The sequence below is a fragment of the Streptomyces sp. NPDC052687 genome, from assembly GCF_040678395.1.
Taxonomy (GTDB): domain Bacteria; phylum Actinomycetota; class Actinomycetes; order Streptomycetales; family Streptomycetaceae; genus Streptomyces.
In genome coordinates, this window is record NZ_JBFATR010000046.1 from 1 (window position 1) to 54,664 (window position 54,664).

Annotated in this window: 33 protein-coding genes and 4 pseudogenes; 18 read left to right on the forward strand and 19 right to left on the reverse strand. The window is 70.4% G+C overall.

Features of this window, described 5'->3' with window-relative positions; translation table 11 throughout:
* The 6 genes from AB0K92_RS27325 to AB0K92_RS27350 form a co-directional block, all read right to left on the reverse strand.
* On the reverse strand, positions 1-4,607 hold a 4,607-nt coding region (locus tag AB0K92_RS27325), incomplete at its 3' end, for a beta-ketoacyl synthase N-terminal-like domain-containing protein (RefSeq protein ID WP_365927092.1).
* Between the two features lie 302 nt (positions 4,608-4,909).
* Positions 4,910-5,494, reverse strand: coding sequence for a response regulator transcription factor (locus AB0K92_RS27330; protein ID WP_365927094.1), 585 nt, complete (start codon positions 5,492-5,494; stop codon positions 4,910-4,912).
* A gap of 352 nt (positions 5,495-5,846) precedes the next feature.
* Positions 5,847-6,056 carry a ferredoxin gene (locus AB0K92_RS27335; protein WP_365927096.1) on the reverse strand — a complete coding sequence of 70 codons (210 nt, stop codon included), beginning with the start codon at positions 6,054-6,056 and terminating at the stop codon, positions 5,847-5,849.
* A 2-nt stretch (positions 6,057-6,058) separates the two neighbouring features.
* Complete coding sequence (locus AB0K92_RS27340) at positions 6,059-7,276, reverse strand: cytochrome P450 (protein ID WP_365927098.1); 1,218 nt, start codon at positions 7,274-7,276, stop codon at positions 6,059-6,061.
* A gap of 107 nt (positions 7,277-7,383) precedes the next feature.
* Complete coding sequence (locus tag AB0K92_RS27345) at positions 7,384-8,181, reverse strand: alpha/beta fold hydrolase (protein WP_365927100.1); 798 nt, start codon at positions 8,179-8,181, stop codon at positions 7,384-7,386.
* 26 nt (positions 8,182-8,207) lie between these two features.
* The gene (locus AB0K92_RS27350; RefSeq protein WP_365927102.1) at positions 8,208-9,143 is read right to left on the reverse strand and encodes an oxidoreductase; all 936 of its coding nucleotides are present in this window, start codon (positions 9,141-9,143) and stop codon (positions 8,208-8,210) included.
* A gap of 82 nt (positions 9,144-9,225) precedes the next feature.
* Between AB0K92_RS27350 and AB0K92_RS27355 the strand changes: the two genes are divergently transcribed.
* The gene (locus AB0K92_RS27355; RefSeq protein ID WP_365927104.1) at positions 9,226-9,870 is read left to right on the forward strand and encodes a TetR family transcriptional regulator; all 645 of its coding nucleotides are present in this window, start codon (positions 9,226-9,228) and stop codon (positions 9,868-9,870) included.
* 16 nt (positions 9,871-9,886) lie between these two features.
* Here the strand turns inward: AB0K92_RS27355 and AB0K92_RS27360 are convergent, their stop codons facing one another.
* The gene (locus tag AB0K92_RS27360; RefSeq protein WP_365927106.1) at positions 9,887-10,396 is read right to left on the reverse strand and encodes a hypothetical protein; all 510 of its coding nucleotides are present in this window, start codon (positions 10,394-10,396) and stop codon (positions 9,887-9,889) included.
* 525 nt (positions 10,397-10,921) lie between these two features.
* Between AB0K92_RS27360 and AB0K92_RS27365 the strand changes: the two are divergent.
* The 3 genes and pseudogenes from AB0K92_RS27365 to AB0K92_RS27375 form a co-directional block, all read left to right on the forward strand.
* A pseudogene (locus AB0K92_RS27365) lies at positions 10,922-11,841 on the forward strand (ROK family protein); the annotation flags it as partial.
* Between the two features lie 620 nt (positions 11,842-12,461).
* Entirely contained in the window at positions 12,462-13,667 is a 1,206-nt protein-coding gene (manA, locus tag AB0K92_RS27370) for a mannose-6-phosphate isomerase, class I (RefSeq protein ID WP_365927108.1), read from the forward strand.
* Positions 13,668-14,026: 359 nt separating this feature from the next.
* Positions 14,027-15,391, forward strand: a complete 1,365-nt coding sequence (locus AB0K92_RS27375; RefSeq protein WP_365927110.1) for a cellulase family glycosylhydrolase — start codon at positions 14,027-14,029, stop codon at positions 15,389-15,391.
* A 60-nt stretch (positions 15,392-15,451) separates the two neighbouring features.
* Here the strand turns inward: AB0K92_RS27375 and AB0K92_RS27380 are convergent, their stop codons facing one another.
* Both AB0K92_RS27380 and AB0K92_RS27385 read right to left on the reverse strand, forming a co-directional pair.
* Positions 15,452-16,492, reverse strand: coding sequence for a LacI family DNA-binding transcriptional regulator (locus tag AB0K92_RS27380; RefSeq protein ID WP_365927112.1), 1,041 nt, complete (start codon positions 16,490-16,492; stop codon positions 15,452-15,454).
* Positions 16,489-18,954, reverse strand: a complete 2,466-nt coding sequence (locus tag AB0K92_RS27385; RefSeq protein WP_365927114.1) for a glycoside hydrolase family 2 protein — start codon at positions 18,952-18,954, stop codon at positions 16,489-16,491. The genes AB0K92_RS27380 and AB0K92_RS27385 overlap by 4 nt, the downstream gene beginning before the upstream one ends.
* 268 nt (positions 18,955-19,222) lie before the next feature.
* Here AB0K92_RS27385 and AB0K92_RS27390 point away from each other — a divergent pair, with 268 nt between their 5' ends.
* From AB0K92_RS27390 to AB0K92_RS27410, 5 genes are all read left to right on the forward strand, one after another.
* The gene (locus AB0K92_RS27390; protein ID WP_365927116.1) at positions 19,223-20,542 is read left to right on the forward strand and encodes an ABC transporter substrate-binding protein; all 1,320 of its coding nucleotides are present in this window, start codon (positions 19,223-19,225) and stop codon (positions 20,540-20,542) included.
* A gap of 165 nt (positions 20,543-20,707) precedes the next feature.
* A complete protein-coding gene (locus AB0K92_RS27395; protein ID WP_365927118.1) occupies positions 20,708-21,655 on the forward strand; it encodes a sugar ABC transporter permease in 948 nt (315 codons plus the stop codon).
* Positions 21,652-22,497, forward strand: coding sequence for a carbohydrate ABC transporter permease (locus AB0K92_RS27400; RefSeq protein WP_365927120.1), 846 nt, complete (start codon positions 21,652-21,654; stop codon positions 22,495-22,497). Before AB0K92_RS27395 ends, AB0K92_RS27400 begins: the two co-directional genes overlap by 4 nt.
* A gap of 188 nt (positions 22,498-22,685) precedes the next feature.
* On the forward strand, positions 22,686-23,225 hold the full coding sequence (locus tag AB0K92_RS27405; RefSeq protein ID WP_365927122.1) for a regulator component: 540 nt from the start codon (positions 22,686-22,688) through the stop codon (positions 23,223-23,225).
* Positions 23,212-24,366 carry an MAB_1171c family putative transporter gene (locus tag AB0K92_RS27410; RefSeq protein WP_365927124.1) on the forward strand — a complete coding sequence of 385 codons (1,155 nt, stop codon included), beginning with the start codon at positions 23,212-23,214 and terminating at the stop codon, positions 24,364-24,366. The genes AB0K92_RS27405 and AB0K92_RS27410 overlap by 14 nt, the downstream gene beginning before the upstream one ends.
* A gap of 18 nt (positions 24,367-24,384) precedes the next feature.
* On the opposite strand, the gene AB0K92_RS27415 is transcribed toward AB0K92_RS27410, so the two are convergent.
* A complete protein-coding gene (locus tag AB0K92_RS27415; protein WP_365927126.1) occupies positions 24,385-25,218 on the reverse strand; it encodes an SDR family oxidoreductase in 834 nt (277 codons plus the stop codon).
* A 484-nt stretch (positions 25,219-25,702) separates the two neighbouring features.
* On the opposite strand from AB0K92_RS27415, the gene AB0K92_RS27420 reads away from it, so the two are divergent.
* Positions 25,703-27,118, forward strand: coding sequence for a hypothetical protein (locus AB0K92_RS27420; protein ID WP_365927128.1), 1,416 nt, complete (start codon positions 25,703-25,705; stop codon positions 27,116-27,118).
* A gap of 95 nt (positions 27,119-27,213) precedes the next feature.
* On the forward strand, positions 27,214-27,750 hold the full coding sequence (locus AB0K92_RS27425) for a hypothetical protein (protein WP_365927130.1): 537 nt from the start codon (positions 27,214-27,216) through the stop codon (positions 27,748-27,750).
* A 263-nt stretch (positions 27,751-28,013) separates the two neighbouring features.
* On the opposite strand, the pseudogene AB0K92_RS27430 reads toward AB0K92_RS27425, so the two are convergent.
* Both AB0K92_RS27430 and AB0K92_RS27435 read right to left on the reverse strand, forming a co-directional pair.
* Positions 28,014-28,320: pseudogene (locus AB0K92_RS27430) on the reverse strand (MerR family transcriptional regulator); the annotation flags it as partial.
* A gap of 62 nt (positions 28,321-28,382) precedes the next feature.
* Positions 28,383-28,994, reverse strand: a pseudogene (locus AB0K92_RS27435) (HEAT repeat domain-containing protein).
* Positions 28,995-29,354: 360 nt separating this feature from the next.
* On the opposite strand from AB0K92_RS27435, the gene AB0K92_RS27440 reads away from it, so the two are divergent.
* Positions 29,355-35,243, forward strand: a complete 5,889-nt coding sequence (locus AB0K92_RS27440) for a hypothetical protein (protein ID WP_365927132.1) — start codon at positions 29,355-29,357, stop codon at positions 35,241-35,243.
* 59 nt (positions 35,244-35,302) lie between these two features.
* Positions 35,303-36,880: a hypothetical protein gene (locus AB0K92_RS27445; protein WP_365927134.1), complete on the forward strand. Its 1,578-nt coding sequence runs from the start codon at positions 35,303-35,305 to the stop codon at positions 36,878-36,880.
* 170 nt (positions 36,881-37,050) lie between these two features.
* Here the strand turns inward: AB0K92_RS27445 and AB0K92_RS27450 are convergent, their stop codons facing one another.
* Together AB0K92_RS27450 and AB0K92_RS27455 are read right to left on the reverse strand one after the other, a co-directional pair.
* Positions 37,051-37,224: a hypothetical protein gene (locus AB0K92_RS27450; RefSeq protein WP_365927136.1), complete on the reverse strand. Its 174-nt coding sequence runs from the start codon at positions 37,222-37,224 to the stop codon at positions 37,051-37,053.
* Between the two features lie 1,323 nt (positions 37,225-38,547).
* Positions 38,548-39,832: pseudogene (locus AB0K92_RS27455) on the reverse strand (IS256 family transposase).
* 277 nt (positions 39,833-40,109) lie between these two features.
* Between AB0K92_RS27455 and AB0K92_RS27460 the strand changes: the two are divergent.
* Entirely contained in the window at positions 40,110-40,634 is a 525-nt protein-coding gene (locus AB0K92_RS27460; RefSeq protein WP_365927138.1) for an Imm21 family immunity protein, read from the forward strand.
* 27 nt (positions 40,635-40,661) lie between these two features.
* On the opposite strand, the gene AB0K92_RS27465 is transcribed toward AB0K92_RS27460, so the two are convergent.
* Positions 40,662-41,432: a transposase gene (locus AB0K92_RS27465; protein WP_365927140.1), complete on the reverse strand. Its 771-nt coding sequence runs from the start codon at positions 41,430-41,432 to the stop codon at positions 40,662-40,664.
* Positions 41,433-42,274: 842 nt separating this feature from the next.
* Here AB0K92_RS27465 and AB0K92_RS27470 point away from each other — a divergent pair.
* Complete coding sequence (locus AB0K92_RS27470; protein ID WP_365927142.1) at positions 42,275-47,014, forward strand: DUF6531 domain-containing protein; 4,740 nt, start codon at positions 42,275-42,277, stop codon at positions 47,012-47,014.
* 24 nt (positions 47,015-47,038) lie between these two features.
* Entirely contained in the window at positions 47,039-47,587 is a 549-nt protein-coding gene (locus AB0K92_RS27475; RefSeq protein ID WP_365927144.1) for an SMI1/KNR4 family protein, read from the forward strand.
* 48 nt (positions 47,588-47,635) lie between these two features.
* On the opposite strand, the gene AB0K92_RS27480 is transcribed toward AB0K92_RS27475, so the two are convergent.
* The 4 genes from AB0K92_RS27480 to AB0K92_RS27495 form a co-directional block, all read right to left on the reverse strand.
* A complete protein-coding gene (locus AB0K92_RS27480) occupies positions 47,636-48,325 on the reverse strand; it encodes a DUF6882 domain-containing protein (protein ID WP_365927146.1) in 690 nt (229 codons plus the stop codon).
* A 267-nt stretch (positions 48,326-48,592) separates the two neighbouring features.
* A complete protein-coding gene (locus tag AB0K92_RS27485; RefSeq protein ID WP_365927148.1) occupies positions 48,593-48,754 on the reverse strand; it encodes a hypothetical protein in 162 nt (53 codons plus the stop codon).
* Positions 48,755-49,114: 360 nt separating this feature from the next.
* Positions 49,115-50,455, reverse strand: a complete 1,341-nt coding sequence (locus AB0K92_RS27490; RefSeq protein WP_365927150.1) for a TRAM domain-containing protein — start codon at positions 50,453-50,455, stop codon at positions 49,115-49,117.
* Positions 50,456-50,715: 260 nt separating this feature from the next.
* Positions 50,716-52,770, reverse strand: a complete 2,055-nt coding sequence (locus tag AB0K92_RS27495; protein WP_365927152.1) for an APC family permease — start codon at positions 52,768-52,770, stop codon at positions 50,716-50,718.
* 415 nt (positions 52,771-53,185) lie between these two features.
* Between AB0K92_RS27495 and AB0K92_RS27500 the strand changes: the two genes are divergently transcribed.
* Positions 53,186-53,857, forward strand: coding sequence for a TrkA family potassium uptake protein (locus AB0K92_RS27500; protein ID WP_166002730.1), 672 nt, complete (start codon positions 53,186-53,188; stop codon positions 53,855-53,857).
* Positions 53,857-54,534: a TrkA family potassium uptake protein gene (locus AB0K92_RS27505; RefSeq protein ID WP_365927154.1), complete on the forward strand. Its 678-nt coding sequence runs from the start codon at positions 53,857-53,859 to the stop codon at positions 54,532-54,534. Before AB0K92_RS27500 ends, AB0K92_RS27505 begins: the two co-directional genes overlap by 1 nt.
* Positions 54,535-54,664: the final 130 nt, after the last annotated feature.

A 54,664-nucleotide genomic window follows, 5' to 3' on the forward strand; every position in this document is an offset into this window, starting at 1 on the left:
GCCATACCCACCCACTGCGAGCCCTGACCCGGGAACACCAACACCACACCCGACGACGACACCACACGACCCGACACCACACCACGGCCCGCAGCACCCTCCGCCAGAGCACCTAACCCGGCCGACAGCTCAGCCACGTCCTCGCCCAGCACCACCGCCCGATGCTCGAACACCGCACGACCCGACACCAACGTGAACGCCACATCCCGCACCACCGGCTCCGGACCCTCACTCACCCGAGCCAGCAACCGCCCCGCCTGCTCCCCCAACGCCACCGAACTACGAGCCGACAACACCCACGGGATCACGGGCGCGTCCTCGGCCGACTCCGGCTCCGGCTCCACCGCCTCCTGCGCCGGCGGTGCCTCGAGGATGACGTGGGCGTTCGTGCCGCTGATCCCGAAGGACGACACGCCCGCCCGGCGCGGCCGGTCGAGTTCCGGCCACTGCTGGTGGTCTGTCAGGACGCTGACGGACCCGGATTCCCAGTCGACGTGGCGGGACGGCTCGTCGACATGCAGCGACCGCGGGATGACGCCGTTGCGCAGGGCCTCGACCATCTTGATGACACCTGCGACGCCCGCGGCGGCCTGGGTGTGGCCGATGTTCGACTTGATCGAGCCCAGCCACAACGGCCGGTCCTGCGGCCGGTCCTGACCATAGGTCGCCAGCAGCGCCTGCGCCTCGATCGGGTCGCCCAGTGCGGTGCCGGTGCCGTGTGCCTCGACCACGTCCACATCCGAAGGCGACAGCCGGGCACTGGCCAGCGCGGCGCGGATGACGCGCTGCTGCGACGGACCGTTCGGCGCGGTCAGCCCGTTGCTGCCACCGTCCTGGTTGACCGCCGAACCCCGCACCACCGCCAGAACCTGATGGCCGTTGCGCCGCGCGTCCGACAGCCGCTCCACCACCAGCAGACCCACGCCCTCCGACCAGCCGGTGCCGTCGGCGTCGTCGGAGAACGGCTTGCAGCGGCCGTCGGGGGCGAGGCCGCGCTGGCGGGAGAACTCGACGAACATGCCGGGGGTGGACAGCACGGTCACCCCGCCGGCCAGCGCCAGCGAGCACTCGCCGTTGCGGACTGCCTGCACCGCCAGATGCAGGGCCACCAGCGAGGAGGAGCACGCCGTGTCCACGGTCATCGCGGGGCCTTCGAGGCCCAGCGAGTAGGAGATGCGGCCCGAGGCGACGCTGGTGGTGTTGCCGGTGAGGCGGAAGCCCTCGGTGCCGTCGAGCGGCGCGTGCAGGTGGGGGCCGTATTCCATGTTCGTGGCACCGACGAACACGCCGGTGCGGCTGCCGCGAAGCGAGGACGGGTCGATGGCGGCCCGCTCCAGCGCCTCCCACGCGGTCTCCAGCAGCAGCCGCTGCTGCGGATCCATCGCCGCCGCCTCACGCGGACTGATCCCGAAGAAGTCGGCGTCGAACTCACCGGCCCCGGACAGGAAGCCGCCCCGCCGGGTGTAGGTGGTGCCGGGGTGGTCGGGGTCGGGGTCGTGCAGGCCCGCGAGGTCCCAGCCGCGGTCGGTGGGGAACTCCGAGGTGGCGTCCACCTCGTCCAGCACGGCCTGCCAGAGCCGGTGCGGCGAGTCGATCCCGCCCGGATAGCGGCAGGCCATGCCGACGATGACGATCGGGTCGTCGTCGGTGGCGGCCGATCTGCCGGTGGGGCGGGCGTCGTCGGTGGTGTCGTGCGGGTCGAGGACGCCGACGATCCGCTCGCGCAGGTAGGCGGCGAGTGCCTGCGGGGTCGGGTAGTCGAACAGCACGCTGGTGGGGATGCGCAGGCCGGTCGCCGAGACGAGCCGGTTGCGCAGGTGCACGGAGCGCACGGAGTCGAAGCCCAGGTCACGGAAGGTGGTGTCAGGCTCCGCCGGGGCGGTGCCGACGGTCTCGGCGAGGTGCTCGGCCAGCCAGCGGGTCAGGAACCCTTCCGGTTCGGTGCGGATCCGCTCGCGCAGGGCGAGGGTCACGGAGCTGAGGTGCTCCTGGTCGGAGGCCGTGGCGGGGCGTTCGTCGAGCCAGTGGCGGTCTCGCTGGAAGGCGTAGGTGGGCAGGTCGACGATCCGGGCGTCGCCGACGGTCTCGGCCCAGTCGACGTGCACGCCGGCGGTCCAGGCGTGCGCGAGCCCGTTCAGCAGGGCCTCGTGCTCGGGGGTGTCCCGGTCCTGGAGGGCCACCGCGACTTCGGTGTCGGAGGGCTGGACGAGTGGGGTGAGGACGGAGTCGGGGGCGAGTTCGACGAACCGGGTCACGCCGTGCTCGCGGCAGGCACGGATCGCGTCGTGGAAGCGGACGGCGGCGCCGACGTGGCCGATCCAGTACTCCTCGGTCATGGTGGCGCCGGTGCGGCCGGTGACGGTGGAGACGATCGGGATGCCGGGTGCGGTGGCGGTCAGGTCGCGGATCCTGCGCGCGAACTCGTCCAGCATGGGTTCCGTCAGCGGCGAGTGTGCGGCGTACTGCATCCGCAGCCGGGTGGTGCGGCGGCCCCGGGCGCGGAACTCCTCGGCCAGCCGGACCACGTTCTGCTCGGCGCCGGAGAGGACGACGGACCGGGGCCCGTTGATCACGCCGATCGAGACGTCGTGAACGTTCCGGAGGGCTTCGAGGGCCTCTTCCTCGGTGGCCTCGACGGCGATCATGGCGCCGCCGGGCGGCAGTTCCTGCATCAGCTCGCCGCGCGCGGCGACCAGGGCGGCGGCGTCGGCCAGGGAGAGGGCACCCGCGACGTGCGCGGCGACGATCTCGCCGAAGGAGTGGCCGACGAGCAGGTCCGGTTCGACTCCCCAGGAGGTGACGAGGCGGTGAAGGGCGACCTGGAAGGCGAAGAGGGCGGGCTGCATGCAGCGCTGGCCGTCGAGGGCGGCCTCCGCGTCCTCGCGTTCGCCGAACAGCACCTCCCGCAGTCCCAGGGCCGGGTCGAAGTGGTCGAGCACCTCGTCGAGGGCCTCGGCGAAGACGGGGTAGGTCGCGTACAGCTCGCGTCCCATGCCGACGTGGTGGGCGCCGCCGCCGGCGAACAGGAACGCGGTCCGGCCGGGCGTGGCGGCGACGCCGGTGACGGCTTCCTCGTGACGACGGGCCAGGCGGGCGGTGAGGTCGTCCCGGTCGGTGCCGATGACGACGGCGCGGTGGGCGAAGGCGGAGCGGGTGACGGCGAGGGACCTGGCGATGTCGGCGGCACCGGCCTGCGGGTGCCGCCGGAGATGGTCGAGCAGCCGGTCGGCCTGGGCGTCCAGGGCGCGGCCGGTGCGGGCGGACAGCACCCAGGGCAGGGGGCGGGGGGTGGCAGGCCGTGTCACCGGGTGTTCCGGCCGCCCGGTGTAGGGGCCTTCGGCGAGCACGACATGGCAGTTGGTGCCGCCGATACCGAAGGAGCTGACGCCCGCGACGAGCGGTCCGTCCAGGTCCGGCCAGGCGCCGAGTTCGGTTTGCACCCGCAGGTTCAGTTCGTCCAGCGGGATCGCCGGGTTGGGGGTGCGGAAGTGGAGGGTGGGGGGCAGCTGCCGGTGCCGTACGGCGAGCGCGGTTTTGACCAGGCCCGCGATCCCCGCGGCGGCCTCCAGGTGGCCGATGTTGGTCTTGACGGAGCCGACCCGCAGCGGGGGGCGGTTCGTGCCGTGGCCCAGGACGGCGGACACGGCGGCGGCCTCGACGGGGTCGCCGACGGGCGTGCCGGTGCCGTGGAGTTCGACGTACTGAACGGCTTCGGGGCTGATGCCGGCATCGGCGTAGGCGCGGCGCAGCACGTCCTGCTGGCCGTCCGGGTCGGGGTCGGTGAGCCGGTCGCCGCCGCCGTCGTTGTTGACGGCGCTGCCCTGGATGACGCAGTAGACGGGGTCCCCGTCGGCGATCGCCTGGGCGAGCGGCTTGAGCAGGACGACGCCGCCGCCCTCGCCGCGGACGAACCCGTCGGCGCTCTCGTCGAAGACCGCGCAGCGGCCGCGTACGGACAGGGCGCCCAGTCCGGCGGTCGCCACCATGCTGTCGGGCGAGAGGATCAGGTTGACGCCGCCGGCGAAGGCGAGGTCGGACTCGCCGCGGCGCAGGCTCTCGCAGGCGAGGTGGACGGCGACCAGCGATGAGGCCTGAGCGGCGTCGACGGCGAGACTGGGGCCCTGCAGGCCGAGGGTCCAGGAGACCCGGTTGGCGATGATGGCGCGGTGGCGTCCGGTGAAGTCGTGGAGTTCGCCGCGGCCGGCCTGTTCGCTGCGGGCGGCGAGGGTGGCGTAGTCGTCGGAGGAGACGCCGACGAAGACACCGGTGCGCGACCCGCGGATCCGGTCGTCGCGCAGTCCGGCGTCCTCCATGGCCTCCCAGACGAGTTCCAGCGCGAGCCGCTGCTGGGGGTCCATGGCGGCGGCTTCCTCGGGCCGTACGCCGAAGAAGGCGGCATCGAACGTGCCGACGTCATCGAGGAAGCCACCACGCCAGGCCGCGCCGCCGGGGCCCCGGTCCGCCGGCCAGGGTGAGACGGCGTCGGTTCCCTCCGACAGCAGGCGCCAGAACTCGGCCGGGTTGGACGCCGACGGGACGCGGCAGGAGATGCCGATCACTGCGATGGCGTTGTCACGGGAGCCGTCGATCACCTGGTCACCAGACATGGATGGCTTCATACGGCGAGTATCTGCGCCAGGCGGAAAATCGACTTCCGCCAGAGGAAGGGCCCCGGTTCCGGGGCTTCGGTAGAGGAGGGCGGGGCGGTGTCTGGACTTTCGACCAGGTCGACTTCCGGCCGATCTGTCGCCTGCGCAGGTCAGTTGGGCATTCGATCCGTCGGGGGAGGGGATCTTGGCCGGGGAGCGCCCGTACGGTGCGGGTGGGCGGGAACGCCGAGGGGCCTGCTCGCGAGGATCCGCGGGCAGGCCCCGTGTCGGCTCGCCGGAAGGTCAGGTGCTCGGTGGTCTCACATGCCCGCGGCCGACGCGATGAGCTGCGCGCGGGAGGCCATGTGTGCCTTGGCGAGCACGTTGGACACATGGAACTTGATGGTCTTCTCGCTCAGTCCCAGCCGACGGGCGATCTCCTTGTTGGCCATGCCCCGCCGCACCAGGTCCAGCACCTCGGACTCGCGTGAGGTCAGTGGGGTGTGCGTGGGGACGACCGACAGGCGCTGCGGCAGGGTGGCGCGTACGCACCTGAGCAGCGAGCCGCTGAGACCGGGCGAGACGTATCCGCTGCCGTCGCCGGCCCGGCGTACCGCCGTGACCAGTTCCTCCTCGGGGTCGTCGGAATGGACCAGGGCCCGTACGTCCGCCTGGGTGCGGCGGATCCAGTCGACGGCGACGTCCGCGTCGGCGTCGGCCACGACGATCACCACGGCGGCGTCGACGTGGACGAGTTCTTCCTTGTCGTGGTGGGCCGACGACGGGGAGTCGACCAGCACCACGATGTCGGGTTCGCACAGCTCGGCGACCGTGATCAGTTCGCCGATGTCTCCCGCCTCGCCGACCACGGACAGCGCCGGATCCTGCTCCAGCGCTCCCCGCATACCCAGTCGCGCGTACGGGTGTCGATCACATACAACAACTCGTGTCTGAGGCCGACTTTCCAAGTTTTCCGCTCTCCTGCTTCACGAGAAATTCCCGCAGGGGTGAGAAGGCTTATCGGCGCACCGTTTCCGGGTCATACCCAGTACGGCTTTACATGAAGAAATCAGCACACGGGAACGTCGGCGTGACGCCGCGCGGAAAATGATGCGACGATTCGCTCTCGCGCGTGTGGCAAAGCCGCTTCCGTTCGCCGTCCGCCGGTCTGGTCCGGCGGACGGGCGTCCTTCTTCGGGGCATGACGCATGGCCCTTTACGGAACACGGTGATCTCAACCCCCGATGTACGGCATCGTCAGTGGGTCGCGGCCCCGCGTGTGACGCCGATCGCGCCCACGGGGCACAGCTGGGCCGCCAGCTCGACCGACTCCTGAAGATGCTCGGGCGGCTGCGTGATCCGCAGCGTCACCAGTCCGTCCGCGTCGTCCTGGTCGAACACCTCGGGGGCGTTCACCACACAGTTGCCGGACCCGCAGCAGCTCTCTCTGTCCACCGTGACACGCATGGTCACCACGTCACCGGAAGCTCGGCCAAACCGAAAGTGACGGCCATGGGACGCTGGGGGACGTCGGCGAGCGACTTCTCGGACCTCAGGCTGGGGAAGCGGCGCGCGAGTTCCACGAGCGCGATGCGCAGCTCGGCGCGGGCCAGCGGCTGACCGATGCACTGGTGCAGGCCGAAGCCGAACGCCATGTGCCGGTGTGCCTCGCGCCGCTCGGGGTCGAAGATCTCTGGGTCGTGGAAGACCGAACCGTCGCGGTTGGCCATGGCCAGCATGGCCACGACCCCCTCGCCGGCCCGGATCTGCTGGCCGCCGATCTCGGCGTCCTCCATCGCCAGCCGGGGCAGGCCGGTCCGTACGACGGTGATGTACCGCAGCAGTTCCTCGACCATGTTGGGCGCCACGCCCGGGTCCTGGCGCACGGCGTCGAGGGTCTCGGGGTGCTCCAGGAGCGCGAGAGCGGAGAGCCCGATCATGTTCGCGGTGGTCTCGTGGCCCGCGACGAGCAGCAGCTGCGACAGGCTCACCAGCTCGTCCTCGCGCAGTTCGCCCGTGTCCACGCGTTCGGCCACCAGCCTGCTCAACAGGTCCTCGTCGGGCGTGGTGCGCTTGAACTTGATCAGCTCGCCGAGGAAGCCGCCCAGGGCGCCGAGGGCGGCCTCGACCTCTTCGGGCCCGGAGTTCCGGTCCATGATCGCGCGGCTGTGGTGCTGGAAGAAGTCGTGGTCGGCGTAGGGGACCCCGAGCAGGTGACAGATCGTCATCGACGGAACCGGCAACGCGAAGTCGTTCATCAGGTCCGCGGGCGGCCCGGAGGCGCGCATGCGCTCCAGCGCCTCGACGACCGTCTCCTCGATGAGCGGCTCGATCCGCCGAATGTTCTTGATCATGAACTCGGCGGTGAGCATGCGCCGGAAGCGGCTGTGCGCCTCGCCGTCCATGAAGATGAACAGGCCGCTGGCGTCCTCCTGCTTCGGCGGAATCGGGTTCAGAACCGGGAATCCGGGACGGTACTGGTCGGAGCTGAACCCCGGGTGCCGGAGCAGTTGGCGGACGTGCTCGTGCTGGGTGACCAGCCAGGCCCAGCCCCCGAACGGGAGCCGGACCTTGCCTATCGGCCCGTCCAGCCGCGCCGCATCGGCGTCGCGGACGGGAACGAATGGATTGTTGTCCGGACCGATGAACGGGAACGCCGGCAGACTGGCGACGTCAACGCTCGACAATTCCGTCAATTTAAACCCCCGTGCAGCCAGCATGAAATGACTGCCTCAGCCTAACAAAGGCCATTCGAAAATGACTCAGAGAGTGAGTCGGCTCACAATGATGATTATCAGACCCCAGCCCCCTCCGCCACCTGATAATGGTCCCTGCCCGGGGGCCGCATGGCCGAAATCATCCGGAGGACATCGGTGGCGACCTCTTCCATCCGGTTCGCCAGATAGAAATGGCCTCCCGGGTATGTGCGCAGGTCAAATCCACCGTCGGTGTGATCGCCCCAGGCGCGTACGGAGTCCAGGGGTGCATGGGGATCGTCGGCGCCTACCAGGGCGCGCAGGGGCGCCGCAAGACGGGAGCCGGGGGAAGAACGATAGGTTTCGGCCGCCCGATAGTCGCTGCGCAGCACGGGCAGGACCATGCGGCGCAGGTCCTCGTCCTCGAAGATTCGCGCGTCGGTGCCGCCGAGCGACAGCACCTCGGCCATCAGGCCCGCGTCGTCACGCAGATGCACGGTGGCCTCGCGCGGCCGGGAGGGGGCCGTCCGCCCGGAGGCGAACACCACGAACGGACGGTGCCCCAACCGCTCCAGGCGCAGGGCCAGTTCGAAGGCGACCGAGGCGCCCATGCTGTGCCCGAAGAGGGCGAGCGGGCGGTCGGTCCACGGCACCACCTCGCCGACCAGCACGTCGGCCAGCCCGGCCACGGAGTCGATGCACGGTTCCCGCAGCCGGTCCTGACGACCGGGGTACTGGACCGCGAGAACGTCCACGTCCGGTGCGAGGGACCGGGCGAAGGGCAGGTAGAACGGCGCGGACCCGCCGGCGTAGGGCAGGCACAGCAGTCTGGTGCGGGCGTCCGGAGCCGGGCAGTAGCGGCGTATCCACAGGCCGGCGGCGGGCTCGGCGGTCACCTGTCGTGGTCCCTTCGCGTCGCGGTTCAGGCGGCGGCCGGGAGCGCGAAGCGCACGCCGGTGAGCCGCTCCGACAGCTGCCACAGCCGGCTGCAGGTCTCCGGGTCGGCAGCCCGCGGGGCCAGCTGCACCCGCTTCGGCGCGCCGCGCAGTTCGCCCATGCCGTCCGGGCCGTACAGCTCGCCACCCCGCGCGTCTGACGCGGTCGCCGCGTACAGCTGGGGCAGCGCGCCCTGGTCCGGAGACTGGGCGAGCGGCAACAGGAGGCGGCCGAAGAGCAGCTTCACCATCCCGACGGTGCCGTTGGTCTGCAGGTTGGTGGAGGTGTAGCCGGGGTGGGCCAGGACGCTGCGGACCGGGCTGCCGGCCGCGGTGAGCCGCCGGTGCAGCTCCCAGCCGAAGACGGCGTTGGCGAGCTTGGACTGGTTGTAGTAGCCCATCGGCGAATACTTCTGCTCGCCCGTCAGGTCGTCGAAGAAGATCTTCGCCTGGCGGTGGTTGGTCGACGTCACCGAGACCACGCGGGGGTCCTCGCTGCCCGCCATCAGGTCCAGCAGCAAGCCGGTGAGGGCGAAGTGGCCGAGGTGGTTGGCGGCGAACTGCACCTCCACACCCTGGTCGGTGAGCGTGCGGGGCGGAGCCATCACGCCGGCATTGTTGACGAGCACGTCGGGGCGCACCCCGTCCGACTTCAGCCGGTCGGCGAACGCGCGGACGGATTCCACGTCGGACAGATCCAGTCGGCGCACTTCCAGGCGGGCGCCCGGCCGCTCGGCCGTGAGGTCCGCGACCGCCTTGCGGCCCTTGGCCTCGTCGCGTACGGCGAGGATCACCCGGGCGCCCTTGCGGGCGAGTGCCTGGGTGGTCGCCAGGCCAAGGCCGCTGTTCGCTCCGGTGACGACGAACACCCGGCCCTTCTGGTCCGGGATCTGATCGGCGCTCCAGCGTTTCTGACTCGTCATGTGACTCACCGTGCCGTAGATGGCATCGAGTGTCAAGAGCGGCACTCTAGGCCAGCAGCGACACGGCGCATACGATGGGCGGATGACTTCCCGCCCTGTAGGAACCCTGGCCCAGCGCAAGCGTCAGCTGGTCGCGGACGAGCTGACGCAGGCGGCGCTGAACCTGCTGGCATGCGAGGGCTTCGACGCGGTGACGGTGGACGAGATCGCCGCCGCCGCGGGCGTGTCCAAGCGGACGTTCTTCCGGTACTTCGCTTCCAAGGAGGACGTGGTCGTCCAGTTCCTGGCCGGTATGGGGGCCGGCATGCGGGACGAACTGGCGGGCCGCCCGGCGCAGGAGCCACCGTCGGCCGCCCTGCGGCACACGGTGTGGTGCTCCATCGACGCCTGCGCGGGTCACGCCGACCGGGCCCTGCGCGTCGTACAGCTGATCCTGCGGACGCCCGCCCTGCTCGCTCGCTTCCTGGAGCGCCAGGCGCAGTGGCGGGACGCGCTGGCGGCGGAGGTGGCCCGGCGGCTGGGCATGGATCCGGCGGTGGAGCTGTATCCGCAGTTGGCGGCCGGTATGGCCCTGACGGCGTTTCACACCGTGCTTGAGCGCTGGAGCGACAGTGACGGCGCCGAAGACCCTGCCGAGCTGACCGACCGGGCCTTCGCCGTCATCACCCCGGCCCTGGACGCCGTCGTGAGATCCGGGGCGCCCGGTGATCTCCGATCGCCCGCCTGAGGCCTGCCGGAGAACCCTACGGCGCACCCGCACCCGCACCCGCACCCGTCGCGCGGGACGACCCGTCGTCAGGGCGAGGCGTCGGCCGCGGCGGCCGTCGCCCGGTCCCCGGCGAGCCCGGGCCTCTCGACCGCGCGGTCCGGTGCCCCCCTGCGGCCGGCCAGTCGGCATCCGACACAGTCCCCGTGACCCTGGCGCGCCAAGCGGTCGCGCGTCCGCGCGTTGGGCGGTCCTCGGTCACCAGCTTCTCGTCGTCGTACGGCGAGGTCACCGGTCCGGTGACCGAAAAGGCGTCCAGTTCGGCGATGACCTTCTCGATCTTCTCGCGCGCCGCGGGGTCGTCGATCCCCTTCTCCGCCTTGATCGCGAGGGTCAGGGTGTCCCCCTGCTGCTCGGGGAAGTGCTTCTCGATCAGAGCCTGAGCCTTGGCCGAACCGGAGTCACCACCGGTGAAGTCGTTGTCCGTGGCGGCACCGAAGCGGAAGCCCACGAACGCCAGGGCGATCACGCCGATGATCCAGGTCACGAGGACCAAGCGGCGGCGCCGGTAACAGAACCGGGCTAGCCCCGCCAGAGCTCCGTCCGTGCGGGGAGTCTCCGTTGGCATCGTCTCTCCTCGAGTCGTCGAGCGTTGCGCCCCATACTCACGAGCAGCCGACCCCGCGTCGATGTGCGTATGCAGGCACTATGCCGTTGGCGCTACCGCAGTTGCGGTACTCCCCGCGCAGTACTGCCCGGACGGATCCACGTCCCGGACACGCGAGAGAGCGGTGAAAACACTTCTCCCGCCGGACGGTGTCCGGCGGGAGAAGAGACCACGTCCCGGTACTACGGCCGGACTCCGCCGAACGCCCGCCGGTCGAAGTGGGTCAGCTCGTGCCGCACCCGCAGCTCCTCGAGCCCTCGCAGGGCGGGCGCGCCGTCGACGGGGTGTAGTAGTTGAGGCCGAGGCCCAGTCCAGCTAGACAACGTTGTCAAGACTCGGCAGAGTTCCGTCCTCGAGGGCCGAGCCGCGCGGCTCGCCCGCCGTTCGCATGGAAGGACCGACGTGATGGTCGTGTACGGAGCGCTGGACATCGGTGGCACGAAGATCGCCGGAGCACTGGTGGATCCGCGCGGTCGGCTGCTCGCCCGGGCGGAGCGGCCGACACCCGCCCGTGAATGGGCCGAGGTGCTGATGGGCGCCGTGACGGCCGTACTGGACGAGCTGTCCGGACACTCCGCCTGGCAGGACCTCGCGCGCCTGGGCGTGGCGAGCGCGAGGCCGGTGGACCGGGCCGCCGGGACGGTGAGCCCCGTCAACATCCCCGGCTGGCGCGGCCTTCCGCTGGTCGAACGGGTCCGCTCGCATCCTCGGGTGCCCGCCCACGCGGATCCCGTACTGGTCGGGGACGCCGTCGCCATGACAGCGGCCGAGCACTGGCTGGGCGCCGCGCGCGGGGTGGACAGCGCGCTGTGCATGGTGGTCTCCACCGGCATCGGCGGCGGACTGGTCCTCGGCGGACGCCTGCACGCCGGGCGCACGGGGAACGCGGGCCACATCGGGCACATCTCCGTCGACCTCGACGGGTCCGCGTGCCCGTGCGGTGCGCGGCCTGTGTGGAGGGACTGGCGAGCGGCACGGCGATCGCCGCGCGCGCCCTGGCGGCGGGCTGGACCCCGCCCCCAGGCGTCGCCGCCACCGCGGCGGGTGTCGCCGCCGCGGCCCGGTCCGGCGACCCCGTCACCCGGGCCGTGTACGACCGTGCCGCGCAGGCCCTGGCGGCCTCGATCGCCGCGACGGCCGCTCTGGTCGAACTCGACCTCGTCGTGATCGGCGGAGGCGTGGCACAGGCCGGCGACACCCTGTTCGCCCCCTTGCGCCGCTACCTCGCCGACTACGCCGTCCTCGACTTCGCCCGCGACCTCCCGGTCGTCCCGGCCGCCCTCGCCTTGAACGCCGGGCTGGTCGGCGCGGCGGCGGTGGCGGCGGGCGCCGCGGCGGAATCGGCGGCCGGGGCGGCGGCGCGGTCGGTGACCGGAACGGTGGCGGGCCCAGGGGCCGGAACGACGGAGGACCCAACGGCCGGAACGACGGAGGACCCGGCGGCCGGAGCGACGCAGACGCAGAGCGTGGCCGCGTCGGCTCCGAGCGCGGCGAGCCCGCGGGAAACGGCGGCCCCCGCCGACGCCGCACCACCGGCCGTGCCGCAGGCCTACGCCGGCGGCGGCCAGGCGGCGCCCCGCGCCTCCACCCACACCACACGGGCCGCCGCGCCCGCCCCCGTCGGCGCCACACCAGCCGCCGCTCAAGCCCCCGTCGGCGCCACACCGGCCGCTCCGCGCGCCTCCACCCACACCACACCAGCCGCCGCGCAAACCTCCGCCGGGGCCACACCGGCCGCTCCGCGCACCCCCGCCGACGCCGCGCCGGCCGCTCCACAGAGCCCCGCCGACCACACCGTGCCCGGCCGCGGGACACCCGCCCCCTTCCTGCACGACCCCACCCCCAGGTGACGGCCGGCCACCGGCCCGACCACCGCGCCCCACACCACCCCCACCCCGCAGCCATACCCCCACACCAGGCGTCCGCCCGAAAGGAACCACCTCACATGGACCGCCTCATCAACACCATCCGCCCCTACCCCTGGGGCTCCCACACCGCGTTGCCCGCTCTGCTGGGTACCGTCCCGGACGGCTCGCCGCAGGCGGAGTTGTGGATGGGGGCGCATCCGGGGGCTCCCTCCCGGGTGGAGCGCGACGGGTACCTCCGCGGGCTGGACCAGGTCATCGAGAAGGATCCGCGGGGCGAGCTGGGCGACGCGGTCGTGCGTCGCTTCGGGCCGCGGCTGCCCTTCCTCGTCAAACTGCTGGCGGCCGACGCCCCGTTGTCCCTCCAGGTGCACCCGGACCCGGCCCAGGCGTCCGCCGGATACGCGTGGGAGAACGCCCAGGGCATCCCCCTGGACGCCCCGCACCGCACCTACCGGGACCCCCAGCACAAGCCGGAGATGATCGTCGCCCTCACCCCCTTCGAGGGCCTGTGCGGATTCCGGCCGACGCACGAGAGCGCCGATCTGCTGGCCGCCCTGGACCTGGACTGGACGGCCCCGTACATCGCCGCGCTCCGCTCGGACCCGGCGGAACCGGCGCTGCGGGAGGTCTTCTCCGCGTTCCTCTCCCTCCCTCCGCGCCGACTGGCCGAGTTCGGGGACGCGTTGGCGTCGGCCGCCGCGCAAGACGGTCCGCTGCGGGAGGAGTTCGCGGTGTACGGCGGGCTCCCCCGGGCCTACCCGGGTGACCCCGGCGTCCCGGCCGCCCTGCTGGTGCGGCACGTCCGGCTGGCGCCCGGCGAGGCACTGTTCCTCGGAGCGGGCGTACCCCACGCCTATCTGCGGGGATTGGGCGTGGAGATCATGGCCGCCTCGGACAACGTGCTGCGCTGCGGGCTGACGAGCAAGCACGTGGACGTGCCCGAGCTGCTGCGCGTCGTCCGCTTCGCCGCCCTCCCGTCCCCGGTGGTGCGCCCGGAGCGCGCGGAGGACGGCGAAGATGTGTACCCGGCGCCCGTCGAGGACTTCCGGCTGTCCCGTCTCGTACGGCAGGCGGGGGACGGCGCCCACGTCCTGCCCGGCTCGCGCCCGCAGATCCTGCTGTGCACCGAGGGCACCATCAGGCTCACCTCCGACGGCGCCGACGGCGCCGAAGTCACCCTCGCGCCGGGTGAGTCCGCGTACGCGCCGGCCGGCGAGAACGTCACCGTCTCCGGCGCCGGAACCCTCTTTCGGGCCACCACCGCACCGGAGCACGACAACTGAACCACCACTAAACTTAACCGGTTTCGCGCGAACTGTTGTCCGTGCGGACGTCTTCGCTCTAGCCTCTCTGCCAGCCGCCGATCGAACGGCGAATCCTCGCCGCCCCTTTCGACGCGAGGACGTCGGCAACCGTTCTTCGCCGGCGGTGAACAGGCGTCCCGCTGCCCGGTGTGAGCCGCTTTTCGAAACCCGGGCAGCGGGATATCCCACCGGCTCGGAACTCTGCCTCTCCCGGTCCGCCGGCGCCCCACGCCGGGCCGAACCGGACGAGCCGGACACAACCCCACACACCTCGGCCGTGCCGTGCCGCCCGGGCCTGCCCGGACACCGGCCGCACGAGCCACCACCTCGGGAGCAGCATGAGGAAGAAACTGGCCACCGCGGCGGGAGCGTTGCTGGCCTTCGCCTCCGCGGTCCTGGCCGCACCGTCCACCGCACAGGCCGAGCCGCACAGCGGGGCGCGGACGGCGGCACAGGCCGCACCGGGCTTCCGCGTCGCCGACGGACGGCTGCTGGACGCGAGCGGCCGGGACTTCGTCCTGCGCGGCGTCAACCACGCCCACGCCTGGTACCCCACCAGGACCGCGCAGGCCCTGAAGGACATCAAGGCGCTGGGCGCCAACTCGGTGCGCGTGGTGCTCGCCACCGGCGACCGCTGGGCCAAGAACGACACCGCCGACGTCGCGGCCGTCGTCGCGCAGTGCAAGCAGAACCGGCTCGTCTGCGTCCTGGAGGCGCACGACACGACCGGCTACGGCGAGCAGGCGGGCGCCGTCTCCCTCTCCCGCGCCGTCGACTACTGGATCAGCGTCAAGGACGCGGTCAGGGGTCAGGAGAAGTACGTCATCCTCAACATCGGCAACGAGCCGCACGGCAACGGCACGTCCGGAGTCACCCCGTGGACCGCCGACACCAAGAACGCGATCGGCCGGATGCGGGCGGCCGGATTCGAGCACACGCTCATGGTCGACGCGCCCAACTGGGGCCAGGACTGGTCTTTCACCATGCGCGATCACGCCGCGGAGGTATTCGCCGCGGATCCCGCGAGGAACACCGTGTTCTCGGTCCACATGTACGGCGTATTCAACACGGCCGACAAGGTGAGGGATTACCTCAACCGGTTCACCTCCCAGCGACTTCCCATCGTCGTCGGGGAATTCGGCGACATGCACTCGGACGGCGATCCGCACGAGGACGCCATCATGTCCACCGCGCGGCAGCTCGGGGTCGGCTACCTCGGCTGGTCGTGGAGCGGCAACGGCGGCGGTGTCGAGTACCTGGACATGGCCACGGGCTTCGACGCCACGCGCCTCACCGCCTGGGGGCGGCGCATCTTCACCGGCACCGACGGCATCCAGCAGACGGCCAAGGAGGCCGGTGTCTTCGACAGCGGCGCCCCGGCCACCGGCAGCTGCGCGGTCGACTACCGCCTCAGCGACTGGGGCAACTGGTTCAACGCCGACGTGACCATCCGCAACACCGGCACGACCGCCGTCAAGGGCTGGCAGCTCGCGTTCGCCTTCCCCGGCGACCAGAAGCTGAGCCGCACGTGGAACGCCAAGGCCGTCCAGCAGGGCAGCGAGGTACGGGCGACCAACGAGTCCTGGACGGAGACCATCCCGGCCGGCGGCTCGGTGAGCTTCGGCTTCAACGGCTCGTCCACCGGCACCAACGGCGTCCCGGCCGCCTTTACCCTCAACGGCACCGCCTGCGCCAAGAGCTGAGGAACCGTCGTACGGCACACAGGAGGGCCGCGTCCGCACCGGACGCGGCCCTTCTCCGGGTCACGGCGTCTGCGTGCCCGGTGCGGGTGCGGTGGAGCCGCGCGGGATCAGCGACGGCGTCGGCGCCTGATGACCGACCGTGTCCGAGCCGTTGATCACGTCGAAGAGCACCCGCGCCACCTCGGCGCCGAAGTGGTGCACGTCGTGGCTCATCGCCGACATCGCCGGGTGGGTGATCTGGCACAGCTGGGAGTCGTCCCAGGCCAGCAGCGACAGATCGTCGGGGACGGTGAAGCCCATCTCCGCCGCGACGCCCGCCCCGGCGACCGCCATGATGTCGTTGTCGTAGACGATCGCGGTGGGCCGCTCGGCGGTGAGCAGGAGGCCGCGGGTGGCGCGGGCGCCCTCCTTCTCGTCGAAGCCGGTCGCGATCTGCCGCGCCTCCTCCAGGCCCAGTTCCCGGGCCGTGGCGGCGAAGGCGCGGGCCCGGATGGCGCTGTGCCCGAGGTCGGCCGGACCGCCCACGCGGGCGATGCGCCGGTGGCCGAGGGCCGCCAGGTAGCGGACGGCCTCGGCGACCGCGGACGCGTCGTCCGTCCACACGGCGGGGAACGGCCCGGTGAGGGAGGGATGGCCCACGGCGACCGCGGGCATGCCGAGCGGCGGCAGGGCGGCGACCCGAGGATCGTCCTCGCGGAAGTCCACCAGGATCGCCCCGGCGATCATCCGGCTGCGCCACCACTCCCGGTAGACCGCGACCTCCTCGTCGAGATCGCGCACCAGGCGCAGCAGCAGCGAGCAGGACCGCTCCGCGAGGACGCTCTCGATGCCGGAGACGAAGTCCATGTAGAACGGCTCCAGGCCGAGCAGCCGGGCGGGCCGGCACAGGGCCAGCCCGACGATGTCGACCCGCCGGCTGGACAGGCTGCGGGCGGTGGCGCTCGGCGCCCAGCCCAGCTCGCGGGCCGCCGCGAAGATCCGCTCACGGGTGGCCTCGGAGACGCCCGGCTTGTGGTTGAAGGCGAGCGACACCGCGCCCTTGGACACCCCGGCCCTGGCCGCGACGTCCTTGATGGTGACGCGCTCCGCGGCGGCGCTCACACCGGTTCCACACAGAACAGCGCGGCCGTGACGGCGTCGGCGGTGACGGTGTCGCAGCCCCGCACCCGGAAGCGTGCCCGCTCGCCGGGCAGCAGGGTCAGCGGTCCGCGGTCGCAGGCGGCGGCCGGTCCGAGCCGGTCGGGCTGGAGCAGGAGGTCTCGCACGAGAGTATGGGCACTCACCACGACATCGACTCTATCCCCCTGTCCGGGCACCGCTTCCAGGGTGACGTCGTAGCGGGGCCGGGGGTAGGCGAAGTCCTTGTCGGGGACGGGGAAGTGCAGGGCGCGCAGACCGTCGTCCTCCCCCGGTGCGGTGGCGTCGGCGACCAGGAACTCCCGCGCGGAGCGCGGGTCCGGCAGCAGCTTCTCGGGGACGGTGATCCTGGCGACGGCACGCGGGTCCGCGGCGACGTCGAGGACGGTTTCCGCGACGGTCGTTCCGTCCGCCCGCAGCCGCCGTAGCGTGACCGGCGTCCGCCAGGGGTCGGCGGACTGGTTGACGGCGGCGAGCACGAGGCCGTCACCGCCGGGCTGCAGGGTCAGCAGCCGGTCGGCGTAGACGCGGCGCAGCTCGTGGTAGAGCGGCTTCTCGCGGCCGTCGCCGTCGATGGCGGCCCAGGAGGTCACCGGCCAGCAGTCGTTGAGCTGCCAGACGACGGTGCCCGCGCACACCGGCCAGTGCGAGCGCCAGTGCTCGATGCCCGCCGCGACCGCCCGGGCCTGCACCAGCTGGGTCAGGTAGTGCCAGCCGTCGAAGTCGCCGGCGGGCGGGTCGAAGTGGCGGGCGATGCCGCGGTTCAGCTTGCCGTTGCCGTCGTCGGCCTTCTGGTGGTGGAGCATGCCGGGGGAGTCGGGGGCGAGTTCCTCGCCGGGCAGCGCGCGGCGCAGCGTGGCGAGCGCGGGCGGTGCCTGCCAGCCGAACTCGGCGACGAACCGGGGCACGCTCGCCCGGTACTCGGCGTAGTCCTGCCGGTTCCACACCTCCCAGGAGTGGTGGGTGCCGTGCGCCGGGTCGTTGGGGTGGTGGTCCCAGGATCCGGACCAGGGGCTGCCTGCGGTGTACGGCCGGGTCGGGTCCAGCTCGGCGACGATCCGCGGCAGCAGACCGAGGTAGTAGCCCTCGCCCCAGGAGTCCCCGGCCAGCGGGCCCTCCCAGTCCCAGTCGCGGAAGCCCCACAGGTTCTCGTTGTTGCCGTTCCACAGCACCAGCGACGGATGCGGCATCAGCCGGACAACGTTGTCGCGGGCCTCCGCCTCGATCTCGCCGCGCAGCGGCTGCTCCTCCGGGTAGGCGGCGCAGGCGAAGAGGAAGTCCTGCCAGACCATGAGCCCGAGTTCGTCGCAGGCGTCGTAGAAGGCGTCGTCCTCGTAGATGCCGCCGCCCCAGACGCGGACGAGGTCGACGTTCGCCTCGGCGGCCTGGGTGAGGCGGGTGCGGTAGCGCTCGGGGGTGATCCGGGACGGGAAGGCGTCGTCGGGGATCCAGTTGACGCCGCGGGCGAAGATCCGTACGCCGTTGACGACGAGGGTGAACCCGGTGCCGTGCTCGTCGGCGGAGCGGTCCAGCTCGACGGTGCGGAAGCCGATCCGCCGGTGCCAGGTGTCGAGCGGGCCGCTGTCGTCGGCGAGGGTGACCTCGAGGTCGTACAGGGGCTGGTCGCCATGGCCGCGGGGCCACCACAGGCGCGCCTGCGGGACCTCCAGGCGCAGCACCGCCTCGTCGCCGGTCAGGACGGCCTCGGCGCGGGCGCCGGCCACCCGGGCCTCGGCGCGCAGGGTGCGTCCCCGCCCCTGCGCGGTGCGTTCGATGTCCAGCCGCACCTCGACCCGGCCGGTGCCCTCGTCCACGGTGACCAGGGGGCGGACGTGGGCGATGCGGGCGGTGGACCAGTGCTCCAGCCGCACCGGCCGCCAGATGCCCGCGGTCACCAGGGTCGGCCCCCAGTCCCAGCCGAAGTTGCAGGCCATCTTGCGGATGTACTGCGAGGGCTCCGGGTAGACGTTGGGCCGCTCCCCGGTGACGGCGCGGACGGCCGCGGCCTCGTCGTAGGCGGAGGTGAAGCGGACCTCCAGCCGCCCGGTGCGGCCGGTGACGTCGAACCGGTAGCGGCGGTGCATGTTGCGGGTGGTGCCGACGGGGCGGCCCCCGAGGGTGATGTACGCGGCCGTGTCCAGGCCGTCGAAGACCAGGTCGGTGCGCTCGTGCCCGCCGTCCCGCCCGCTGTCCTGCCCGCTGTCCCGCCCGCCGTCCTGCCCGCTGTCGTCTCCGAGGTGGCGGACGTAGGTCCAGGCGCGGCGGCCGACCCAGGCGACGTCGGTCTCGTTGCGGCCGAGGAAGGGATCGGGGATGACCCCGGCGGCCAGCAGATCGGTGTGGACGCAGCCGGGCACCGTGGCCTCCAGCACGTCGTCTCCATGGCGCAGGCTCCAGCCCTCGGTGAGCTGGGTGACGTCCTTCATCGTGCGGCTCCAATCGCCTGACTCAGGCAGGTGGACGGACAACGGCGGTCAACCTAGCCCGCTGACGAGCCTCTGTCCATAAACCGGTCTAGCAACCGAAGATCGTCCAGGACGCCACAGTCATCGCACGTGAGGCCCCTGACGCCCCGCACTCCGGTAACGATTAGGCATCGCGCTCGAAATCCGCACTTTACCGGTTAACGCCGGACTGACATAGTGCCGACATCCCACCCGCAGAGCTGAGCCGCAACCTGAAGGAGCTGGGCACATGGGGAAGAAGAAGACGCTCACGGGAGCGCTTCTGGCCGCCGCGATCATGACCGTCGCGGGATGCAGTGGCCAGGGCGCGGCGTCCGGTGAGACGGCGAAGCCACCCGCCGACCCCGCCGAGGCCTCGGGCACCATCAAGGTCCTGACCCATCGCACCGACCTCGTGCAGAACGGGACGATGGACGCGTACGCCGCCGAGTTCAACAAGACCTACCCCGAGGTGAAGGTGAAGTTCGAGGCCCTCACCGACTACGAGGGCGAGGTCAAGATCCGGATGAACACCGACGACTACGGCGACGTCCTGATGATCCCGGCCGCCGTCGCCAAGAACGACTACCCCAAGTTCTTCGCCCCGCTGGGCACCACCGGCGAGCTGGGCGACAAGTACCGGTTCAGCGACAAGGCCGAGGTCGGCGGCAAGGTCTACGGCATCAGCACCTTCGGCACCGCCAACGGCTTCCTCTACAACAAGGCGGTCTGGAGAAAGGCCGGCATCACCGACTGGCCGACCTCGCCGCGGGAGTTCGTCGAGGACCTGAAGGCGATCAAGTCCAGGACGGACGCGGTGCCGTACTACACGAACTTCAAGGACGGCTGGCCGCTGACCGCGTGGAGCAACAACATCGGCTCGGTCACCTGCGACGCCAAGGCCAACGACAAGCTCGCCGGGCCCGTGTCCCCGTGGAAGCGGGGCGGCGACCTGCACACGATCGACTCGCTGCTGTACGACATCGTGGAGGGCGGCCTGTCAGAGAAGGACCCCAACACCACCAACTGGGAGGCGTCCAAGACCCTGATCGCCCGCGGAAAGGTCGCCACCATGCAGCTGGGCTCGTGGGCCATCACCCAGATGCGGGCCGCGGCGAAGAAGGCCGGCACCGACCCCGACGACATCGGCTTCATGCCGTTCCCGGCGCGCGAGGACGGCACGTACTGCGCCCTGCTCGCCTCCGACTACCAGCAGGCGGTCAACGTCCACTCGGACCACAAGACCGCCGCGCGGGCCTGGATCGACTGGTTCACCGAGAAGTCCGGCTACCCGGCCAAGGAGGGCGCGGTGCCGGCGCTGCGGTCCGCTCCCATGCCGGACACCCTCTCCGAGTTCGTTGACAACGATGTCAGGTTCCTGGAGCGCTCCGAGGCCGAGACCGGCGCGGTCAACGCCATCGACAACGCGGCCGAGATCGGTCTCAACAAGCCGGACTACCGCCAAAAGCTCGTCGACACCGCGCGCGGCGCGCAGCAGGGCAGCCGCGCGGACTTCTTCGCGGACCTCGACAAGCGGTGGAACGAGGCGGCGGCCGCCGTGGGGTCCTGACGACCGGTGGCCCCCCTGGGTCCCTGACCCTCGGCGCAGCTCCGCCGATCCACGCACGCACCCACCCCTCGCTGATTCCTCCACCCTCTCCGTCACCGGCCCCGCCCGGACCAGCGGCCGGGGCCGGCCGCCCGTCGCAGACCGGCGGACGATGAAAGGCCCGAGATGACCGAGACGACGACCCACACGGCACCCGCGAAGGTGCCGCGCGCCGCCGCCCTCCCCGGGGGCCGGGCGGCGGCGCGCGGCAGAACGCTCCGCCGCCTCACGCCGTGGCTCTTCCTCACCGTCCCCCTGGTCCTGCTGGTGACGTTCACCTACGTGCCGGTGGGCAACATGCTCTACTACAGCTTCACCGACTGGGACGGCGTCAGCCCCGACCGGAACTTCACGGGCTTCGACAACTACCGGCAGATCCTCACCCGTCCCGAGCTGTTCCGGGTGTTCTTCGTCAGCTTCTTCTACCTCGCGGCCTCCGCCGTGCAGATCGCGGTCGCCCTGTACTTCGCGACCGTGCTCAGCTTCGACCTGCGCTTCCGCAACCTGTTCAAGGGGATCCTGTTCTTCCCCTACCTGGTCAACGGCGTGGCGATCGGCTTCGTGTTCCTGTACTTCTTCCAGGACGGCGGCACGCTCGACGCGGTGCTGTCCTGGTTCGGCGCCGGCTCCGACCACGCCTGGCTCGGCGACCCCACCTCGGCGAACACCTCGCTGGCCGGGGTCTCCGTCTGGCGTTTCACCGGGCTGAACTTCGTGCTGTTCCTCGGCGCTATCCAGTCGATCCCGGCCGAACTGTACGAGGCGGCCCAGCTGGACGGGGCCACGCGCTTGCAGCAGTTCCGGCACATCATCGCCCCGAGCATCCGCCCGGTGGTCAGCCTGAGCGTCATCCTGGCGATCTCCGGCTCCCTGGCGGTGTTCGAGATCCCGTACATCATGACCGGCGGTGCGACCGGGACGACGACCTTCGTCATCCAGACGGTCAAGCTCGCCTTCCAGTTCAACAAGACGGGGCTCGCGTCGGCGGCCGCCGTCGTCCTGTTGCTGATCATCCTGCTGATCACCTGGATCCAGCGCCGCCTCGTGCCCGACGAGAAGGTGGACCTCGTATGACCACGCCCGCGCCCGTCCGACGCCGCCGCCTCGCGCCCGCCCTGACGTACCTGTCGCTGATCCTGGCGTCGCTGATCGTCCTGATCCCGCTCGTCGTCGTCTTCCTCACCTCCCTGAAGACATCCGAGGAGGTGTCCGACGGCGGCGCCCTGTCGCTGCCGCGCGACTGGCTGAACTTCGGCAACTACGTGACGGCGTTCACCGACGGCGAGATGCTCTCCGCCTTCGCCAACACCGGCCTCATCCTGCTGTTCTCCATCACCGGCACGGTCCTCATCGGCTCGATGACCGCGTACGCCATCGACCGCTTCGACTTCCGGGCGAAGAAACCGGTCATGGCGCTGTTCCTGATCGCCACCCTGGTCCCCGGGGTCACCACCCAGGTCGCGACCTTCCAAGTGGTCAACAGCTTCGGCCTGTTCAACAGCCTCTGGGCGCCGATCCTGCTCTACATGGGCACGGACATCGTCTCGATCTACATCTTCCTGCAGTTCATCCGGGGCATCCCCGTCTCCCTCGACGAGGCCGCGCGCCTGGACGGGGCGAACTCCCTCACCATCTACTGGAAGATCATCCTGCCCCTGCTGAAGCCCGCCGTCGCCACGGTCGTCATCATCAAGGGCATCACCGTCTACAACGACTTCTACATCCCGTTCCTCTACATGCCGTCCGAGGACCTGGGCACCGTCTCCACCGCGCTGTTCCGCTTCAAGGGCCCCTTCGGCGCCCACTGGGAACACATCTCGGCCGGGACGGTCCTGGTGATCGTCCCGACGCTGGTGGTGTTCCTCTTCCTCCAGCGCTACATCTACAACGGGTTCGCGCAGGGGGCGACGAAGTAGCCGCGTCACCCGCCTCGCACACCCCCTCCCGCGACCCAGGAAAAGCTTTGAGCCAAAGCGGACCGCACGGCCCGGGCGGGTGTGTGCAAGGCGGCGCGCGGCGGCCTAAGTTGAGGGCCGGGTCCTGCCCACGGGGCACCGGAGGACATCGCGCGTGAAGGGGAGACTTGGCCACCTTGCGACGGCAGGTGAGGAGAAGAGACGAGTACGCCGAGTTACGGCGCAAGTGCGCGGCGATTCTGCGTGACCTCGGGATGCACCGGCCGATGTCCCTCGACGCGATCCGTGAGCGGGTGGAGGAGCTGAGGGGCCGCCCGCTCGTCATCAGGGAACTGCCCGAACAGGCGGCGGTCGCCGGGGCCTGCGGTCTGTGGCTGGGCACCGACGACGCCGACTACGTCTTCTACGAGGCCCGGACCGCGCCCCTGCACCGCGAGCACATCATCCTGCACGAGATCGGCCATGTGCTGTGCGACCACCACCGGGGCGTCACGGTCCGGGACGAGGAGCTGACGGACCGGCTCGTCGGCGGTCCGGCACCCCGTCTCGTCGAACGGCTGAGGGCACGCACCAGTTACACCACCGCCGAGGAACAGGAGGCCGAGATGATCGCCAGCCTGCTCCAGAGCGCGGGCCCGGTCCAGAGCGCGGGCAGGACCGGCCCGGTGGCCGGCCCGCTGGGACGACTCGGCGCGTTCCTGGGAGTGACGGCCGATGCCGGCCCATGAGCTCGCGGACCAGGTCGGGGCGTGCAGCGTCTTCGCCCTGTGGTTCGCCCTCGTCGTGCGGGCCCGGCCCGCGCTGCGCCGGCCCCGCCAGCGAGGACTGTGGCTCACGGTCCTGGCCGCGGCGACCGCCATCACCCTCTTCCAGCCGAGGATCACCGGCCCCCTCACGGACGCCGGCCTGGACGTCCACACGATCGCCCTGACCCGCAACCTGATCGGCGTCCTCAGCGCCGGCCTGGTCCTGCTCTTCATGGTCGGCTCCACCCGCGCCCGCCGTCTGCGGCTGTCCGTGCTGGTGGGACTGGCGGCGACCATGGGGGCGCTGCTGCTCCTGGACCGGCTCCAGACGGACCACCTGCGCGAGGCGAGCCCGTCCCTCCAGGGCCCGGCCGACCCGGCGTCCGCGTACTGGCTGCTCCTGGTCGTCGCCCACCTGGCCGGTGACGCCGTCGCCCTCGTGGTCTGCTGGCGCTACAGCCTGCGCACGGCGGACCGCGATCTCGTCTGGTCGCTGCGGCTGTTCGCGGTGGGCAGCGTCCTCGCGTTCGTCTTCTGGTGCGGCTACCTCTGGCACCTGTGCGGCGCAACCCCCGCCCTGCTCCCCTACCTGTCCCTGATCATCGGCGTCCACGGCCTCGTCCGGGCGGCGTCCCTGCTGGTCCCCACCGCGACCGCCCTCGCCCGCACCTGGACCGCTCTGCGCGTCACCTGGCAGCTCTGGCCGCTATGGCGCGATCTTGTCGCGGCGGTGCCCCACGTGGCACTGGCGACACCGCGGCGGACCAGGCTCCGGGAGGTGCTACGACCGCGCTCCCCCCTCGCGCTGCAGGCGCACAGGCAGACCATCGAGACGTACGACGCGCTCCTGGACCTCCAGCAGTACGTCCAGCCGGGCGCCTACGAGGAAGCCCACCGGCACGCCCGGCGGGCGGGCGTGCGAGCCGATCGTCTCGCCGCGGCCGCCCTCGCCGGAGCGCTGGGCCAGGCCCGGCGCGCCAAACTCGTGGGCACGCCACCGTCCGTCTGCCGCCCCCTGCCCGGCGTGGTGCACGGCAGTCCGGAGACCCTGCTCGGGATCGCCCGGCTGTGGCCGTCCATGACGGACGCGCTGGCCTGCCCCTCTGCCGCCCGCAGACGCTGACCGCGGGGCGTGCGCCGCTCACTCGGACGTGCCGGCCACCTCGCCACGGCGTGGCGCGACATGGAAGTCGAACGCGAGCGTCCCGGGATCCAGGGCCGTCACCCCGCCGTCGACGGTGAGCACGGCGCCGTTCACATACGACGCCGCAGGGGACAGCAGCCAGGCGACGGCCTCCGCGACCTCGCGCGGCTCACCCGGCCGCCCCACCGGAAGGACCCTGGTCACCTCCTCGTACCCGGCCCGGACGCCATCGCCCTCCAGGCCGGCTTCCGCGGCGAAGCGAGCCATACGCCGGTCGGCCATCTCGCTTCTCACCCAGCTCGGACACACGATGTTGGCCCGCACTCCCTGACGCCCGTAATCGACGGCGACGGACCGGCACAGCTGCAGCAGGGCCGCCTTGGAGGTGGCGTACGGGACGTTGCTCGTACCGTTGCGCAGCGCGGAGACCGAAGCGACGGCGACCACCGCCCCGCCCGCCTCCACCAGGTGCGGGATCGCCGCGCGCAGCAACAGGAGCGGCCCGGTGACGTTGGTGCGCATCACCTCGTCCCAGTCCTCCAGCGACACGTCGCCCACGCTCCCGCCGCGCCCGATCCCCGCGTTGAGCACGACGCCGTCGACTCGTCCGTACGCGTCCAGGGCCGCCCGGACCAGCCCCTCGGCGGCCTCGGGGTCCCCCACGTCGGACGGATGCGCGAGTACCCCGATCTCCTCCGCCAGCCGCTGCAACGGCTCACTCCGACGACCGGAGACCACCACGTGGTGCCCCCCTTTACGGAGCAGCCGAGCGGTGGCCTCCCCGATGCCCGTACCTCCACCGGTGACGATCACAACTCGCTGGTCGGCCACTGCGCTTCCGGCTCCTTCCGCACCACGGGACGCCACCGAGCCTAGAACCCGGTGATCCTCTGCTGACGCCTTTGAGCCAACAGCCCGCACCGGAGCAGAGGAACCCCGGCCGCCGCGGCACCCGGTTGTGGTCGCCGCCCACCGGACCACGACCATCACCCCCTGCAACCCGCGGTTCCTCCCCACCCCCGAAGGTCTCCCGCCCGATGCCAGAGCCGGGACGAAGGGTCCGCGGCCCCGCGGTACGCTGACACACTTTCTCCACGAGCCGATGCAACCTTCCCCACATCCGGAGAGTCCACATCTACATGCACGCGTGCGTCTTGAACGGTCAGACCGAGCCGGACTACGGCACCTCAGCGGAGGACACCGATCACCCTCTGGAGACTTCCCAGTCGGAGTCGGGCGGCCTGAAGAACGACGGAATCGCCAAGCACAGGGTCACGGCTGAGAACAACGACAGTCCCGAAGAGACCCCGGGGGCTTGACTTTGATCGACCGCACCACCCCGACGCGGGACGCCGGCACCCCCCTCCCGCAGTCCCCGGCAGCAATACGCGCCGAGCGCCGCCGCATCATCGAGTCCATACGCGCCCTCCGCCGGCTCCTGAAAAAGCGCGGCGCCTTCGAGGTGGCCGACCGCCGTCGGCTGAACCGGGAGGCGAGCCACCGCAAGCGGGCGGAGACCGTCCACGCCGAGACGCTGCACCGCATCGATGAACAGCAGGCGCGGCAAGAGCACTCCCTCACGAACGACTTGAACAGCCTCGACGGCAAGCGCGAGCAGCAAGAGGCGCACGCCCTCGCCGTCCTGCGGCGTGAGTTCATCGAGCGCAGGCTCAGGAACACGCCTCTCACCGTGAGCGAGCTGAACGGCCTCGGCGCCGGCCTGATCCGCGACCTCGCCGCCCAGGGAATCAGCACCGCCGCCGACTTCACCCAGGTGAGCTGGGGCAAGGCACCCAACGGCAAGGGCGGCAACGTCATCTACATCCACCGCGCGGACGGGCACCGGGTCCACATCAACGGCATCGGCCAGCACCGCAGCCGCCCCTTGATGGAGTGGCGGCAAGCCGCCCTCGCCCGTGCCGAAGCCCGTGCCCCACGCGCACTCCCCCCGGACGAACGTCACCGCATCGCCGAGATCATCGAGGCGGAACGCGCCCGGGTACGCGAGGAGTTGACCAAAACCGCCCGCGACGCCGAAACCGCCCGCACCGAGGCCGGGCAACTGCACGCCGAGACCCTGGAGCGCCTCGCCATCGCCGAACGCGATGCCGCCCGCCTCGCCGCGGAGCGCCGGGCCGAATTCGACGCGATGGCGGAACAACTGCTCGCCCTCCAGTCGGAACTCTCCGCACACATGGACCGCTACGGCGACGTCGGCCTGCGCATCCGTCGAGCCCAGCGACGCGCACTCCGGCCGATCCCCGCCGTCCCCACCCTCCCGGCGATCCCCTCTCCCCGCTCACCGGTCGGCCTCGCCGACAGTACCGACGCGACCCCCGCCCCCGCCTCCAGGGACCGTGCCGGCCTCGGCTGGCTGCTGCCGATCCTCTACTTCGGCTTCACCACCGTCGTCGGCGTGGGCGAACTCGCCGACAACACCGCTCCCGTCTGGCTGATGATCTCGTCCCGGATGGTCGCCCTCGCTGCGACCACGGAGCTTCTCCGCCTCTGGATCCCCCGCATGCGCCACAACACGCCGGGGTCGATGCCCTCAGGAGTCGGATTTCAGACCACGGGCGTGTTCCTCGCCCTCACCGCCGCCGGCATGTTCGCCGACGAGGAGTCCGGTGTCTTCGGGGTCGCCTGCGCCGTCTCCATACTCGCCGCGCTGCTGCTTCTGGCCGGAACCGGCCTCCGCATCCGCCCGCACGAGCCCGTCCGATCCTCATGACAAGGCAGCACAAGTTGAACGACAAGGCACCCCAGCAGCCGGAATCTCAGCTCACCATCTCCGAGCCCGAACTCGTAGGGTCTTCGCTCCCCCCGATGCCCCCGGCACCGCCCACGGTCCCCGTGCCCTGGAGCGCCACCTCACCGGGCCGCCGACGTAAGCGCGCCCTCATCGCCGGCGCCGCCGCGGTCCTGCTCGCGGGTGGCGGCATCACCTGGTGGGCACTGACCGGCGACGGCGACCCGATCGACCACGTCGAGGTCTCCGGCGGCAAGCTCGTCACCGACGACAGCGACTCGTACAGCGACAGCGAGGACTGCGACGACACCGACGAGTTCGACTTCAACGACTGCGACTACAGCGACTCGGAGGACAAGGTCTACGAGTTCGACTACAAGATCACCAACAAGGGGAACGAACCCGCCAACTACTCCGTCATCCTCAACGCCTTCGACGAGGACGGCGACTACGTCGGCCAGACCTACATCGGCTCGACCCACCTGGCCCCCGGCAAGACCGACACCGACGAGAGCGAGTTCGACGAGTACACGACCCTCGAAGACGGCCGCGAGCTGTCCGACATCACGTCCGTGAAGGTCGCCTACGTCGAGCGTGTGGTCCTGGCCAACTGATACCGGCACCCCGGCGCCCCGGCGGTTCCGCAGCATCGCGACCGCCGGGACCGGCTTCAGCTTGCGGCCGGAGCGGGCCGGGTTGACGTGACCAACAGGTCAGCGACCCTTTTCGGCGGGCTCGAGAATCGCCACGCACTCCACGTGATGCGTCATCGGAAAGATGTCGGTCTGGACGCAAGCGTTAAAACAGCAGGTCAGAGATTCCTTCGCGTCCCGAATGAGGGCCAGCAGGCGCCCGGAGCGTCAAATGAGCGTCACGGCCGTACGTGTTCCAGCAGCTCCGGTTCCCGCTCCAGGCGCTCCTCCGTCCACCGGATGAGGTCTCTGACCAGGGCAGACGGCGTGAAGCCCGGGCCCTGCAGTGCGCGCCCGATCTGCGATCTGCTTGAGCGAGAGCCCGAGCGACCGCAGGCTCTCCACGTGAAAGATCCTGCGAACGTCCTCGGCGGAGTACTCGCGGTAGCCCCCGGCGGTGCGACCGGTCGGTCGCACCAGCCCGAGGGCGTCGTAGTGCTGGAGCATCCGGGCGCTCACCTCCCAGTGGCGGACGACATCACCGATCAGCATTCCGCGGTCCCTGCAGCAGTCTCCGTCGACTCGGTCGGCTCGGCGGCATCCGCGGCATCGGCTCATTCCGGACCGAGGGTCACGATGCGCTTTGCCTCGTCGTGGCCACCTGGAAACCGGTCTCCGGGTTCCGCCGCAGCAGCTCGGTGGCACGGGCGTGCGCGGCCACCGCCGGGTCGGGCTCGCCGCGGGCCGTTGCCAGGGCGGGCTCGGTCACGTCGCCGAGGTCGAGAGGGCCCGGCTCAGGCTCAGCTGCACATTGCGGCCGCCACGACCGAGCTCCATGACTAGCTCACCGACCAGCTCCCCCTGCTCCTCCTCGGGCACGAGGACGACCGCGACGCGCCACGCGTTCCGCGCCACCTCGTCGGTGTCGTGCAGCATGTCGCGCGTGATCCAGGCCCACGCCCTCCTCTCCGATCTTGGAGAGCGTGTACAACGCCTGGTTGCGGGCCCGGGTGCGCCCGGAATCGTCCCGGCGCATCCGGGGCAGGGTGATCTCCGCTGAGAGGCGGGTCAGCGCCCAGGACAGCATGTCCCGCACGAAGAAAGCCCGGCTCGACCGTGCACCGCTCGACGAGCGTCTCCAGCAAGCCCGGGTCGGGTTCCGAGCCGATCGCGAGGGCTGCCTGAAGCCGTACCGACGAGTCCTCGGCACTCAGGGTGGCGGCCACGCGGGCGTGCTGCGGGGTTCCGTTGGCCGGGTGGATCGAAACCACCTGCTGCACCCAGGGGACACCTTGTCACGGTGTCAAGGTCAAGTCCGTGACTGGCCTGCGAGTCAGCGCACGGCCAGGCCGCAGGCAGCTCCGGGGAAACCGATTTCGTGGTGACGGCTGCTCATTGCCGGCGCCCTCTGATAAGACTGCTACTCGTCACACTTATCGGTGCGAGGCTCGGCCGGGGTGACCCACCGAGGGGGGTGGGTCTGCTGGGTGCCAACCTGCAGGAGCTGAACACCGGGAACGCAGGGGGGTTGGGCGATGCATTCCGTTTCTGAGTTCCGGCAGTGGCTCCTCGGGAGGCCGCAGCTGGTGGTGCAGATCATGCGCCACGTCGAGAAGGCTCATAGTCCCGCACTGCTGAACTACCCGGGTGCCCCCGCCCCCGCAGCTCGTCGGCGACAGTCAGGCGCGCGGCTCTGGATCAGCCGGGCCCCGGAAGAAGTGCTGAACGCGCTGTGCCACTGCGGCCTGAATGTCGGTTGCTCGCAACTGACGGAGCTGGGGCAGGGGGACTTCCTTGACGATCCGAATCCGGATCAGCTCGTCCGGATGGTCGAGATACTGCCGCCTGAACTCGCGCAACTCGTTGTTTTCGGGCTCCAGTTGACATCTCACCTGCCGACTCACCGGTTCACGGAAAGCCATGCCGAGGAACTCCGGAGAGCGGTGGATGTCAAGGGAGAACCGGTAGCGGCCGACATCTGGGAGCGGTCGTCCTGCGCCCCGGCGATGCGGAGTGATAAGGGCGAGGCGGCCAGCGAGGGCACCGGTTCGGTGGTGCGGCCCCAGGCGCCGGCTGTGCCAGACTCTGACGGACTGTCACTGCAAACTGAGGCGCTTCGCGAGCAAGCCGCTGAACTCGCGGACTGGCTGGTGGCGTTCGCCGCTTCCGTCAGGGAGGGACGCCAGCCCGACGGACCCGAGGCATTGGTGTGCGGCGTGAAGTCCTGGCTGCGGAAACGGCAGCTCCTGGCCGAGGCCTTCGCGATGGCGGTACCCGCGGCGGCCGAAGACGCGGAACCCTCCGGCCCCTGGGGCCCGGACGCCGGCTGGCTCGCGGCCGCCGCGCTGACTGAGCGGCTGCGCGAGGAGGAACGGGAACGCGAACGGGTCGCTCAGGAGATCGCCGCGGTGGTGCAGGCTCGCGACGAGGCGGTGGGGTTGCTCGAGCAGGCCGTCAGTGACCTGATGCGGAAGACCCTCGCCGACCAGGTCGCGCAGTTCGACCGCAAGCTCCGTGAACTCCGTGGCAACCCCGTGGCCGACACCACGTCGTCCGAGACGGAGAGCGACTCCTCGACGGACGCCAGGGCGGACCGTGTGTCTCCGGACGAAGGTGACGGCGAGACGGATCCGGGGCCGGACCCCGCTCCCGGCACCGGCCCGGCTCCCAGTGACCGGCCCCTCGGCCCGGAGGACGAAGCCCATTGGCCTGGCGCGGACCACGGGGTGCGCGGACAGGGCGACATACCCGCGTCTCAGGACGGGGAAGCCGGGGACTCGAGCAGCGGCGGAAGCACCCCGGAACTGGTCGAGGCATCGACGACGGAAACCGCGGCCCTCAGCCCTGAGGCCGGAGCCGTCGAGCGGACCGACGAGACGGCGGCCGAGGACACCGCCGCCGCCCAAGTCCGGGTGGAGGCCGCTTCCCCTGGCTCCGGCGAGCCCCTGGATGACAAGGGCCGGACCGGCGGGGACTCGCGCGAGACCCCTGCACCCACCGCTCCCCGGCCCCTTGCGCCGTCCCCCACCGAGCCCGGCCCCGACGAGGCGACTCTCGCCCCGGCCGACGGCTGGGCCGGATCCGAAGCCACCGTGGAGGTCCTGGTCGCCGAGGGCCGGCTCGCCGAGGCGTACTGGGTGAGCCGTGCCGCTGGCGCCTCGGAGCACCGCACGCTGGCCCTCGCTTTCGCGGACGCTGCCTTCCACGATTCGCCCGCCTCAGCCTCCGACCTGCAGGTGAAGGCCGAGGAGTGCCTGGACGCCGTCACGCGAAGCCGTCCCCTGGAGGACGACCGCGAAGCCCAGTTCATGCTGCTGACGGCAGCCGTGCGCAGCGGCATCTCGGCCCGCTGGGCGAGCAGCGTCCTCACCGGCGAACACACGTCCGTCCCCGGTCTTGCGGACCCCTGGGCGAGGGCTCTCGACGGATTGGTGCTCGCCGTACGCAAGGGCGCGGAGATCAAGCCGGGTGGTCTGCGCGCCGGCGTCGCGAACGCCGAGGCCAACCGGTTCGAGAGGATCGCCGACCAGGCCCGTCAACTCGCGGTCGACCTGCCGAAGAGGAAGATCCGCTATCAGCGGGCCACGGTCGTCCTGCAGGCGCTGGCCGCGCCCGAGGGGGTACTCGGCGAGACCCTACACACGATCGAGGAGTGGGCCAGGAAGGGCGGCAAGTCCAGCGCGGAGAAGCTGTCCGGGCTGATGGAAGAGCACTTCCGGCGCGCCGATGCCGCGGACCGCCTGATCGATGATACCGACCGGGCCAAGCGCACCACCAAACAGGCCAAGAACGACATCCACTCCGGCGCCCGTCTCCAGCTCCGTACGCACGTCAAGAGTGTCCAGGACCTCCTGAAGGCTGCCCTACACGCCGCCGAGGCACCGACGGCGTCGGGCAGCGGCATCATCGGTCCCGAACTGCCGGCAGCGCTTGAGGCCGTCAGGGAAGCAGGGCGGCCCCCGGGTGTGGGCGGCGCGCTGTTCGACCTGCTGGTGCGATGGCTCGACGGCTCCTACGCGCCCGTACCCAGGGACGAAGACGTCCGGTTCCCGCCGCCGGCGGACGCGCTGCTGATGCTGCCGGGCCTGTCCTGGTGCTCAAAGGACGGCAGGTATCTGCCCGACATCACCGGCCCGGAGGCGCACTCCGCGCTCGCGGACATGGTCGGCCCGAACGACCCAGCCCGCGCCCTCGCCTGGCACCGCACCCATGGTGACCTGCACCTCGCCGAACGCCTGCTGAATCGGATCTCCCGGAGCGAGGTGCCCGGCGTCGAGCTCACGGCAGCCCAGCTCGCCGAGCAGCGGCAGGCGATCTCCGACGCGGCCGACCAGTGGAAGGAGCGGTGCGCCGAGGAACACCGCAGCGCCCAGCTGGCGCTGGCCCGGGTCCGCGCACAGAACCTGCTGACCCACGAGCGGGAGCGTGAGTTCACCGGTCGCCTGCTGGATCTGGACGGCGACGGCCACGGTGGCAGCTTCGGAGAGCGCCTGCGCGCCGTCGAGCAGGTCACCGAGGACCTGCGCCTCTTGGAGCAGGAGCGCAGCGCCGAACTGCGCCGCCAGCTGGGACAGGTGCAGCTGACGGAGCAGGACGCGAGCCGGATCCGCGACCTCCTGGACCGCGGTGAGACGGTGGCGGCGGAGGAGCTCCTGACGTTCGTCCGCCGGGGGCAGCCCTTGCCGGAGCCGACAGAGCCGGCCGGAGAAGTCCTCTCCCGCTTTCTGGCGGGCGTGGCCCACCCGGACGCGCCCAAGCCCGACTCGTCCGGCGGCAGCGCCCGATGGTGGGCGCACCATTACGCTCCAGGGGAGGCACTGGTACAGAACGCCCTGTCCGGCCTCGACGCCTGGGACCGGCTCGGGCAGGCGATGGACGCCCGGAAGGTCGGCAAGGCGGTGGTCAGCGTGCTGCGACTGCTCGGCCTGAACGCCTCCCAGCCCAACGTGGAAGAGGCCAGTTGGGGCGTTACCCGGCTGAGCGTGCGGGCGGACATCACGGAGAGCACGCCTGGTTACGTCGCCGCCCTGGGCTCACACGCCCGTCGCATGTACAAGGTCGTCGTCATCACCGACGAGTTGCGCGGTGAGGGCCCGCTGCGCCATCTGCCGGCATCGGCGATCGAGGCCAACATCATCCTGTACACGCAGCCGCTGGGCGTCGAAGGCCGTCGCAGGCTCGCGCAGGAATCGCGCGGCCGGAGCCACCAGGCGCTGGTCGTCGATCCAGCCGTCGTCGGCTGGGTGGCCGCGCAGGCGCCGCGCTCCTTCCGCGCCGTCCAACAAGTCACCCTGCCGTGGACCGGCTACACCCCGTACACCCCGCATGTCGCGGGTCTGGTGCCGCCCGAGGTGTTCAAGGGCCGCACCGACGAGATGCGCGCCGTCCTCGACCCGCAGGGGCCGATCTTCCTCTTCGGGGGGCGCCAGCTCGGTAAGTCGTCCCTGCTCAGGCAGGCCGTGGAGGTGTTCCAGAAGGACGATCGGGAGAACCGGGTCGCCGTGTACGTCGACCTGATGAAGGCTGACATCGGACACGCGGAGCCACCGGAGGGCATCTGGCGGATGCTGCTGGCCGAGCTGAAGCGGCGCGGCGTAATCAGCGAGAGCGTCGCCGACCGCGCGCCGGGCAACGTGATCGCGAACGAGGTCCAGCAGTGGATCGCGGAGCGGCCCGAGCGCCGTCTGCTGCTGCTCGCCGACGAGGCCGACGCGTTCCTCACAGCGGACGCCCAGGCCGTCTACACCGGCGGCGGCCAGTCCACCTTCCCCACCGTGAAGCGGCTGCAGCGGCTGATGGAGGACACCGGGCGCGACTTCAAAGTGGTGTTCGCCGGTCTCCACCAGGTTCAGCGCTTCAACCGGCTGATCAACGTGGTCACGGCGCACGGCGGGCGCGACGTGCCGGTCGGCCCGCTGAAGCCGCAGGACGCCGTGGAGCTGGTGGAGGAGCCCATGGCGGCGGTGGGTCTCACCTTCGAGACCCGCGACCTCATCTGGCACATCCTCGGCCTGACCAATTACCAGGCCAACCTGCTGCAGATTTTCTGCGATCGCCTGGTCGCCTACATGCAGCAGCGATCCATGCCCGCCGAGGGCCGGCACGGCCCGATCACCTGGGAGGATGTCCAGCAGGTGGCCGGTATGGAGGAGGTCCGCGGGCTGATCGCGGAGCGCCTTCGTTACACCATCAACCTGGAGGACCGCTACCGCGTCCTCGCCCTGCTGATCGCTCTGCGCAGCTTGGAGCAGGGTCACGGGCACGGGTACCGGCCCGCCGAACTGCTCGAGCGCGCCCACGAGCGATGGGCGGACGGCTTTCCGCTCAATTCGGAACGGCAACTGACCATCTACCTCGAGGAGATGGTCAACCTGGGCCTGCTCATCCGGCTCCCCGGGGATGAGCGCATCTACGCCATGCGCAGCCCCAACGTGGTGAACATGCTCGGCACCCAGCCCGAGCTGGAGAACGAGCTGCGCGACACCCAGTTCGACCTGCCCTACGACTACAACCCGAGCGTCGCCCGCCGCTCCCTCGGTACGGACCGGCGGACTCGGGTGCAGCGGATGAGCCCGCTGACCGACGGGCAGCTGAGCGACATCCTCACCCATCCGGCCCGCACCACGCTCGTGCCCTGTACCCCGGCGCTCAGCGCCGACCTGGTGGAGCGCGGCATCCAGCTCCACATCGACGGCCACGGCCTGACCGTCGTGCGCATCGGCCCGGACGACGACCTGACCGATTTCATCACGGCCAACTCCCGCCGCAAGAGCGGCTCCCGGCTGCTCTTCGTCGACCTCAGAGGCCAGGACACGGCCCGGCTGCAGGAGGCCACGGACCGGCTCCTGGACCACACCCGGGTAACCCAGCCCCGCACCGACAGCTCGTCGTCGGTGCCGCGTCGTTACGCCGCCGTCCTGTGTGACCCGGACACCGCCGCGGGCGTGGTGTCGGCCGCCGGACTGGTGCGCCCCGAGCGCTGGACGGTGGACAGCGTGCGCGCCTGGCCGGAGTCGCCCTTCGGCTCCCCGCGTGAGCGGCGCAGCCTGATCGAGGTGACCGGCGGGTGGCCGACGCTGGTCGAACTCGCCATGCACAAGGTCCGTTCCGGCATGCGTCAGCAGGACGTCTTCGACGAGCTGCGCGCCGAGATGACCGTACCGGAGCGCGCCAAGGCCCACCTGGAGCTGGCGGGCCTGAACTCCGACAACATCGGCCGACTCACTACCTGGGCGCAGTTCTACACCGACGAGGAGCACAGCGCCGGGGTCGCCATCACCGCCGCGGGCGACCTGCAGGCCGCCTTCCAAGAGGCACGTCTGTACGAGGAGAGCGACGCCGAGAGCGCACTCACCGCCGCGGAACGGCTCCTGGACCGCCTCGACCTCCTCGGCGTCCTCGACGTCACCGACCGGGGCCAGACCCTGGACCCGGTCACCTTCCGGGCCGTCAAGGCGATCGGCGGCGACCTGTGACCACCGGCCTGTGGGATGGGAACGAGCCGGGCGGGACGCACGGTCGGCAGGGGGCGCAAGTGCGGGAGAGCGGGGCCGCCGTCCCGGTCCCGCCGGCTTCCGAGCGCGACCTGGTGCGCCTCCCCGGCCCGCGCCGCCACCTGGACCGGCTGGAGCGGGACCTGAGATCCGGCCGCAGCTGTGTCTGGTACTTCCCGGACCCGATGGTCGGCTCCGGCCGGGCGGAGCTGTTCCTGAGGGAGCTGTACACCCGATTTGAGGAACCCATACCGGTCCCGGGCGCCATCACCGGGCTCGCCGACCGCACAGGCGGCCGTGGCAGCGCCGTCGCCATCCCGCCGCAACGCTCCACCACGCCCGGGGCGGAGGGCGCGTCCGCCAGGGCCGGCGACCACTTCGCGCTCTGGCACGATGACGACGGCTTCGACGCCGAGGACCCCTACGGTGCCTTGCTGAGCTCACTGGCCACCGCCTCGGCCAGTCCGCCACCGTCCTCCAGCCACCGCGGCGGGGGCCCGGACGTCGCATCGCTCACGTCGATGTCGCTCGGGGAACGCCTGGCCAAGGAACTCGGCGTCACTGGCGACCCGTTGAGCGAGCTGGTCAGGCGGACGGACCGGCTCCGAAACGACGTAACCGGCGACGGCGATCTGGAGGACGACGCCCTGCCGAGCGCACCGCCGCTGATCGTGGTGCGCGGCTGGGACGAGGACTCACCCGAGGAGATGGGCCGTCTGCTCCGCACCGCCCATGCCACCTTCCGCGACGAGGGCATCGGCGCGGCACACCGCCCCTGCTTCCTCATCACCGCCCGCATGGGCGACCTGCCCAGCAGCGCCTTCGGCGTCGGCCCGAGCCACGACCACGTCACCTTGCACTGGTGGTGGCGGGTATGGACCCGCCTCGATAGTGAGGTCCTGCTCGCCTGGCGGCCCCGTCCGAACGTCGATGCCGCCGAGGCACTGCTCCACCGGGTGACCGACGCGGTCGCCGCCGAGGTTTGCGGCCCCGACGTCGACAGAGTACTCGCCCTACAAGAGGCTTGGACGGGCGGCGATCTCGACTCCCTGCGCAGCGCCCTAGTCGGCATCCTCCCCAGCGAGGCGGCCCTCCCGGACCGGGCCTGGCCCCGCCGCATGTCCATCGCCCACGCCTCCGCCCCCTCCGCAGAGCTACGCGAGGCCTGGTCGACCGGCGCCGTCGACAGCTGGGACGGCCATGTCCGCCCGGTCCTCGGTCACCACCTTCTCGACCCTGACTCCACGGAGCTGCGCACCCTCGTCTGCCACGCCCAAAATCGTGTTCTGCTGCCCCTCATAAACGAGGCCCGCACCGCCTTCATCGATCTGGTCCCCGGCCTCCTGCGCAAGGAGATCAGCCTCGACTATTTCCGCGAACAGGCTCGCTCCCAGTACCAGGTCAAGAAGCAACTCCCTGCCGCCCCGCTTGTCGAACTGGAGGTGGCCGACCTCCAGCGAGCCTCCCGCCTCCTCACCCTCACCACCGAGCAGCGGCGCCGCCTGGAGATCCTCTGCGACGCCCGCAATCTCCTCTCCCATCTCCAGCCACTGGCCCATGGGCAGCTCATGGCTGTGACTCAGGCACTCATCAGCGACTGGGTGGCGGACGACGGGTGAGTGGCCCCTGGGGCGCTTCCGGGCAGGCGGGCCGCTGCATGCGCTGGATACACGCGATGCCTTTCCCCGAGGTCGGCTCACCAGGTTCGGTGGCCTGCTCCAGGAGCCAGGAGAGCTCCCCGCACCGTCCGGTACGGGGAGCCGGGCACGGCCCCCTGGAGCGCCGGCGGCTACGCGGGATCCAGCACGGGCTTCGCCGCTAGTCCGCCGTTCTGCTCGCAGCGCAGTTCCCTGGCCATGGCCAGCGAGAAGGAGTCCGGCTCGGCATCTTTGTATGCCTTGAGTTCGTAGAATTGCGACAGTGCGTCCACCGCGTCGGCGCCGAGGCCGCGTTGGGCCCGCATGTCGCACAGCCAGTCGTCGTCGGTGGCGAGTGCCTGCGTCCCACGTCCAGAGCCACCTTTTCCTGCTCCGTACCCGTGGAGGGGCGCGCTGGCGTGTGCTGTCGCCGCCCTCTTCCTCCCGTCGGCGCAGGCGCTGCAGAAACCGGTCATCGAGCTGCGCGAGTGTCTCGGCGACTGGGAGGGCGACCTCGTCGTCGGCGCCCGCAGCCAGTCCGCCGTCGCTACGCTCGTCGACGCTGCCCGAGCGTGCGCGCAGGAGCCTTACCTAGGATCAGGGCTCTGAGGTGGCCCGCCATCACGAGCTCGCGCCCTACTTCAGCGACGGGATCTCCTTCGCACGCCCCGCCAGTTTCTGGGAGCGAGGGATGAATGAAAACACGAACGGTTTGATCCGGCAGTACCTTCCCAAGTGCACAAACCTGTCCCTGCACACTGCGGACGAGCTCCGCTCCATCGAGCGCCGGCTCAACAGCCGACCCCGCAGAACACTGAATTGGCAGACCCCCCGCATTCGCCGCAGCTCTGGCACTCTGAGCCTGCAATGTTGCGACGATCATGCGAATCCACTTAGAAGCCAAGCGTCGGCACTGGTCCACTTTTCAGCCGGCACCGACAAACCCGAGATCTGTCGCCGTATGGCCCGAGCCCAGAGAACATCCCTAACGCGCTGCTCGACGGGTTAAGCCCGACAAGTCGATTGACCCGCCCTATCTGATCCAGGACGACCACCTAAAGCTCCGTCACAAACAGCGTCGAACGAGCGTCGATACGTTTCCCGAACCCGTCTCTTACGGAGTTGAGGCAGAGCGTTCTGGACCCACCCCCCGCTGCGAAACCGCAGGTGAGCCACGTGGCGGAAACCTAAAACATGCTCCACGCGGTGAACCTCTGGAAACAGGTCGAGCACCACCGACCACATCTGGAAAACCCAAGAAGTCGCAGGTCAGAGCCCCTTTGCAGCAGGCTCCAAAACCGCCACGCACTCCACGTGCGACGTCATCGAAAAGACATCAGAAGGGGGAGGAACTGACGTATTCCCAGGTCAGAAGCCATTCCTAGCCCCAACCATAGAACACTGCAGACGCCCGGAGCGTCAAACGAGCGTCACGGCCGAGGCATGAGCTGGCCTTCGCCCAACGAGGCCCAGCCAGCGGTGGGCGCTCGCTCCGCCTCACCGGCGCCGATCCACATCTCATTGAGCCTTTTCAGCGCGCCCACCGATCGAGTGACGAGGTGGAGGGCACCAGTCGGCACCGCGGTTGCAGCCACGCCGCTCCCGGTAACGGGTGTGTCCAGCGAGTGGTGTAACTCGTGGGTCGATTGTTACTGCTGAGTCGCGGTGAGGCGGCCGTCGAAGGCGATGTCGAAGGCTTGGAGGGCCGGCTTCCATCGCCGGGTCCAGCGCTTCGCGCCGTTCCCGGTCGGGTCCAGGCTCATGACCGCGAGGTAGACGCACTTGAGGGCGGCCTGCTCGGTGGGGAAGTGCCCGCGGGCGCGGACGGCCTTGCGGATCCGGGCGTTCACACTCTCGATTGCGTTCGTCGTGCACACGATCTTGCGGATCTCCACGTCGAACTGGAGGAAGGGGACGAACTCCGCCCAGGCACGTTCCCACAACCGCACGATGGCCGGGTATTTCGCTCCCCATTCCTCGGAGAACTCCCAGGAACCGCTCCATGGCGGCCTGCTCGGTCGGTGCCGTGTAGACCGGGCGGAGGGCCTTGGCGATCTTGTCCCAGTCCTGGCGGCCCGCGTACTTGAAGCTGTTGCGGAGCAGGTGAACGACACACGTTTGCACGATCGTCGCAGGCCAGACGGTGGCCACCGCGTCCGGGAGTCCGCTCAGTCCATCGCAGACCAGCATCAGGACGTCCCGCACCCCCCGGTTCTTGATCTCGGTGAGGACCTGAAGCCAGTACTTGGCGCCCTCGCCGCCATCGCCGACCCACAGGCCCAAAATGTCGCGGGTGCCCTCGGCGGTCACGGCCAGCGCCATATAGACAGGACGGTTCGCGACCTGCCCGTCCCGGACCTTGACGTGCACACAGTCGATGAAGACCACCGGATACACCGCGTCCAGGGGCCGGTTCTGCCATTCCAGCATGCCGGCGACCACGCTGTCGGTGATCGTGGAGATGGTCTGCTTCGACACCTCGGTGCCGTAGACCTCGGCGAGGTGTGTGGAGACCTCCCCGTGCGTGAGGCCCTTGGCCGACAGCGACAAGACCATCTCGTCGATCCCGCCAAGCCGCCGCTGCCGCTTCTTGACCAGCATCGGCTCGAACGTGCCCGCCCGGTCCCGGGGAACCTCGATCTCGACCGGGCCGACCTCGGTGACCACCGTCTTCGCCCGGCGCCCGTTGCGGTAGTTCTCCCGCCCGCCTTCAGACTTCTCGCCGTGCTCGTGGCCCAGATGGTCGGTCAGCTCGCCCTCCAGGGCTGACTCCAGCACCCGTTTGGTCAGCTGCTGCAGCAGACCTCCTTCGCCGGTCAGCCGCAGCCCATCGGCCTGGGCCCGCGCCACCAGCTGGGCGACCAGCGCGTCATCCACACCCGCCGCCGGCTCTTCTGCGCGGCCCTCAGTCTCGGTGACACTCACGTCGGTCATCAACTTCCGCTTCGTGCGCGGGAGTTACACCGATCACCATACAAACCCGCGCAAGGAAGTGCAGGTCATGCCAGGTTTTCGGGTCCGCCAACGCGCTTCCGGGAGCCTGAAGGCTGTCCCGTTACTGCTGCTTGCCATAGGCGCTCAGCCTTTCCCGCGCTGGGTTCCGATGAGCGCGGGGACGTTGTCAGTGGGCGAGGGCACACTGACGTGCATGATCACCTCTTCATCCACTGCAGATGATGCCTCTGGCCCCTCCCTTGTCTGGGTGGAGTCGATGGGCGGCCCTCTGATCGTCGTCCCCGTCTCCGCCCTGGCCTCCTGGGGCGGGTGTACGGAGAGTGGCCGTATGGCGGGAGACGCCACCGCCCCAGACGACTACGACCGGGCCTGCGCGGTGGACGATCTGGCCGGTGTGATCCCCGTCGACGAGAACGGTGCGCAGGCACTGGTGCTGGCTGACGAGCCGGCGACCAGCTGCTATCTGCCCCAGCACCGAGCGTTCCTGCGGTGGCGCGCCGCTGACTCCGAGGCCGGACTGAGAGTCGCGGCGGACACTGTCCTCGCAGACCCGTCCACGGTGTGGGAGGAGTGCGGCACCTGGGTCTCGGACGGTCCGGCCGTGCTCATGGACTCCGCCGAAGCGGGCTCCGACTTGGGCGTCGAGTACCCCGATGGGGGGATGCCCGCCGAGGCGTCAGTTCCACTGCCCGCCGGCCGCTGGAGGGTCCGCGCCACGCAGACCAAGGTGGACGAGGGGAACTGGGTCGGACTGGTCCAGCTCCTGCCCGCCGAATCCTGAACGGACAGTACTTCGGGCCGGGCGCGGTCAGTCGCGGCGCTCAAGGTTGTGCAGATGGGCGATGCCGAGCATCGCGTGGTGCACGCCATCGCCTTTGAGGCGGCAGTCGCGCAGGATCTTCCAGGTCTTCATCCGGGCGAAGGCATGCTCGACCCGAGCGCGGATCGTGCGGTGAGAGGTGTTGTGCTCTTCCTTCCAGGCAGGCAGTTCGCTCTGCCCAGGGTTGCGGCGGTGTGGGATGACGAGCCCAGTTCCTCGATAGCCTCCGTCGGCGATCACTGTGGTGTTCCCGACGGCGGCCTTCGCCCCGGATAGCTCCCATGCCTTGCAGTCGTTGCGGTTGCCCGGCAGTAGCCGGCCGACTACGACCACCAGTTGGGTGTCTGCGTCGATGACGACCTGGTGATTCGTCGAATACCGGTAGTTCTTGGACCGCTCCGCCACCGCGTGGTCGCGAGTGGGAACCAGAGTGCCGTCCACGATGAGCACGGCGTCCTTGCGAAACCGCTTCCGGGGCCGGAACGCGAGAAGAGGCCCGACGTGCCTGACGATGCGGCCAGCCGCGGACTTCGAGACACCGAAGAGCAGTGCGAGCTGCCGCAGTGTCAGGTTGGTGCGCCAGTATGCAGCGACCAGAAGCACCCGGTCCTCCAGCGGAATCCCCCATGGCCGGCCCTGCCGAGCGACGTCGGCGCCTTCCCGCCGCAGGGCACGCACCACCCGGTTGAACTGGCGCGGAGCCACACCAGTGAACGGGGCTATCCAGGACGGCTCAGACGCCGTGATCACGCGTGGCACGGGCGAGATCATCGCAGGGCAAGATCACTTACGGGACAGCCCTTAGAGCGTCAAACGAGCGTCACGGCCGCTGAGCGGTGAGTCGTACGGCGAACTGCAGTGGCCGCTCGGGCTCCACTCGGAGCATCACTGCAGTAGCTCATAGAGGTCGTTCGTGGTCGGTGAGTGGCTGGAAACCCAACCCTCACCGCCTGCCCCACCGCCGCCTGCGCCTGTCTTGGCGCCGCCTCGGAGAGGAGGACTTGAGGTCGGTCATCCACGCCGACGAGACGGAAGAACGCCGCGCTGATGTGTTGGTCGGCGTCAAGATCATCCAACCGGAAGTCCAGGAAAGGGCGCCGGTTCCCGATCGGCGGGCGGGGATGGTTCGCGGGAGGGTATGCAGTCTTTCTGGTCAGCATCGGCATCGCTGCGCTGGAGCGGACGGCCACGCTCCCGGCCGCGCCGCCGACAACGAATCCGCATCGGGGAGTTCGGAAGAGACGCAGACCCGGGCTCTCTGGCCGCATGCCTCTGGCACCTCGCGACGCTCGCGTCCCGGGCACGGTCGGCGGGCCACCGCCTCTACTGCCTTGTGCGGCTGTGATCCCACAGTGCGGGAACGCCGACCGCCTCAACCCGCGAACCCCCCTCCCACACGGACGGGTGCTGCTGGCTCCCGCTGGCGAACGGCTCCCGCGTCCACCCGTCACCACTCCCGCAGCCTGTCCCGGCCAGCCGAGCCGTGAGGCTCAGCTCGGCAAGCCATAGAGACTAACTGATAGTACGTCAAGCATGTTGACTACCATTCGTCCACACGAGTGACAGCACGCCTGATCGATCAACCGGGGGGAGCACGGGGGATGGGCTACACGATCCCGGGTTGGCTGGACGAGATCCTCGACGTCATCGGGATCAACTTCCCGAACGTCGACGAGGACGACTACCGCGAGATGGCCACGTCCATGCGGGAGTTCGCCGACAACTTCGAGGGCAAGGGCGGGGACGCCCACAAGGCGGTGACACGCATCCTGTCCTCCTCGCAGGGCTGGGCAGTCGATGCGATGGAGAAGCACTGGTCGCACGTCAAGGCCGGCCACCTGGACAAGATCCCGGAGCTGGCACGGCTCTTCGCGGACGCGTGCGACGTCGTCGCGGACATCATCTACGGGTTGAAGGTCAAGGCGGAGATCGAACTCGGCGCGATGGCCGCCTCGGTGGGCATCTCCCTCGGCCTCGCCGCCTTCACCGGCGGCCTGTCCGCGCTGCTCGGCGCGGCGGAGATCACAGCGATGCGGCAGGTGGTCAAGCGGATCGTCGACGAGGCCGCCGACCGGATCGTGGACGAGCTGGTCGCCCGGCTGACCGAACCGGTCAACGCCAAGCTGGAGAAGATGGTCGAGGACGCGGTCCTGGACCTGGCCGAGGGCGCGTTCTCCCTGCCCCCGGAGCCCACGAACGGCGGCGGTGGCGGCTCCGGCAGGCACGGCCACGGCGGCGGCATGCAGCTCGCCTCGGCCGGCGGCGGGGCGATGGTGTTGGCTTCCGCGGGCGGCGGACCCGGCAGCAACCTGCACATCGACCACGTCGAGTTCGAGGACGGCGCCGACAAGGTCTCCCGGCACGGCGGCGACCTGCACACCGCCGTCACCGCCCCGCTGGAGCGGGCCAAAGGCCACTTCGGCCGCACCAAGGGCAAGGACGCCTTCACCGCGCCCTTCGAGTCGGTCCTGGAGGGCGCCCTCAAGGGCTCGGACAAGGCGGTCAAGAAGATCGTCAAGCACCTCTCCGAAACCGTCCCGGACCGCGTGAAGGCCACCTCCCGCCTCCACAAGGGCAACGACATCGACGCCGGCCGCCGCGCCAACAGCGTCCAGGTCAACAGCAGCACGTCGGACGGAGGTGCCGGCCACCACGGCCCCCCGGCATCCGGCCGCAAGCCCGACCCCGGCCTGAAGATCGACTCCTCGAAGCTGTCGCAGCAGGCCAGGGAGCTGAACAACAGACCGCTGTGCGGCGACCCGATCGACATGTCCACCGGGCAGATGGTCCTCTCCCAGACCGACACCGACGTGCCCGGCATCCTTCCCCTGACCCTGCGCCGCACCCACCTCTCCGGCTACGACGCGGGCCGCTTCTTCGGCCCGTCCTGGGCCTCGACCCTCGACGAACGGATTCAGCAGGACGACGCTCTGGGCGGATACTGGTGGCACCGGGAGGACGGGTCCGCGCTCGCCTATCCGCGTATGCCCGACCTGCCCGGTGACCGGGTGGGGCCCGCCGAGGGCGTCCACCTCCCGCTGACCTATGTGAGCCGCGGCAGCGGTTACGTCCTCACGGTGGAGGACCCATACTCAGGACTCACGCGCCAGTTCGAAGCCGGCACCGCGCACGGCGGACCGTGGTGGCTGGTCGGCATCGAGGACCGCAACGGCAACCGCATCTCCATCGAACGTGACGAGGACGGTGTGCCGCTCGCCGTCACCCACAGCGGTGGTTACCGCATACGTGTCGACCACGACGACCACCAGCGCGTCACCGCGCTGTGGGCCCTCACCGACGACGACCCGGTACGCCTGCGCGCCTTCGGCTACGACGCCGAGACCGGGAGCCTGGACGAAGTCCGCAACGCGGTCAACGCGCCCACGCGGTTCACCTACGACGGCGCCCACCGCGTGACGGCGTGGCGGGACTCCAACGACACCGAGTTCACGTACGTCTACGATGCCGGCGGACGGGTGATCGAGACCCGCGGGACCGACGGCATCCTCAACTCCCGCCTGACCTACGGCGAGCGCCAGGCCGACGGCACAAGCACCGCCACGTACACCGATTCACTCGGCAACACCACGATCTACCGCGCCAACCGGCGTGGGCAGATCGTCGCGATCACCGACCCGCTCGGGCACACCACCACCCAAACCTGGGACCGCCACGACCGCCTGCTCTCCCGCACCGACCCCCTGGGTCGTACCGTCCGCTGGACGTGGGACGACGCGGGCGACCTGGTTTCGGTCACGGCTCCCGACGGCACGAGCAGCCACGTCACCTACAACGCGTTGCACCTGCCGGTCCGCATCACCGATCCGCAGGGGGCCACGTACGTCCAGGACTTCGACTCACGGGGCAACTGCACCGTCCTGACCGCACCGGACGGATCGGTTCACCTGTTCACCCACCATTCCACGGGCGCCGTCGCCACGGTCAGCGGTCCCGCGGGCGACACCCTCCGTTTCGACACCGACCCGGCGGGCCTGGCCACCGTCGTGGAAGACGCGCAGGGGAACCGCACCCGCTATCTGCGGGACACCTTCGGGCGCCCGACGCGCATCACCGACCCGCTCGGGGCGACCACCACGCTCGTGTGGGACGCCGAGGGCCGGCTGCGGGAACGTACCGCGGCCAACGGCGCCACCGAAGTCTGGTCGTATGACGGAGAGGGCAACTGCACCGGCCACACCGATGCTGTCGGGGGGCGTACACGGCTGGTCCACGGCCCCTTCGACCTGCTGGTCGCTCGTATCGCCCCGGACGGCGTGGAATACCGGTACCGCTATGACACCGAGCGCCGGCTGACGGAGGTGCTCAACCCCCAGGGACTCGTCTGGAGGTATGTCTACGACGCCGCCGGACAACTGGTGAAGGAGAGCGATTTCGACGGGCACGAGACGACATACCACTACGACGCGGCGGGCGACCTGACCGCGCGGATCAACGCAGCGGGGCAGACCGTCGGTTACCGCTACGACGCTTCCGGCCAACTCGTCGAGAAGGTCGTCGACGGGCGCAGGACCGTCTTCCGGAACGACGCGTGCGGGCGACTCCTCTCGGCAACCGGCCCCGACGGGACGACTCTGGCCTATGCGTACGACGAGGCGGGGCGTGTCATCGCGGAGACCATCGACGGCCGGACGCTGACCACGGCCTGCGACGCCTCGGGGCGCCGGACACTCCGCAGGACACCCCGGGGCGTCGAGACGGCGTACCGCTACGACGCGTCCGGCCACTACGCCGAGCTGTCGCTTTCGGGCCGTATCCTCTCCTTCGAGCACGACGCGGCGGGGCGGGAGGTACTGCGGCACCTCGGTGACCGCTTCACCCTTGCCTTCGCCTGGAATCCCGCCGGCAGCCTCAGCGACCAGACACTCACCGTCCACGGCACCGCGCAGCCGTCCATCCAGCGCAGCTACACCTACCGTCATGACGGGCTCCTGACCGGCATCACCGACCGGGACGCCGGCCGACGCTCGTTCCACCTGGACCGGGCGGGACGGGTCAGCGCCGTCGAGGCCGGACGCTGGAGTGAGAGCTACGCTTACGACGAAACCGGCAACCAGACGCGGGCGACCTGGCCGGAGAAGCATCCCGGCAGCCAGGCGCGAGGAACGCGCAGCTACGCCGGAACGCGCCTGATCAGCGCCGGCAACGTGCGCTACGAGCACGATGCCGCCGGCCGGTGCGTGGTCCGGCAGGTCAAACGTCTCTCCCGCAAGCCCGACACCTGGCGTTACACCTGGGACGCCGAGGACCGGCTCATCTCCGTCGTCACCCCGGACGGCACTTGCTGGAGGTACCTGTACGACCCTCTCGGGAGGCGCATCGCGAAACAGCGTCTGTCCACGGACGGCGACATCGCCGAGGAAACCCGGTTCGTCTGGGACGGTTCCACGCTGGTCGAGCAGACCACCCGGGTCAGTGGCGCGGCCGAACTGGTCACGCTCACCTGGGACCACGACGGTCAGGCACCTATCGCGCAGACCGAGACCAAGTCCCTTGCGGACGCTCCGCAGGACATCATCGACCAGCGCTTCTTCGCCATCGTCACAGACCAGATCGGCACTCCGACCGAACTCGTCGACGAGGAGGGCAGGATCGCGTGGCGCACCCGCACGACCCTCTGGGGCTCAACGACCTGGAATCACGACGCCACCGCCTACACGCCGCTCAGGTTCCCGGGGCAGTACTACGACCCCGAGACGGGACTGCACCACAACTACTTCCGCCATTACGACCCGGAAACCGCGCGCTACCTCACTTCGGACCCCCTCGGTCTGGCCCCCGCACCGAACCCCTTCACCTACGTCGACAACCCGCACACGCTGTCCGATCCGCTGGGTCTCACTCCCTGTGACGAGAACGACGTCACGTGGGGAGGCCGGGTCCGCTACGGTGCGCCCGGTCCCGGAGGCCGCGCCACCACCATGCGCGCGACGATCGAGTCCGAGATGACCGGCGGCAAGACTGACCCCCGGGTGAATGTGCCCGGTTACCAGAAGTACAAGAAGCTCAACAAGACCCACTTGCTCGGCGCGCAGATCGGCGGCTCCAACCGGGACCCCCGAAACTTCGTCACCATGCACCGGTTCGCCAATTCACCGGTCATGCGGAAGATCGAGGACCAGATCAGGGAAGCGGTCGACAAGCGCGGTGAGACCATCGAGTACACCGTCACGCCCATCTACCGCACGAACGACCCCACCGACGTCATTCCGCTGGGGCTGACGATAGAGGCCCGAGGCAACAAGGGATTCGCCTTCACTCCCTACGAGGGCGGCAGCACCACGAACATCGTCACTATCCTGAACGTCCCCAAACGGATATGACGCCTCCAAGGAGACAAGCGCCTCATGCATCCCGCGGTAGCCAGGCTCATCGAGATCGTTCCGCCGGGCAGCCCCCGGCGGACCCGTGACTGGAACGCTGTCGAACGGGTCCTCGGCACGCAGTTGCCGGAGGACTACAAGGAACTGGTCGAGGTCTACGGGGGCGGCGTCTTCGACGAGACGGTATGGCTGTTCGACCCGCAGTGCCCTGACGAGGACTACAACCTCGTGGCCCAGTCCGCGGAACGGGAGGAGGTGCTGGCCCGGCTGTGGCAGTCCGAGCCCAAACCGGCGGAACTCGACGGGCCGGGTACGCGGATCCTGCCCTGGGCCTCCATCGAGGACAGCGGAGCGATGCTCTACTGGCTCGCCGGACCGGGGCAGAGCCCGGACGAGTGGACCGTGCTGTTCAACGAGGGGCGCGGTCCCGAGTGGGAGCACCACGCCACTCAGTGCGCCTCCTTTCTCCTGGCCGTCCTGACGGGAGAGTCCGAGAGCTCGTACTTCCCCGACCTGCCCGCCGACAGCCATCAGTTCGACTCCAACGACGAGATCCTCGACGAGGGGGACTGAGGGACCCCGGCTGGCGGGTCCCGGCGGCCGGGGCCCGCGACGCCCGGCTCAAGGACGGATCCCGGCCTCCACGCCCGCGATCCGCCCGGCGGCGTCGAAGGTGACCTCGACCGCCCCGCCACCGGGCAGTTCGGCGACGATCCGGTCACCCTCCGTACGGTGCGGGACGCCGTGGTGGTCGAAGTACCCGCTGACTACGTGCCGAGCCGAATGCCCGATCAGCTGCGCGCCGGTGAGCAGCGTCCGCGGCAGGGCGACCGCGTCCAGGCCGGCGCGCGGCACCTGGGGGTCGTCCGGCAGGAAGTACACCTGAGTAGCCGGTCCCGCCGGGGCGCCGATGTATCCGGGTGCATCGGCCACCCCCATGCCGGTGAAGGCGAGCGTCTCGGCGGCCCAGCGCGGATCGGGGAAACCGGATAGGTCCAGGACCTCCTCGGTCAGCTCGGTGATACCGCGCGCCCGCCCGTACCGCTCGACGGTGGCGGCCAGGGAGACCACCTCCGTGTCCTGGAGCCCCGGGTTCGCCCAGCCCCACATCCAGGACTGCTCCGAGGTGTCGTACGTCCCCAGCACACCCACGCGCAGCACCAGGTCTCCCTGCCGGTACAGGCATGCCTCCAGGTCGGCGGTCCAGGGCCCCTCAGGCAGAAACGCGGTCAGAGTCTCCAATTGGACAGCGCCCCATGCGGCATGCCGCTCGGCCTCGCGGAGGAAGGCATCGCTGAATTCACTCGCCATGACCCAACTCTAGGGGGTTCCACGGCGACCGCTTCGAGGCCCTGCGTGAGACAGTCACAGTGGAAGTCGTCGAGAACTCGATCGGCTGGGAGCACCTGGGGTGACCCTCCGTGGCCTCACGCAGTTCGTCTGCCAGGAGGTCTCTCACCTGCTGTACGAGCAAGACCCACCACCGGCTCTTCGGAACGATCCGTTGAGGTATCTCGTGCGGGAGATGCCTACGCAGTGGTGGGGTCAGAGACGTGCTACGAGAGCCTTGCTCGTCAACTAGGGCAGCGCCAGGGCCAGAACGTCCGGCAACCGTACGGGACTGCCGTTGTGGGCGACGAGGAGTTCCCGTCCCCTCATCAGAATGCGTACGTCCGTGACGCCGAGATCCTCGGCCTTCTGCACGATCTCCGAGAGTCCCTGGAGACGGTCGCGCGACAAATTCCCCGCGTGATCTCGGGTACGTCTCAGCGCGTGCCCTACTTGACCGTCCAGTCACGCGAACCGGCTGCCGAGTCGCTCGACCGCCGCCTCAGTCGCCGCCTCAAGTCGATTGACCCGCGCTATCTGATCCAGGACGACCACCTCACGCTCCGTCAGAAACAGCGTCGACCGAGCGTCAAGACATTTCCCGAACTCATCTCTCACGGAGTTGAGGCAGACCGTTCTGGACCCACACCCCGGCTGCGAAACCGCAGGTGAGACACGTGGCGGGAACGTACAACATGCTCCACGCGGTGAACTTCGGAAAACAGGTCGAGCACCGTCGGCCGCATCTGAAGAATACGAGAAAACCGCAGGTCAGATTGCTTTTTGGGCAGGCTCCAGAATCGCCACGCACTCCACGTGATGCGTCATCGGAAACAGATCGAACACCCGCAGCGTCCGCACCCGGTACCCCCCGTCCCGGAAGTACGCGATGTCCCGCGCCAGTGCCGCCGGGTCGCACGCGACGTACGCGATGCGGCGGGCGCCCAGGGACGCGAGGTGGGCGACCGTCTTGCGGCCGGCGCCCGCGCGGGGCGGGTCGAGGACGATGAGGTCGACCTCGGTGATGCCGGTGCGCGGGAGGACGGACTCGACCTTGCCCTGTTCGACGCGGACCCGCGGGAAGTCGGCGAGGTTGTGCCGCGCGTCCTCGACGGCGCGCTTGCCGGACTCGATGCCGAGGACCGCGCCCGTCTCGCCGACCCGGTCGGCGAGCGCGCCGGCGAACAGGCCGACGCCGCAGTAGAGGTCGAGCGCCATCTCGCCCTTGCGCGGCAGCAGGCCCTGCATCACGGCCGTGACCAGGGTCTCGGCCGCCTTCGGGTGGACCTGCCAGAAGCCGCCGCTGCCGACCCGGTAGGTCCGGCCGTCCGCGCGCTCGCGGACGAACGGGCGGCCGTGCACGCGGTGCACACCGCCGTCCTTCTCCCCCACGCGCATCACGGACACCGGGCGGTCGAGCTCGACGATCGGCAGGCGCGCACCGGGCTTCGGCGTGAGAATCACCTGGCGGTCCTGCGAGCCGGTCGCCGCGATGGCCTCGACCGACTCCATGCCGGTCCAGTCCCGCTTCTCGATCCCCAGCTCGCTGACGCCCGCCGCGGCGATCATGCAGTGGTCGATGCGCTGCACCTCGTGCGAGCGGTGCTTGCGCAGGCCCGCGTGGCCCTCGGCGTCCACGGCGTACTGCACGCGCGTGCGCCACTGCGGAACCTGTCCCGCGGGCACCTTGTCGCCCTCGGCAGGCATGACCGTGCCGTCCCAGCCGGCCTCCTCGGGCGTCAGGCCCGCGAGCCGCCTCAGCTGCTCCGCGACGACCTCGCCCTTCATGCGGCGCTGCGCGCCCGGCTTGGCGTGCTGCCAGTCGCAGCCGCCGCAGCGGCCGGGCCCGGCGAAGGGGCAGGGGGCCTCGATACGGTCCTTGGAGGCGTCCAGGATCTCGACCGCGTCCGCGCGCAGGAACCGCGCGCCTTCCTCGCCCTCGGTGACCCGCGCCACGACCCGCTCGCCGGGCAGCGCGTGCCGGACGAAGAGGACCTGGCCGGCGTCGGTGCGGGCGATGCAGTGCCCGCCGTGCGCGACGGGCCCGACCTCGACCTCGTACTCCTCGCCGACCAGGGACCCCGCCTGCGATTTCTTCGGTTCTGCCTGCATGGCGGGGTGACTCCAGATCGGGGACGGGGACGGCCCGCGCGGGGCCGGTCCAAAGCCGGACAACAGCCCACCAGTCTACGTCGTCCCCACAGCGGTCGGTCCCACGCCGTCCGCGGCGTCCGCACACCGGTCAGTCCCGCGCCATCCGTACAGCGGGCCGTCCCCCGCCGGCCCCGCCGCCCGTACAGCGGGCCGTCCCCCGCCGCCCCCGCCGCCCGCACAGCGGCCCGCCCCCCGCGGCCCCGCCGCCCGCCCCGCGCTCAGTGCCGCTCGGCGCCCGTCTCCTTCGGCGCGCGCTCCTGCGCGGGGCCGCGCCGGACCGAGCCGGGGGCGTTCCACTCCTGCTGCTTGCGGGCGCGCTTCTTCGCCACCTCGGACGAGGCGAGCTGGTACGGCACCGACGTCACCATCACGCCCGGTGTGAACAGCAGCCGGCCCTTGAGGCGCAGCGCGCTCTGGTTGTGCAGCAGGTGCTCGTACCAGTGGCCGACGACGTACTCGGGGATGATCACGGACACGGCGTCGCGCGGCGACTCCCGGCGCAGGCTCTTGACGTACTCGATGATGGGCCGGGTGATCTCGCGGTACGGCGAGTCCAGCACCTTCAGCGGTACGTCGATCCCGCGCCGCTCCCATTCCTCGCGCAGCGCCTTGGTCTCGGCCGGGTCCACGTTGACGCTGAGCGCCTCCAGGCTGTCCGAGCGCATCAGCTTGGCGTAGGCGAGGGCGCGCAGGGCCGGGCGGTGGATCTTGGAGACCAGGACCACCGAGTGGACCCGGGAGGGGCGGACGCTGTCGTCGGTGGGGCCGTCGGGGGCGGCGAGTTCCTTGGCGACGTGGTCGTAGTGGCGGCGGATCGCGGTCATCGTCACGTAGAAGATCACCATGCCGAGCAGCGCGACCCAGGCGCCGTGGCTGAACTTGGTGACGAGGACGACGACCAGCACGGTGAAGGTGAAGAAGGCGCCGAAGGCGTTGATCGCCCGGGAGCGGATCATGTGGCGGCGCTTGGCGGGGTCCTTCTCGGTGGCCAGGTGGCGGTTCCAGTGCCGGACCATGCCGGTCTGGCTGAGCGTGAAGGACACGAACACGCCGACGATGTAGAGCTGGATCAGCCGCGTGGAGTCGGCGGCGTAGATCCACACCAGCAGGGCGGCCGCGCCGGCCAGCAGCACGATGCCGTTGGAGAAGGCGAGCCGGTCGCCGCGGGTGTGCAGCTGGCGCGGCAGGTAGCGGTCCTGGGCGAGGATCGAGCCGAGGACCGGGAAGCCGTTGTACGCGGTGTTCGCGGCGAGGAACAGCACCAGCGCGGTGGCCGCGGCCAGCACGAGGAACGGGAAGCTGCCCGCGCCGAAGACCGCCTCGGCGACCTGGGAGATGACCGGGTGCTGGACGTAGTCCGGGCCGACCGGGACGCCGTTGTCGTACAGGTCGTGGGTCGGGTTCTCGGCCATCCGGACCTTGGAGACCATGGCCAGGCCGATGATCCCGCAGAACATGGTGACCGCGAGCAGGCCCATCAGCGCGAGCGTGGTCGCCGCGTTCTTCGACTTGGGCTTGCGGAAGGCGGGCACGCCGTTGGAGATCGCCTCGACGCCGGTGAGCGCGGCGCAGCCGGAGGAGAAGGCCCGCAGCAGCAGGAAGACCAGGGCGAAACCGGCCAGTCCCTCGTGCTCGGGTTTGATCTCGTATCCGGCGGTCGGCGCCCGCATGGTCTCGTCCAGCACCAGCCCGCGGAAGGCGCCCCACGCGATCATGATGAAGACGCCGGCGACGAAGACGTACGTCGGGATCGCGAAGAGCGAGCCGGACTCCTTCACACCGCGCAGGTTCATCAGCGTGAGCAGCACAATCACGGCCATCGCGCAGAACACCTTGTGCTCGACGACGAAGGGGATCGCGGAGCCGAGGTTCTCGATGCCGGAGGAGATGGAGACGGCGACGGTGAGGACGTAGTCGACCAGCAGGGCGCTGGCGACGGTCAGGCCGGCCTTCGGGCCGAGGTTGGTGGTCGCCACCTCGTAGTCGCCGCCGCCGCTGGGGTAGGCGTGCACGTTCTGCCGGTAGGAGGCGACGACCGTGAACATGAGCACGACCACGGCGGCCGCGATCCAGGGGCTGAAGTGGTAGGCCGACACGCCCGCGATGGACAGGACCAGCAGCACCTCCCCCGGCGCGTACGCCACGGAGGAGAGCGGGTCGGAGGCGAAGACGGGGAGTGCGATGCGCTTCGGCAGGAGCGTTTCGCCCAGCCGGTCGCTGCGCAGAGCGCGCCCGATGAGGATGCGTTTGGGCACGTCGGTCAGTTTGGACACAACAGAGGATCGTAAGCCTTCGAACTGGGGGCCGCCCACCTGCCACCCCCATCTGCCCGGCGAGTGAAATCGGCCAGGGGCACGCCCTCACCTGCGACAGCAGGGGCGTCATCCATGCCTATATGACAAAACGCCTGCCCTCGCCGCTGTCATCGCTTCGCCAAACCCTAACGATTTCTTGACGGTCTCCGGAGGACCCATGTCCAGCACCGCGGAACTGCTCGGCGCCACCGCCGCACTCATCGGCCTCGGAATCCTCACCGTGGTGAGCGTCTGGAGCATCAGCCGCCGCTGACCTCAGCGCGAACCGTGCACGGGGGTGCCCTCCGCCGACCGCGCGTGTGTAGCTTGGTCGGCGGTCTGAGACCCTGTTACAGCCAGGTCAGCAACAACTCTTGACATCGGAAGGACGGTCGTGCACATCGTCATCATGGGCTGCGGCAGAGTGGGTTCCGCTCTCGCGCAGACCCTGGAGCAACAGGGGCACACGGTCGCCGTGATCGACCAGGACCCCACCGCCTTCCGACGGCTGGGCTCCTCGTTCGGTGGCCGCCGGGTCACCGGGGTCGGCTTCGACCAGGACACCCTGCGCGAGGCGGGCATCGAGGAGGCCGGCGCCTTCGCCGCCGTCTCCAGCGGCGACAACTCCAACATCATCGCCGCGCGGGTCGCCCGCGAGATGTTCGGCGTGGAGAACGTCGCGGCCCGTATCTACGACCCCCGCCGCGCCGAGGTCTACCAGCGCCTGGGCATCCCGACGGTCGCCACGGTCCGCTGGACCGCGGACCAGATGCTGCGCCGGCTGCTGCCGTCCGGTTCGGAGCCGCTGTGGCGCGATCCGACCGGCGGCGTCCAGCTCGCCGAGGTGCACGCGTCGGCCGCCTGGGTCGGGCACAAGATCAGCAGGCTGCAGGAGGAGACCGGGGTGCGGGTGGCGTTCCTCACCCGGCTCGGCGAGGCGATCCTGCCCACCTCGCAGACGGTCCTCCAGGAGGGTGACCTGGTGCATGTGATGATGCGCACGGACGAGGTCGAGAAGGTCGAGGCGGCGTTCGCCCAGGGTCCCGAGACGGAGGGCGGTCACTGATGAGGGTCGCCATTGCCGGTGCCGGCGCGGTGGGCCGCTCGATCGCGGGCGAGCTGCTGGAGAACGGCCACGAGGTCCTGCTGATCGACAAGGCGCCGACCGCGATCTCGGTCGAGCGCGTGCCCCAGGCGGAGTGGCTGCTGGCCGACGCCTGCGAGATCACGTCCCTGGACGAGGCGGCGCTCCAGCGCTGCAACGTCGTCATCGCCGCGACCGGTGACGACAAGGTCAACCTGGTCGTCTCGCTGCTGGCGAAGACGGAGTACGGCGTTCCGCGCGTCGTCGCCCGGGTCAACAACCCGAAGAACGAGTGGCTGTTCAACGAGGCCTGGGGCGTGGACGTCGCCGTCTCCACGCCGCGGCTGATGTCGGCCCTGGTCGAGGAGGCGGTGAGCGTCGGTGACCTGGTCCGGCTGCTGCGCTTCAGCCACGGCGACGCCAACCTCGTCGAACTGACCCTCCCCGAGGAGTCGGCCCTGGCCGGCACCCAGGTCGGCGACGTCGAGTGGCCCGAGGACACCTCCCTGGTCACCATCATCCGCGGCACCCGCGTGCTCACCCCCACCCAGGAGGACTCCCTGGAGGCGGGCGACGAGCTGCTGTTCGTCGCCGCGCAGGCGCGGGAGGAACAGCTGGAGGACCTGCTGTCGGTGCGCCGGGACGACACGACGGGCTGAGCGGCACAGAGGTTATGGCGAGAGGGGGGGCCGGGGGTGAGCGGGCGGCCCCCGCCCCCGGACGGGGCGCCCGGCGGGGGGCCGGCCTGACGGGGGCCCCGGCGGCCAGCACCCCCCACGCCCGCCCCGG

Excerpts from the sequence above, each read along its gene's own strand:
- AB0K92_RS27400 (WP_365927120.1), top strand. The coding sequence starts at position 21,652 with ATGACCACGCCCGCGCCCGTCCGACGCCGCCGCCTCGCGCCCGCCCTG.
- AB0K92_RS27410 (WP_365927124.1), top strand. The coding sequence starts at position 23,212 with ATGCCGGCCCATGAGCTCGCGGACCAGGTCGGGGCGTGCAGCGTCTTC.
- AB0K92_RS27335 (WP_365927096.1), bottom strand. The coding sequence starts at position 6,056 with ATGCGTGTCACGGTGGACAGAGAGAGCTGCTGCGGGTCCGGCAACTGT.
- AB0K92_RS27390 (WP_365927116.1), top strand. The coding sequence starts at position 19,223 with ATGGGGAAGAAGAAGACGCTCACGGGAGCGCTTCTGGCCGCCGCGATC.
- AB0K92_RS27330 (WP_365927094.1), bottom strand. The coding sequence starts at position 5,494 with ATGCGGGGAGCGCTGGAGCAGGATCCGGCGCTGTCCGTGGTCGGCGAG.
- AB0K92_RS27375 (WP_365927110.1), top strand. The coding sequence starts at position 14,027 with ATGAGGAAGAAACTGGCCACCGCGGCGGGAGCGTTGCTGGCCTTCGCC.
- manA (WP_365927108.1), top strand. The coding sequence starts at position 12,462 with ATGGACCGCCTCATCAACACCATCCGCCCCTACCCCTGGGGCTCCCAC.
- AB0K92_RS27475 (WP_365927144.1), top strand. The coding sequence starts at position 47,039 with ATGCATCCCGCGGTAGCCAGGCTCATCGAGATCGTTCCGCCGGGCAGC.
- AB0K92_RS27350 (WP_365927102.1), bottom strand. The coding sequence starts at position 9,143 with ATGACGAGTCAGAAACGCTGGAGCGCCGATCAGATCCCGGACCAGAAG.
- AB0K92_RS27395 (WP_365927118.1), top strand. The coding sequence starts at position 20,708 with ATGACCGAGACGACGACCCACACGGCACCCGCGAAGGTGCCGCGCGCC.
- AB0K92_RS27460 (WP_365927138.1), top strand. The coding sequence starts at position 40,110 with ATGGGCGGCCCTCTGATCGTCGTCCCCGTCTCCGCCCTGGCCTCCTGG.
- AB0K92_RS27505 (WP_365927154.1), top strand. The coding sequence starts at position 53,857 with ATGAGGGTCGCCATTGCCGGTGCCGGCGCGGTGGGCCGCTCGATCGCG.
- AB0K92_RS27470 (WP_365927142.1), top strand. The coding sequence starts at position 42,275 with ATGGGCTACACGATCCCGGGTTGGCTGGACGAGATCCTCGACGTCATC.
- AB0K92_RS27385 (WP_365927114.1), bottom strand. The coding sequence starts at position 18,954 with ATGAAGGACGTCACCCAGCTCACCGAGGGCTGGAGCCTGCGCCATGGA.
- AB0K92_RS27425 (WP_365927130.1), top strand. The coding sequence starts at position 27,214 with ATGCCCCCGGCACCGCCCACGGTCCCCGTGCCCTGGAGCGCCACCTCA.
- AB0K92_RS27490 (WP_365927150.1), bottom strand. The coding sequence starts at position 50,455 with ATGCAGGCAGAACCGAAGAAATCGCAGGCGGGGTCCCTGGTCGGCGAG.
- AB0K92_RS27450 (WP_365927136.1), bottom strand. The coding sequence starts at position 37,224 with ATGCGGGCCCAACGCGGCCTCGGCGCCGACGCGGTGGACGCACTGTCG.
- AB0K92_RS27355 (WP_365927104.1), top strand. The coding sequence starts at position 9,226 with ATGACTTCCCGCCCTGTAGGAACCCTGGCCCAGCGCAAGCGTCAGCTG.
- AB0K92_RS27480 (WP_365927146.1), bottom strand. The coding sequence starts at position 48,325 with ATGGCGAGTGAATTCAGCGATGCCTTCCTCCGCGAGGCCGAGCGGCAT.